This is a genomic window from Clostridium sp. C8, from assembly GCF_001010885.1.
Lineage (GTDB): Bacteria > Bacillota > Clostridia > Clostridiales > Clostridiaceae > Clostridium > Clostridium sartagoforme.
Genome location: NZ_LBMX01000012.1, coordinates 1 through 57,671, shown reverse-complemented (window position 1 = coordinate 57,671; position 57,671 = coordinate 1). Strand labels below are relative to the sequence as shown.

Genomic DNA, 57,671 nt, shown 5'->3' with positions numbered 1-57,671 from the left:
ATTTTCCCTTTCATATTTAAGCTTGATAACATATGCTCAACGAAGGCTAAATCTCCATAGGATTTTGGTGGGATTCCATAATTAAATCTATGGAAAGCATCACTCTCTGCTTCTTCAACTCCCCAGTTTTTCAATGAAAATGGTGGATTAGCAAGTACCTTATCAAAAACCTTTAAAGCTCCACCTTCTGTATGCTTAGGATCTCTTATAGTATCACCCTTTTGTATATCTGCTCCTTTAGCTCCATGGAATAACATATTCATTTTACATATTGCCCATGTAGAAAGGTTTATTTCTTGACCAAAAAGACTTAAGTTCTTTGGATTTCCACCATGTTTTTTAACATATTCTATACTTTGAATTAGCATACCACCTGAACCGCAAGTAGGATCATAAATTCTATCTCCTTCTTCTGGTTTTAATATATTTACTAATACTTTAACTACTTCTGTTGGTGTATAGAATTCTCCACCTTTTTTACCGCCTTGGTCTGCAAATTGTTTAATTAGATATTGATAAGCATCTCCAAGCATATCGTCTGATTCTAAGTTTGAATTTGCTAAATTTATTGTGCTAAAAAGTATTAAAAGTTGAGATAATTTCTTATCTGGTACCTTTTCCTTATCATTATAATTAGTTGTACTTAATACTCCAATAAGCTCTGAATTTTTAGGTTCATCTTCAATAGCTTTAAAAGCCTTATCTAATTCTGGTCCTATGTTTAATGTTAAATCCTTAAGCTTTGACCATCTTGCTTGTTCTGGAACAAAGAAGCTTTCATAAATAGATGAATCTTCTAAAAGTTCTTGTATTTCCTCTTTATCTAAACCATCTTCTGTGAACTCTTTCTTTCTAGCTTCTTTTTCTTCATCAAATTCATCATTTATTCTTTTTAAAAATAACATTCCAAATATGTAATCTTTGTATTCTGCACCTGTTAATTCCCCTCTTAAAATATCTGCACATTGCCAAAGTTTTGATTCTAATTCTTGTAATGTAAGTTTAGCCATAGTCATATCTCCATTCCTATTCTTTCTTAATATCACTTTATCTTAGATGTACTTGTGGACTATATAAATATATTTTATCATAAGTCCTATATCCTATGTTAATTAGATAATCATATAAAGATTTTAAATTAAATTAAGGTTGTAACTTAAACTTACACTTAAATTACAACCTTAATATTTTTTAAAATCTATCGTTCGCAACCGTTCGCTACCGTTCACGAACCGTTCTCAATCGTTCTTTAATAGTAATTTTTAAACTTCACTAGCTAATATATAACTAATTTTTGAACCTGATCCAACTTTCTTTATTAATCCTAATTTTATCAATTTATTGAATATTGATACACTTTTTGTTTTTCCAAAACCAAATGTTTCAATACATAACTTAGTAGTTATAAATATATTTTTATTTATAAAATCTAAAACTATCTTTTCATCTAATGACAATTCTACGTCATTTTCCTCACAACACTCATTATTCTCAATAAATTCATACTTAAATACATCACTTAAATAGTATTTTGTACCTCTTCCTATACCATCAGTCTCTAAGTATTCTTTATCAACTAAAGATGTTAGTATTTTACTACTATTTCTAGAATGAGTATCAAGTAATTGTTGAAGTCTATTATTAGTTACATATCCTTCTTGATGTGCTGCTACTAATGCCACTACTTTTTCTCTACTTAACTCATTGTATTTATTCTTCAATGCTGATTTAATCAAAGTTATACTTTCTTCTGGTAACATAGACACTGTTCTTAATGTTAATTCTATTCTATCTGGATTATATAATTCTTCTAAGTCTGGTGCTAGCCATTCTTGTTCTTTCCATGCTAATTGAATATTTTCAAGACCTGATCCTGCTCTTTCTCCAACACCTAAAAGATTAAACATTTTAAATATATTTTCATTCCTTGGATCACTAACTCCACCTTTTAATGCTTCTTCTCTAGTAATTCTTAAACTTCCAGGATTACTAACTTTAAAGAAAGTTTTTCCTTTCTCTATAACAATACCTCTCGGAAGTCTATAATCTGCATGTATCAAAGCATTTGCAACAGCCTCTCTCACAGCCTCATGTACTCTTGTGTCCTCGTGTCTTATCCCATTAATAATTTTAAAGGGTATATTCAAATTATCTGTTATTTTATTTACTATCTTAAAGTAAAAATCAAATATATTCCCACTCCATGTTCCTTCTGATGATATAAGTCTATAGTCCCATCTCACTTCTTCTGATATTTTTTCTCTATAATCTAAAAAGTATTTAGGAAATTCATCTGTTATGGTTCTTTCTTCTCCAAACATTAAAAGCCCTGCTGCAGTTATTCCCTCTTTACCACTTTTTCTATCCTTATCATAAGCTCCTAACTTATATAAAAAGGCTTTATCATCAAGTGCTATCCATGGATGATTTGGTTTTACTGCTCTTAATCTATTTCTAAAACTATCAATAGTATCTTTATTTAAATCCTCCATAGAGAATCCATCTAAAATAATACTATCTTGTGATTCATCTAACTGATCAGCTATCATTCTCTTTATCTCTTCTATAGAACATTTATAATCTCCTGAATGATTTCTCCTATAAGTTCCTGCATGCTTACTTTCATTAAAAGGATTTTCACCTATATAAACTGGTCTTTCTCTTCTTTCTGCTTTTGGAACATTAATTAATATTATTTTCTTATTATGGACTTCTTTTATAGTAATTAGTGAATTATTTAATATGTTAGAGCTTACTTTTTTAGGATTATTTAAATTATCCCATAAATCTTTAAGTATATTATCAGGATTTTCTATTCCTGTAACACTAAATACACCCTTCTTTTCTTTTATTCCTAATAAAATAGTTCCTCCATTTGTATTGGAAAATGCAGAATAAGTTTCCCACAAATCCTTTGGTAACCCTCCGGATGCTTCTTTACATTCTATTTCTTCATTCTCAACTATTGAATATATATCTATCTCCAATATAATTCACCTCTTTCCTAAAACTCTTTTATTCTTATACTATTGATTATAGACTAGTTTTTATTAATTTAAAATTTATTTAATAATATTTAACAGGTTTATTTGACATGCAAAAAAAGAGTTATTGCTAGCTTATTCTTTCGCTACTAATGCAATAACTCTTTTTTGTAATTTAAAATTTAAAATTAAGAAATAAATTCAGCTAAGCTAAATTTAAATATTATATCAAAATTCCTATGGAATTTTTTCCTTAACTCTTTCACTCTTTCATTTTTCACTCTAAATGTAGTCTTCATATTCAGGTTTATTAGTCAAATCATTTAACAAGTGCTTTATTTCTTGGTCCTTATTCTTGTCCATTATCAATATAACATCACCTGCATCTACTATAACTAAGTCCTTTATTCCAAGACCTATTATTAAATTTTTATCTCCAAATATTGCACAATTTTCACTATCTTGAAGATATACATTATTACTTATTTTATTATTTTTCTCTTCTTCTAAATATCTGCTCAGGGCTGAAAAACTGCCTATATCATCCCATATAAAATCACTTTTTATTACAAAAGCTTTTCTTGTTTTTTGCATAATCCCAAAGTCTATTGATATTCCATCTATTAATGAATATTGCTCATTAATAACTTCTTCCTCGTCTTCTTCCCCAATATGCTTGTATATTTCCATTAGTGATTTATATAATTGTGGTAAATATTTTTCTATTTCTCTTAATATTACATCTGCTCTAAATACAAACATTCCTGAATTCCATAAATAAGTTCCTTTTAATAAAAAGTCTTTTGCAACTTCAATATTTGGCTTTTCAGTAAATCTAGCAACTTTATAAGTCGGTATTTCAGATGACTGAATCCTTTGCCCCATTTCAATATATCCATATCCAGTCTCAGCTCTTGTTGGAGTTATCCCTAGCGTAACTATACCTCTTCTTTTATTTGCTATATCTACAGCCTGTGCTAATGTTTCTATATAAACCTTCTCATACTCTATATGGTGATCAGAAGGTAACACAACCAGAATGGCATCTCCATCTTTTTTTAAAAGTTTAACGGCAGATAAACCTATACAAGTTGCAGTTTCTTTGTTTTGTGGTTCTGTAAAAATATTATTTGGATTTATATTGTGTAATTCACCTTTTATTTTGTCCTCATAATCTTTGTTAGTAACCACATAAATATTATCCTTCTTAATTAAAGGAGAAACTCTATCTACTGTATTTTGTAGAAAACTTTTGTTATTTATAACTTTTAAAAATTGTTTAGGCTTACTTGATCTCGATAAAGGATAAAGTCTTGTACCTTTTCCCCCTGCTAATATTAGCCCGTATATCAATAACTTCAACTCCATGTAAATACTATATTATATCTTATGCCAGTTATTTTTTTTTGTGAAATTTTTAAAATTAACAACAATTTTTTTATTTATATTGACATTTTTAAATAAAAATTTTATAATGACTTTATAATATAATATTTCCATTAAGAGGGAGTAGTAAAAAATATAACATCAACATTCGCGGCCTTTTGGTCTGGTGTTATATACCATCTTGGTTACGAGACTTTTAATACAATTTTTAACACAGTGAAAATTGTATTAAGAGTCTCTTTTTGTTTGTAGGCTCATATATTTCTAGGTTAATTTTTAAAATTAAAACACAAAATACTACTATTAAATAGTTTGGAGGAGTTATTATGGAAAGATTTTTTTCAAAATCATATGAAGATGTATTAAAGCAATTTAATGTCTCTAAAAGTGGTTTAAGTGAAAATCAAGTAAAAGAAAATTTGGACAAATACGGTTATAATCAATTAACTGAAAAGAAAAAACAAACTGTTATGCAAGTCTTTCTAAGTCAATTTAAGGATTTACTTGTAATAATACTAATTATTGCAGCTATAATTTCTATGGCAACTGGAAATGTTGAAAGTACGTTAGTTATTTTTGCTGTTATTATTCTTAACGCAATTTTAGGCACTGTTCAACATTTTAAAGCAGAACAATCATTAGATAGTTTAAAAGCATTATCTGCTCCATCTGCTAAAGTTTATAGAAATGGAAAGAAGATTGAAATTCAATCTAAAGAAATTGTACCTGGAGATATATTAATTTTAGAAGCTGGTGATATGGTTGCCGCTGATGGTAGAATAGTTGAAAACTTCTCCCTTCAAGTAAATGAAAGTTCATTAACTGGTGAATCTGAAAGTGTTAATAAATTTATTGATGAAATTAAAGAAGAAGAAATCGCCTTAGGTGATCAAAAAAATATGGTTTTCTCAGGTTCTTTAGTTACTTATGGTAGAGCCTTAGTTGTTATTACTGGCACAGGAATGAATACTGAAATAGGTAAAATTGCCCATTTAATGGAAGAAACTCAAGAAAAGCAAACACCACTACAAGTTAGTTTAGATGATTTCAGTAAAAAATTAGCTATAGGAATTTTAGTTGTTTGTGCTATTGTATTTGCATTAAGTTTATATAGGGGAGTATCTATTTTAGATTCACTTATGTTTGCTGTTGCTTTAGCTGTTGCTGCTATTCCTGAAGCATTAAGCTCAATAGTTACAATTGTACTAGCCTTAGGAACTCAAAAGATGGCTAAAGAAAATGCTATTGTAAAAAAACTTAGAGCTGTTGAAGGCTTAGGTTCAGTATCAGTTATTTGTTCTGATAAAACTGGTACATTAACCCAAAATAAAATGACTGTAAAAAAAGTTTATTTTGATAATAAATTAATTGATGGTGAAGAAGTAGACTTAAATGATGAGTTAGGAAATTATTTAATTAGTAGTTCAATTTTATGTAATGATTCTACATCTAAAAACGGAGTTGAAATAGGTGATCCAACAGAAGTTGCTTTAGTTAATTTAGGACATAAATTATCTTTAGATGAACTGAATTTAAGAAAATCATATGGTAGATTAGGTGAATTACCATTTGATTCTGATAGAAAACTTATGAGTACTCTTCATAAGTTTGATAATAAAAACTTAATGTTCACTAAAGGTGCTTTTGATGTATTACTAGATAGAATTGTAAAAATCAAAACTTCTACTGGTGTACGAGAAATAACATATGAAGATAAACAAAATATAATAAATGCAAATAAACAATTATCACAAAGTGGATTAAGAGTTTTAGCTTTTGCTTATAAAGAATTTGCAAATCCTGAATTCTTATCATTAGAAGATGAAAATAATTATACCTTTATAGGTCTTATTTCAATGATAGATCCTCCTAGAGAAGAATCTGCTGAAGCTGTTAAAGACTGTATAACAGCTGGGATAAAGCCAGTTATGATTACAGGTGATCACAAAATAACTGCATCTGCCATTGCAAAGCAAATAGGTATTCTAAGAGATGGAGATAGAGCTATTGAAGGAATAGAACTAGATAAAATGTCAGATGATGAATTAAAGAGTAACATAGAAAATATCGCCGTTTATGCTAGAGTTTCTCCTGAACATAAGATAAGAATAGTTAGAGCATGGCAAGAAAAAGATGAAATAGTTGCTATGACTGGTGATGGAGTTAATGATGCTCCTGCACTTAAACAAGCTGATATAGGAATTGCAATGGGTATTACAGGAACAGAAGTCTCAAAAGATGCTGCTTCAGTAATATTAACAGATGATAATTTTGCTACAATAGTTAAGTCTGTAGCTAACGGTAGAAATATCTATAAGAATATAAAGAACTCTATTAAATTCTTATTATCAGGTAACACTTCCGGTATATTATCAGTATTATATACTTCATTAATGGCTTTACCAATGCCATTCCATGCAGTACATTTACTATTTATAAACTTATTAACTGATAGTTTACCTGCAATTGCAATAGGTATGGAAAAGTCTAAGAAAGATTTATTAAAGGATAAACCTAGATCAAGAAATTCATCTATATTATCAAAAGACTTTATATCTGAAATTGCTATTGAAGGTTTAATAATTGCTGTATTTACTTTATTCGCATTTTATATGGGTCTAAAAACTAATGAGGCTATAGCATCTACAATGGCTTTCTCAACACTTTGTTTAGCTAGATTATTCCATGGATTCAATTGTAGAGGTGATAAATCAATATTCTCAATAGGCTTATTTTCAAATAGATTTAGTTGGATGGCATTTGGTGTAGGTGTACTATTATTAAACTTAGTATTATTTGTACCATTTCTTCAAAAATTATTTGAAGTATCCAATTTAACTGGTTCACAAATTGGTTATATATATTTATTTGCTTTTATACCAACACTAATTATTCAAATAGCTAAAGTAATATTAGATGTTATAAAAAGTAGAAAAGATAATAATATTAATTCTTCACATGAAAAAGAAGAAGTTGAAAAAGTTGCTTAATTAAATTTAAATTCTATAAAAAACAGTTTGTACTTGGTACAAGCTGTTTTTTTATCCAATTTTCTCTTTAAATTCTTGCATATCATAAGGTATTTCAAATTCTGGCATTCCTGCTACATAAGGAGCTATCTCATAATAAGGAAAATATATTATTATCTTATTATTTTTAATATAAAAACTTTGATTATCTTTAATTCCATTAAATCCTTCTTTTCCAGTAAAATAATAATCAGGATGTTTGTTTATCTCTTTTTGTATTAATTCATTTATATTTTTTTTATAATCATATCCAACTTTAAATAAGTCTTTCAATTCAATTTTCTTTCCTGATTTAATATCTATGTTATAAGATTTTCTAGTTGTAATTCCATGTGCCCCACCACTAAATTGATAGTAATCTATATAAAAACTTAATATAGCTTCATTATTAGTTAATGTATATTTTGCATTCAATTCATATGGAATTGTTGGAGTTAAATCCTCACTAGTTTCTTTAACTTCGTTTATCCAGCTATCAGTCCAATCACTTATTTCATTGTTGATAACTTTTTCGTCATTTTCATTGATTAATCCTACTATTTGAGGAATATCGACATCAATATTTACAAATTTTAAATTTTTCTTTATTATTTTATCCACAAGTTTCGGATTTTCGACAGCATCTCTGTTTAAATTTATTAACAGTGCCTGTGGACAAATGTGGACAATTTCTAATACTACTAGAACAGTTATTAATATTTTATAAACCTTATTCATATGTATATCTCCTATTTCTATAAATATATATAATTTTCAGTTTTTTTCAAATTATTTTTATATTATATTATCTACAATACTGTTAATAATTATTAACAATACTTTCAACATAATTTACACAAGTTATCCACATGGACATGTGGATTATGTGTGTAACATACGAATTTTTATTATAATTTACTATTTTTTGTTCATAAAAAAGTTGACAAGTCCTTTTACAAAGCCACTTTGCTCCCTGTGGATAACTTTTTTGATTTTTTATCATATTTTAATAGGGAGATACTAATTGCTTGCTTCACCTACTGGTTCTAAGCATAGCAACTAATATCTCCCTACTTATCAAATTCTTTTGTTTTTCCTGATGTACTTATTAAATTATTTAGTCCCTTAAGCTCATCTGAAGTTAAGTTTCTCCACTCTCCAATTTTTAATGTTTCTAAATTTATGTTCATTATTCTTATTCTATTTAGTTTAACTACATTATATCCTAAAGCTTCACACATTCTCCTTATTTGCCTATTCATTCCCTGCGTTAATATTATTCTAAATGTGTTCTTATTTTCTTTTATAACAATACATTTTTTAGTTACTGTCCCTAATATTCTAACTCCACTTGACATAGATTTTATAAAATTATCATCAATTGGTTTATTTACAGTAACTATATATTCCTTTTCATGATTATTTCCAGCTCTTAATATCTTATTAACTATATCTCCATCATTTGTCAAAAGTATTAGTCCCTGTGAATCTTTATCTAATCTTCCAATTGGGAAAATTCTTTTTTTATGATTTATAAAATCTACTATATTTCCTTTTACCTTTTTTTCAGTAGTACATGTAATACCTACCGGTTTATTTAAAGCAATATATACTAATTCATCTACTTTCTTTATAGGTTTTCCATCTACCTTTACATCTGCCGTTTCTTTAACTTTGGTTCCCATAACTGCATTTATACCATCTACAGTTACTCTCCCAGCTTCTATTAGTTTATCAGCTTCTCTTCTTGAACAAAATCCTGTTTCGCTTATAAACTTATTTAGTCTTATTTCAGCTCCTCTATCACTGTGTATTATTACATATTTATCTTCATTATTCTTTTGCTTCATTATTCTCACCTTTATAAATTTTAAGGGCTTACCTTATGTTCATCCCCTGAATTATTTAACCTAACTTGAATTTCTTTCTCTTTAATAAAACTTTCTGTATCTTTTAAAGCATCATAGCTTAATGGTGTTCCTGTTACAGTAACTATTACTCCTGATTCTGGAATCATTTCATTATTAATAGCATAATTTAATATATTCTTTACTGAATCATCTATATTGGCATTATTAACATTTAGTTCAAGTAACATATTATTTCCTTTTTCAGTTTTACTGTAAGCATCTACTATTCTATCAAATCTATTTACCTCTAATGTGATTTCTGATGTAGTTTCTATAACTATAGTTTTATCAATTGATTTATATTTAAACGCACCTATAATAATTACTAATACAAATAAACTAAGTAGTATTGAAAGCTGTAATTTGTACTTTTTTATAGTAACAGCTTCTACACTAACAAAATCCTCTCCTATATTATTATCTTTTCCAGCTTTAACTTTTATAAACTCACCTTTAGATGTTAATATTATAGCACTTCTAAAGTTCTTACTAATTATAATTCCTCTATGTTCAGTTTCTTTCATAATTTGAGATATTTCATCTACACCAAGGATATTAATAGCCTCTACTATTTGTATATATTCCTGGATATATTTATAGTTAGGATTAGACAATATAACAACATAAGTTATAATATATTCTTTCCAAGTTTGAAGAAATTCCTTTTCTATTGGTGTTCTTTTAAGAATTCTATTAATTGGGAACTTTCTAGTTGTATTTAGATATTCAAATAATTCTACATCTTCTATTATAAAATAAGCTATATTCAAAATTTTATTTCTTATAGTGTACGATACCTTTTCATGTATTAAATCTTTTATAAGTATCTTATAATTTAAAAGATCCTCACTTAATTTTTCTATTTCTTCTGCTCTTTTCTCTATTACTTCTTCTAAAGCTACACTTGATGGAGATTTAGTCGAAAATTTATATTTATCACTTTGAAAATCGCTCATTATTATCCTCCGTTTTATAAATCCTTAGTTTCTATAAGATTACCTTTTACTATAACCCTTTCTTTTGCTCCAACAGTACAGGTTACTAATGTAATAGTAGCTTCACTGGTATTATCAAGCACTTCCACATTGCTTGGATCAACTATGAAGTTATCCGTAATTTCATATATATATTCTTTCTTATTAGCTTTAACTAGTATTTTGTCTCCCTTTTCTACCTTATATAAGTTTACAAAGGCTTCTGAATAATCAGATACTCTATGGCCTGCAACTGCAAAATTGCCTTTTTCACCCGGTCCTGCCGAATCTGCAAAATGACCCAAATAATATTGTAGAATATCATCAGTTATACCTTCTACTAGTCCTTGAGATAGATTTATACTAGGAATTTCAATTAAAGCAATTGGTTTGTATCCATTAATAGATTTTTCTTCTGTACCATCTTCCTTGCTCTTTGGTTCTTCATTTATGACTTCTTCTAAAATATTTTGAAGTTCTTTTTGCCTTTTAGATGTTTCAATTTTTTTGTAAGCAATTGATGCAATTAATGCTAGTCCAACTATAATTAAAACAACGCCTATAAGCCTTCTGATTTTTTCTCCCATATTTCTCATCTCCCAATAAACATTTATAATAATTCATCATATATTATAACATAAAGACTATACTTTTAATATAATTGTGTCTCTTATATCCATTAATATTTTAGGAGTAACTTATGAATAGGAAAATAATTTATGTCGATTTTGTTTTTAAGCGTCGAAAACTTTCTTCTAGAACTATCCATTTTATTTATAAACTCAAAGTTAAATTAAAGCATTTGTTTAATAAAATATTTAAAAATAGAAAGAGAAAAATTAATTCTAATATTTATCCTTTTAAAAAAGTACTATAGATATAATAAAAAATTTATATAATATTTAAAAATAGTTATAAAAAAATATATATCATCTCATATATTTATATTATTAATTAAACCATATCTATTTTTAATATTTATGGTAAAATAACTCTATAATTATTTTAGAGGTGATAAAGTGAGGATAGGATTAGGATACGATGTACATCGTTTAGTTGAAGGAAGGGATTTAATAATAGGTGGTGTTAATATTCCTTATGAAAAGGGGTTACTAGGTCATTCAGATGCTGATGTTCTACTTCATGCAATTATGGACTCATTACTTGGTGCCTCAGCTCTTGGTGATATTGGAAAACATTTTCCCGATACAGATCCAAGGTTTAAAGGAATATCAAGTATAAAGCTATTAGAAGAGGTAGGGAAACTACTTTCTGTTAATGGATATTCTATTAACAATATAGACGCAACTATTATTGCTCAAAAACCTAAAATGGCTCCTTTCATTCAACAAATGAGAGAAAACATAGCAAATGCACTAAATATTAATTTAAACCAAATAAATGTCAAGGCAACTACTGAAGAAGGCCTTGGATTTACTGGAAATGGTGAAGGAATTTCTTCTCAAAGCATATGTTTGTTACAATTGACAATTAACGATTAACAATTTACAGTTTAGGAAATAACTCAAACAATTGAGTTATGGGAGTGAAAAGTGAAAGAGTGAAGATTGCATTTAAAATAAAATCTTCACTCTTTCACTAAAAGAAAAGTATGGCTTTTTTATTTAGCCATACTTTTCTTTTTCTGGTTTATATTTTAATTTTACAATAGCCTTATTTATTTCTCCAATGTATGTATATAGATATTATAGCACATATCCCCATAAGATAAGGATAAAATAAAAATTTCATTATTGCAAATGGTGATAAAGCGGCAAGTCCTGCTGCTGAAATTAATTGTGCACCATATGGTATCACTCCTTGAAACACGCATGCAAACATATCCATTATGCCTGCAACTCTTTTGGGTTCTAAATCAAATTCATTTGAAATATCTTTCGCTATAGGTCCTACAGTCACAATTGCAACAGTATTATTAGCTGTACAAATATCAACTAAACTAACTAATGTTGCAATACCGTATTCGGCTCCCCTCTTAGTTTTGAAGTTTTTTAATCCTTTATTAATAATAAAATCTATTCCACCATTAAAATTAATAAGTTCTATTGTTCCTGCTATAAGAATTGAAATTATTATTAGTTCACTCATACCTAATATTCCTGAGGATATAGAGTTAAATAATCCTATAAGATTAAAACTTCCAAGAATAAATCCTATTATTCCTGAGGATAAAATACCAAGTAATAATACTATAATTACATTTACTCCAATTAATGATGTTACTATTACAATTATATATGGTAAAATTTTAAACAAATTAAATTCTAAGGCTTCTAAATTTACAACTGTTGCACTCTTAGTTAGCAACATAAGTATTATTGCAGTTATGATTGCAGCTGGAAGTACTATAATAAAGTTCATTTTAAATTTATCTTTCATCTCACAACCTTGTGTTCTAGTAGCAGCTATAGTTGTATCTGATATTATAGAAAGGTTATCTCCGAACATCGCTCCACTAACCACCGCTCCTGTAGCTAAAGCTGTTGCTATTCCAGTTTTATCTGCTATTCCAACAGCTATTGGTACTAGCGCAACAATAGTTCCCATTGATGTTCCTATAGATAATGATATGAAACATCCTATAATAAATATTCCTGGAATTAAAAGACTACTTGGCAGTAAAGAAAGTCCTAAATTAACAGTAGAATCTACTGCTCCCATATCCTTTGCTACTTTTGCAAAAGCTCCTGCTAATATAAATATAATTACCATAAGTAAAATATTGGTATTTCCTGCACCTCTACAAAATATATCTACTTTCTCATCAAACTTTACTTTTTTATTCATAATTAATGCTGTTAAAGCTGCTGCTAGGAAAGGGATTAGTATAGATACAGCATAAAAATCTTTTGCAATTATTGATGTTCCTAAATAAACTAATAGAAATACTCCCAATGGAAGTAAAGCCAGCCCATTACCTTTGTTATTCAAAATTCTTTTCTCTCCTTTTTGATATTAAATAATTTGTATGCATTTTTAGTTTAAATTAAAAAAAGCTTCTGCAAGAATACAGAAGCTTTGATTACACATATAAAAAGTCATAATTCGCCTCTTATCTATCAGGATATCCTGCAGGATTTAGCACCTTAAGAATTAATTAAAATCCTTGGTTGCTGGGCTTCAAAGGGCCAGTCCCTCCACCACTCTTGATAAGACTTTTAAATTTTGCATTATTATAGTATCAGCTTAAATTTATATTGTCAACAGTTATATTTTCCCTCACAATATATTACGATTATATATTTCTACAAACAATTAAAGTTATACGCAAAATATAATTGATTTAAACATAAAAAAGAGATTACATAGTAATCTCTTTGGTGCGTTATCAGGGGATCGAACCCGGGACACCCTGATTAAGAGTCAGGTGCTCTACCAACTGAGCTAATAACGCATATGGAGCGGGTGATGAGAATCGAACTCACGTAACTTGCTTGGAAGGCAAGGGCTCTACCATTGAGCTACACCCGCATATATTATTGACAATAATAATTATATAATTTCTAAATAATACTGTCAATAATAAATTTTAGTCTTAAATTATTTCTGTAAGTGATTTTAATAGAATATCTTTAAACTTTTCTCCATCACTTTTACTTTTGTCAGCTTTTTCACATATGTTTTTCCATTCAGAAATACTTATACCTGTTCGCTCCTTAAACTCACTATCATTTGTTGTCATATAACTTGAGTTTACAACAAATTCCCCTAAGTCTTTTGGAGTATTAAATATCTTTAAGTATAAAAACTCCTTATTGTCTCCATACCAAGTTCTATTAAAATCTCTTGCAAATCTTTGAAGAGCTCTAATTAATTTATCCTTGGATAAAACCCAACATTCCTTTATCATTTTCACATGTCTTCGCATATTATCTGCTTCTTCTCTTGATATTTTTTTATTTTTTTCTCCATCTGAGATTATTCTGTCCACTGGGATATTCGGAACATTAATTACCATTCTCTCTTTTCCATATATCCATTTATAAAATGCCTCTTGCAAAAATGAGTATTGGATATATCCTAATAGCATCTTTTCATTAGGAAAATATGCCCATATATTACTAAGTCCATTATTCTTACAAAAAACTAATGTATGGATATATATACTCTTTTCATTAGGTAATTTATCCATAAACATATGACCTCTTATAGTTTTATTTTCGTTAATTAATTCTTCCCAGTAATCAAATGAATCATAATTATGTCTCACTGTATCACCTTTCTTTCACCTACATAGTATAATATATTATACATATATAATATACTATACGTACATTATATAGTATGTTATACCATCTTTTCAAGTACTTTTAAAGAATATAACAAAGTAAATTAAAACACTTTCTAAATTTAATTTTCTGACAATATAGATATACATATTTGAAATAAAAATAAATTTATTTTATAATATTATTAAAGATAGAAAAAGGAGGCATGACTTTGCACCACTGTGAAATTTGTGGATCAACAGCGGATATTCATCATATAGTTCATAAACATGAAGGTGGTTACGATATTAAACTCAACTATAAATATCTCTGTAACTACCACCATAGAGGGAAAAATGGACCTCATAACTGTATAGAAACTGATTTGAAATATAAACTAGAAATGCAAGATAAACTTTTTAATCTCTTGCCAAAAGACTACTATACAGCTAAAGAACTTTATACTATTTTAGGAATGTCTAACTCTTCTTTAAAAAGATTAATAAAAAAGCTTAAGTTATTTAAAGAAGGATATTCTAAAAAAGAAGTAATAAAAAACCTCATGGGTGGTAAACTCTACTCCTATGCTATGCTTAAAGAGTTAGAATTAGAACGTCTTTTCAATAGTATTAATATTAGCTAAATTTTAACTTTATATTCAGATAGTAATTATTTCAATTTAATTAATATAAAAAGCTTAAGGAATAAATTTATAAGAAGTTATTCAAAGGGTAATCTTTTTATAAATTTCTAAAGAATAAAAAAATAGACTTTAATATTAAAATTAAAGTCTATTTTTGGAGCGGAAGACGGGATTCGAACCCGCAACTTTCACCTTGGCAAGGTGACACTCTACCGTTGAGTCACTTCCGCATATACAATTATTTTAAGATTTAATATGGTGCAGATGAAGGGAGTCGAACCCCCACGCCAATGGCGCTAGATCCTAAGTCTAGTGCGTCTGCCAATTCCGCCACATCTGCATACCTTATATTAACATTATATAGAAAAAATATTTTTAAATCAATAATAAAATATTTTATATTATTATTTTTTACTGTATTCTTTTTATTGACATTAACATATTATATAATTATAATTAATATTAAATATTTTAACACGTTGAAGAGAAGAGTAAACTAATTTTCATTTTCAGAGAGGGATATATTTGGTGAAATTATCTTATTTGAATCTAGTTGAAAACCGCCTCTGAGTGACTTTAATAAAGTCCGTTTATATCACGTTACGATATCTTAAGTGGCCTAACTTTAGGCAAATTAGGGTGGAACCGCGGGAAATTAAGAATTTAATGCTCTCGTCCCTTCTATTATTTTGAAGGGATGAGGGCTTTTTTATTTATAAAAATATTATTTTAAGGCTAATGAACCATAAATCGCAATTGCGATATTTTATTTATTTAACATGGAAGGAGAAAATAAAATGATTAAAATTACTTTAAAAGATGGATCAATAAAAGAAGTTGAAGCTGGTATTTCTGTTTTAGACATAGCTAAATCAATTAGCGAAGGTTTAGCTAGAAATGCTTGCTGTGGAATAGTTAATGGAAAGGTGGTTGACTTACGTCATACAGTAAATGAGGATAGTGAACTTGCTATTTGTACATTTGACTCACAAGAAGGGAAAGATGCATTAAGACATAGTGTATCTCATGTTTTAGCATACGCTGTTAAAAGATTATATCCAAATACAAAGTTAGCTATAGGACCGGCAATAAATGATGGCTTCTACTATGACTTTGATGTAGAAAAGTCATTTAGTGCTGATGATTTAATAAAGATAGAAGATGAAATGAGAAAAATAATAAAAGAAAATCCTTCAATTGAAAGATTTGAACTACCAAGATCTGAAGCTTTAAAACTTATGGAAGAAGCTAATGAATCCTATAAAGTTGAGCTAATAAATGATTTAGATGAAAATGAAGTTATATCTTTCTATAAAATGGGTGACTTTATTGATTTATGTGCTGGACCACACCTAATATCTTTAAAACCTGTTAAAGCAGTTAAACTTCTTAGAAGCGCTGGTGCTTACTGGAAGGGTAATGAAAAGAATAAAATGCTTTCAAGAATATATGGAACTGCATTCCTAAAAAAATCTGATTTAGATGCTCACTTAGAAGCCTTAGAAGAAGCTAAAAGAAGAGATCATAATAAGTTAGGAAGAGAATTAGGTATATTTACTACTGATGAAAATGTCGGTCAAGGATTACCTTTATTAATGCCAAAGGGAGCTAAAATAATACAACTTCTTCAAAGATGGGTTGAAGATGAAGAAGAAAAAAGAGGTTATGTATTAACTAAAACTCCTTTAATGGCTAAAAGTGATTTATATAAAGTTTCTGGTCACTGGGATCACTATAAAGATGGAATGTTTGTGTTAGGAGATGAAGAAAAGGATACTGAAGTTATGGCACTAAGACCTATGACTTGTCCTTTCCAATATTCAATATATAATGCAACTCAACACAGTTATAGAGACTTACCAGTAAGATTTGCTGAAACTTCAACTCTATTTAGAAATGAATCTTCTGGTGAAATGCATGGACTTATAAGAGTAAGACAATTTACCCTTGCTGATGGGCACATTGTATGTACACCTGAACAACTTGAAGAAGAATTTAAAGGCTGTGTTGATTTAATAAATCATATTATGACTACTCTTGGAATAGATAAAGATATATCTTATAGATTCTCAAAATGGGATCCTAATAATACTGAAAAATATATAAATGATCCTGAAGCTTGGAATAACACTCAAAATATAATGAGAGATATACTAAATCATCTTGGTATTGATTATGTTGAAGCTGATGATGAAGCTGCATTCTACGGACCAAAGCTTGATATACAATTTAAGAATGTTCATGGTAAAGAAGATACAATAATAACAGTTCAAATTGATTTTGCTCTTGCTAGTAGATTTGGAATGACTTATATAGACAAAAATGGTGATAAAAAATATCCTTATATAGTTCATAGATCTTCAATTGGATGTTACGAAAGAACTTTAGCTATGCTTATAGAAAAATATGCTGGAGCATTACCAACTTGGTTATGTCCAACTCAAGCTATAGTACTTCCTATATCAGATAAATATAATGATTATGCTGAATCAATAGTTAAAGATTTCAAAAACGCAGGCATAAGAATAAATGGGGATTATAGAGCTGAAAAAATTGGTTATAAGATTAGAGAAGCTAGACTTGAAAGAATACCTTATATATTAGTTGTTGGTGAAAAAGAAGCTGCGAATAATGAGGCTTCAGTAAGAAGTAGAAAAAATGGAGAAGAAGGTGCTCTTCAAGTTTCCGAATTAAAAAATAGATTAATATTAGAAATAGCTAATAAAGAAAAGTAATAAAAAAGAAGGTATTTGATTAATTTCAAATGCCTTCTTTTTTCATTACTTCTATTAAATTATAACTCTCAGAAACTATCATCATCTTGCAAAACTATTCTTTGGCTATTTATCTAAAGTTCTTATTACTCTACAAGGGTTACCCGCAGCTAATACATTACCTGGAATGCTCTTAGTTACAACACTTCCTGACCCAATAACCGAGTTTTTTCCTATTCTTACCCCTGGATTAATAGTAGTCCCACCACCTATCCAAACCCCATCACATATCTCTACCGGATCTGCATACTCTAAATCTTTCATTCTCTCTTCAACTGAAAGTGCATGATTAGCTGTAAATATGTTTACATTAGGCCCAATCATAACATTTTTTCCTATAGTAACTTTTCCACAATCTAATATTGTGCAATTATAATTTGCAAAGGATTTTTCGCCCCAATGTATATTATATCCATAAGCACATCTAAATGGTTGTTCTATATAGAACTCTTCAGGCGTATGTCCAAATAATCCCCTAAGCAAATTCATTCTTTTTTCTATTTCTTTTGGGTGTAATGAATTATATTCAAACATAACTTCATTTGCATGCTGTCTATCATTAAACAACTCATCCCCTAAAGACACATACCAATCACCTTTTAACATCTTTTCTTTCTCGGTCATATTAATCTCCTTTTAACATTAAATTATATTTATGAAAAGACTTCTATTTATTTTCTTCAATAAGCTTTTTCATCTTATTTTGAAGTAACCATATTTTCTTTTGCTTTCTATTATAAGAAACCATTTTTTCCTTATTATTAACACTAGATTCTAATTGCTTTGTAGTCTTTTCTTCATATAACTTTAATGCTTCATTAAGAATTTGAAATTCTTCTTTATTAAACATAAAAACACTCCTTATGCTAATGTAAATTAATTTATTTAATTATGATAGTGCTACATCTAAAATCATCATAATTACAAATCCTATAGAAAAAGCTATTGCACTAATATCTGAAAAATTATCTTCTGCAGCTTCTGGTATTAATTCTTCAACTACAACAAAAATCATGGCTCCTGCCGCAAAAGAAAGAAGATATGGCATAATTGGTGAAACAACACTAGAAAATATTATAGTTATTACTGCTGCTATAGGTTCTACTATTCCAGATAAAGCTCCATAAAGAAAAGCTTTATTTTTGCTTAATCCTTCACTTCTAATAGGCATTGATATTATTGCCCCCTCTGGGAAGTTTTGAATTGCTATTCCTATAGAAAGAGCGAGAGCCGATGCAATAGTTATTGCTCCACCTTCATTCATAACTGCTGCAAAAACAATTCCTATAGCCATTCCTTCTGGAATATTATGAATTACTACTGATAATACCAGTTTTGTAGTTTTACTTAATTTATAGTTTTTTGATCCCTCTTCATTCTTACCATCAACATGTATATGTGGAATGATTTTATCTAAAGAATATAAAAACATAATACCGACAAGTATTCCAACAGCAGCTGGAATAAATGATAATTTTCCCATGTCTTTAGAGATATCTATTGAAGGAATAATTAATGACCATACTGATGCTGCTATCATAACTCCTGATGCAAATCCAAGAAGTATTTTATTAACTTTTTTATTCATTTCTTTCTTCATTAAATATACACAAGCAGCACCTAAAGACGTACCTACAAAAGGTATTAAGATTCCGATTAAAATATTCATTGCTACTACTCCTCCTTTACAAATAGAATGTTCTCTATTTTTATAATAATGAATTAAATTTTATTCATCATATATATCGACTTAATTTTTACTTATTAATATGTTACAACTTTTACTCATGTTTATCAAGTATTCATGGATTTCTACCCTATTTATATTCATCAAAGTCTTAAAATATATACTTATTGCTGTAAATAAGCTTATCTGCCTATTTGAATACTCTCAATAATATTAAATTTGAAAAAAAAGCTACTATTCTACATAATGTATATAGAATAGTAGCTTTATAAAATTCTCTATATTGATTCTAATGCTTGTTCAAAGTCTGAGATTATATCTCTTATATCTTCTACTCCAATTGATACTCTCATCAAATCAGGAGTTACTCCACTTGCTATCTGTTCTTTTTCAGATAATTGACTATGAGTAGTTGTTGCTGGATGTAAAAGGCAGCTTCTTACATCACCTAATGTTACTACTAATGCTACTAAATTTAATGATTTTGCAAACCTTTTTGCATCCTCTATACCGCCATTTATTCCAAAAGTTAATAATCCACTTCCTCCACCTTTTAAATATTTTTTTGCTTTATCATATTGAGAGCTCGTTTCAATATATGGATAATTAACCCATCTTATTTTAGGATGTTTTTCTAACCATTTTGCTAAATCTAAAGCATTTTGTGAATGTCTTTCCATTCTTAAATGAAGAGTTTCTAGCCCTAAGTTAGTTAAATAAGCATTAAAGGGACTTTGGCACGCCCCTAAATCTCGTCCTAATGTAACTCTTAATTTTGTTATATATGCTGCATTTCCAAAGCTTTCTACATACCTTAACCCATGATAACTTGCATCTGGTTCTGTGAAATCTTTAAATTTTCCATTTGCCCAGTTAAAATTTCCACCATCAACTACTATTCCACCAATACTTTGAGCATGACCATCTGCATATTTTGTTGTGGAATGCACTACTACATTAGCTCCATGTTCAAATGGATTACATAAGTATGGCGTTCCCACTGTGTTATCTACTATAAATGGAATTTCTAACCTTTTTGAAACATCTGCAAATTTATCAAAATCTAATATATCTAATCCTGGATTTCCTATTGTTTCTCCATATATTACTTTAGTATTATCCTTTGCACATGAAAGTATTTCTTCTTGGCTTGCTTCTGGATCTACAAAAGTAACATCTATTCCCATTTTTTTAAGATTTACTGTAAATAAGTTGACAGTTCCCCCATATAAACTCGCTGATGATATAACATGATCTCCAGCGCTGCATATATTTAATATTGCATATAATAAAGCTGCTTGTCCTGATGAGGTAGCTACTGCCCCAATACCACCTTGCAGTTTAGCAAACTTTTCTTCCAATGCTCCCACTGTTGGATTTGATATTCTGCTATATAGATGTCCTTCAGCCCCCAAATTAAATAACTTTTCTAATTGATCAGGATCATCATATTTATATGTCGCTGTTTGAAATATCGGTAATACCCTTGGCTCTCCAGCCTTTGGTGCATACCCTCCTTGAATGCATATTGTCCCTTTTTTCCATTGATTTGTCATATTAAAAGCCCCCTTTTTAATATAATTGCTTATTGCTTATACTTTTAGATATTATTTTTTAATAAAATAAAAAAAGTTACTTCATAAAAATAAGAAGCAACCTAAAAATACTAAACTATTCATTAACAAATTTAATGAAATACCTTATTTGCCAAGCAGTAGCTTGCAGGATTTAGCACCACACTAATCTATAAATATTTTTATATTTCGTAGGTTGCTAGGTTTCATAGGGCCAGTCCCTCCACCATTCTTAATAAAGTCTTTATCTATTTAATTATAATTTATAATACACTATATTTTTCTAATTTTCAACTATTATTTATAATTTTTTATAATTTTTGTATTAGTTATTATATAATCTACTTTAATATCGTGTTTTTCATTTTCTATTTTATCAATTACTTGAAGATCATAAGCTAAGACAACTTTATTATTTTTATAAGCTATATCCTTTAAATATCTATCGTAATATCCTCCCCCATAGCCTATTCTATTGCAATCTTTATCAAAAACAACTCCTGGTACTACTATTAAATCTATATTTTCTTTTTCAATATATTTAGAATCATCTATTGGCTCTAATATTCCCATTGAATTTTTCCTTAAATCATCAAAGGAGTTTAACTTTATTGCTTTCATTGATTTATTAGTTTTATATATTTTAGGAATAAAAACATCCTTTTTATCTTCTAAAGCTTTTTTTATTATATTTATTGTATTTATTTCATTACTAAAACTAATATAAATAAATATGTTTCTAGCATTCTTATATAACTCCGTATTTTTTAACTTATTAAATATTTCATTATCCATTATTTCTTTTTCATTCCTATTTAGTGAATCTCTTATTGATAATATTTTATTTCTTAAAATCTTTTTCTCTTCTTTTTTCATATTATTCTCCTAAAAATATCTATTGCAACTTATGCCATCTAAATTTTAATTCCTTTTATAATATATGATAATCCTAATCCTAAAAAGGCTACGACTGTTCCTAACATTAAATTATTTGTAAGTAATCCAATTGCTGTTCCAGCGATAAACCCTCCTAATATTATCAATTCATCCTTTTCTTCATTTTCATCTAATTCTTTATTTTCACCAGTTTCTTTATTTTCGTCTTTTTCTTCATATTCATTACTGCTTTTATCTTCTAGATTAATTTCTTTAATAACTGTATCATTAACCATACTATCTCTATCTCTTACTAGCTCATCTAATGTTATTTCAAACAAATCACATAATACTATTAACTTTTCTATTTCAGGATAGGTTTGACCAGACTCCCACTTAGAAACCGCTTGTCTAGATACATCTAATAATTCCGCTAACTTTTCTTGCGATAATCCTTTTCCCTTTCTCAAGGACTGTAACTTTTCTGAAAACTTCATTTTTATCACCTCTATAAAAAAAATACCCTATACAAGTGTATTATACTACCAATTACTATTTGCTTTTTGTCAACCTAAAGTTGCCATTGTAAAATTTTGCGAAGCAAAATTTTTAGTTTGCAGTTCACAAGGCACAGTGCACAGTTGTTTTATTTTTTTAGGTAACAGGGAACAAGTATCAGGTAACAAGTACTAGATGTAAACTATAATTAAAAATTAAGAAACATCTACTTCAAGGTAAGCTTAGGGACAGTAGTTAGTTTTGTGTAGCAAAATAACCTTAATTTTTTCATTCTTTCATTTATAAATTGCTTTGCAATTTATATCATAACCTGTTCCCTGTTACTTTATTCCAAAAACTGTGAACTGTGAACTGTGCGCTGTGAACTGAAAAATGCTTCGCAATTTATATTTATAATGTCTCTCAATATAGATGCTGCTGCATTCATTGTTCCTGATGCACCACCTATTACACTAATATCCCCTAATGTATCGGTACTATAAAATACACCTTTATTTTTATCATCTACACAGTATAAAGGATGACTTTTACATATTACTTCTGGTCTTACATATGCTTTTATTTGACTACCTTCTTTATATACTTTTCCTATTAACTTAATTTTATTACCTCTCTTTTTTTCATTCATTATTAAATTCTTATCTAATAAATCTATTCCCTTTATATCAATATCTTTAATACTTAAATCAGAATTCATAATAGCATTTGCTAATATTAATATTTTTGATGCGGTATCATAACCTTGTACATCTAAATTATAGTTTGCTTCTGCAATTCCAAAGCCTATTGCCTTATTTAAAGCTTCACCATATTCAATTTCATTTTCATACATTTCACTTAAAATATAATTGCTTGTTCCATTTAATATCCCTTCAATTGCTAGTATCTCTGCTCCAGCTAAATCAAAAGTACCAACATTTATGGATGGAAGTGCACCTCCCGTTGTACATCCTATACCAAGGTTAACTTTATTTCTATTCGCCAAATTTTTTAGATTTTTATATTGTAATAGTATTGGTCCTTTATTTCCTGTTACTACATTAATAGAATTTTCTAGTGCTAATTTTATATGAGTTAATCCTGGTTCGCCTGTCTCTATATTAGTGTTTGTTAGTTCTACTAAAGTATCTATATCTTTATTTTTTATAATAGTATTTATATTTATATTTTCATCAAACTTATCTTTATATGTTTTTAAATTAAAATTATTTTTTATAATTTCTTCAATATCTATTCCATTATTATTGTAAATTCCACCATCACTTTTTATTATATATTTTATTTTTATATCTAAATTCATAGATTTTAATGTATCTTTTTTATCTTGTAATAATTTTATTAAAGCTTTAGCTACTCCGCCATAGCCTAATATTCCTATATCCATATTCAGACCTCCCTTTAATATAATTATAACTAAGTTTCTAGTAGTATCAATTTTCTTTTTATTAATCTTGAATAATTATATATTTAATTTTATGGTTAATATAAAAATCCTTAATATAATAAGGCTATCCTTCTAACTAATAAATCACACTTATTTAATGTAATTTAGCTTAGTCAGAAGTATAGCCTTTTTCTATTTTGTAAAAATTCTTAAATTTAAAAATTAAATTCATCCGTAATTTGAAATAATATCTTTATTCCTTAATTACATATCTTAAAGAATAAACCTCACTATTTACATAATCTATACCAAATTCTATAGGTTTAGAATATTGATCATAATTTGTGGTAATTATCTCAATGACAATTGCTTTTCCTGTATCTGAAAAGAATTTAGCTTTTTCTCCTAATAATTCTACTGCTTTTAATTTTTGATAAGAATGATTTATCTTAATATTATATTTTTTTCTCAATACATTATAAACTGATTCATTCTCAAGAACATATTGATCGAGATCAGGAAACCTATCAGATGATATAAATATTTTTTCTATTACTACTGGATTATTATCTGCATACCTTAATCTTTCCAAAACGTAAACTTCACTATTTACAGGTATTTTTAAATTATCTGCAATATAATTATCAGCTTTAACTTTATCAAACATTAAAATTTTTGAGGAAGTTTTAAAACCTAAAGCTTCCATTGTTTCGCTCCATCCCTTAGAAACAGAGTTCATTGTTTTTTCAATATTGAACTTAGCCACAAAAGTTCCTTTACCCCTTATACGAGTTAACATCCCCTTACTAACTAAATCATCAATAGCCCTTCTTACTGTCATACGACTTGTATTAAAAAGAGTACAGAATTCCTCTTCTGTAGGAATAATTTCTCCTTTTTCATACCTTCCATCTTTTATTTCATTCTTTATATAATCAATAATTTCTTTATAAATAGGCTTTCCTGATTCTTTCATTATCTAGTCACCTGCTTTTAAATTAATATAATTCTATATCTTTTGCCTATGTTTTATATTAATATAGCATATTATTAAACATTAGTTCAAATATAATATAATCTATATAATACTTATCTTAAATATTAATAATATCTATTGAATAATTCATTATTATACTCATCTGCTCCATCTAAATTGGAACTTTTAAATACTGGTGGTTCTATTCCTGCCTTTACTAATTTATCAATAACAGCTGCTATTATAGCTTGAGCTATTGCTATACCTGTTGCATCTGAAGTTGCTCCTATAGGTACATCAAATCCTTCTACATAAAATGCAGCGTCACCTTTTTCAGCGCAATTATCTATTACTACATCTGCTATTTGATACATATTTTTTCCTGACTTATGTCTTGATTCAACTTTAGTAGAATGTTTAAGAGATGTTAATGCAATAACACTTGCTCCTATTTCCTTTGAATATAAACACATTTCAACAGGTACATTATTTCTTCCTGAATTAGAAACAACCATTATAGTATCATTTTTATTTACTTTATATAAATCTAGAATGCTTTTTGAATATCCATCTAATCGTTCTAAATATGTGCTTTTATTAGGCATTTCATGTAACATTAATTCTGGAGGTAATATCCCTTGTACATATGCTAATCCTCCAGCACGAATATATAATTCTTCAGCTACCATATGAGAGTGCCCTGAGCCAAATACATAAAATCTTCCACCCTTTTTACAAGATTCTACTATTAAGTCTGCTGCCTTCTCTATATTTTGACTTTGAGTTTGTTGTACTTCTTTTAGTTTTGAAATTACAAAATCTAAATACTTGTTTATTATCATTTATATACCCCCTACATAATTTAGTTAGCGTAAAATTTTTTTACACTATTTTCTTTTTAAAATCTTTATATTTTATTTATTATCAAAATCTTGTTTTAGCTTTTCTAATATAAAAGAAATCATCTTTTCCCCTTGTCCTCTTTTTATAATACTTGAGGAAGCTTCATAGCATTTATTATCAAAAGATTTTTCATCAGCAAAATATAAATAATATCCATTGGTATATCCTAAAATTATATTATTACCAACTTCCTTTATCTTCTTGCCTAAGCTTGAAAAAAGTTCCCCAGGTACTGTTATTAAATTCCAATTATTTATTTTTATTATATTTATTTCTACATTTAGCTTATCCATTTTACCTATATTTTTAGCAAATTTTAAATTTGTGCAAGCCCCTTCATATTGAGATTCTATTACTCTTAAATCATTATAAGAGATTTCTTTTTTCTTAACTTCTTCTAATTTCTTTTCTAACTCATATAATATTTTTTGAGCTTCTTCAACACTATCTAAATCTTTAATTTCTAAATCTAAATTATAATTTTTAACTTGTATATTATTTATAGGCCCTTTATATATAGGATTGCTTAAACTACTTTTAATTGCATCTGATAAATTTTTTCCAAGCCTATCTACTTCATCAAATGATGATTCTTTTCTTGTAAATCTAGTACTTATATCACCAGCACTTCCATTAGTAAAAGTAATCATATCGTATGAATTCCCTAAATGCTTTAATACACCAGAAGGAAGATCCGCTGTAATATATAAATTTTGCTGGTTCATTATTGTTGGATGACATGAAAAATTATACATTAATACTTTTTTACCATTATTAAGTAAAAATTCAATTGTAAATAATTCTGTATCCCAAGGAAATTTAATATTATGCCTTTCACTACATACATTATAAACATTTGAAATTCCTATTTGTATTTCACAATTTTCTCTATTATCTAGTGCTCCCCTTACTCCTTCTATTAATTTATTAATAGAATCTTCAACTAAATTTTTATTGTATTCTCCAAATATTTCTTCTAATCCATTAAGTATTCCATTTATATTATCAGAAACTCCCTTAGGTCCAGAGTGAGTGTGTGTAGCTCCCACAATTAAATTTCCTCTTTTTATTCCTAAGTGTTTAATTTTATCATGTAATTCTTGAATAAAATAATTATCTACACAAAGTGTATCCATTTGTATAAAGCATAATAATTCTTCATTATTGTCAATTATTAATATTCTTGCAAATAAATCATCATGGATACCTTTTGAAGGCCTAAAATTATCATACCCTGAAAGTAACACTCCAATTTCTGGTGTTATATTTACTTGAGAAAACCCGACTTTTGTCCCCATATAAAATCTCCCTTACATTATAATAAACCTTAAATTCTTTATATAATTATTTTACTTATAAATCTTTTTATATAAATTAATAATTTGTATATACTATTTGTATACACAAATTATATTATCCTTTAAAATGTAAGTCAATAAGAAATAAAAAATTTTATACAAAAAAAGACTGCTGATACTTATCAGCAGTCTAGAAGTCATTAGCTAAGCTAATGATTCTTTATTTATAGGGAAATTCAATTTATATTAATCCATATCTAGGATGTTCTTAATTTCATTTTTATATGCATCTGCTTTAGCTCCGAAAATAGCTTGAATTCCATTACCAACTTCAACAACGCCAGCTGCACCTAATGATTTTAATTTGTCTTTATTTACATTTGCTTTATCTTTTACTTCAACTCTTAATCTAGTTATACAAGCATCAACACTAACTATATTTGCTTCTCCACCTAATGCTTCTAAAACTGCTGGAGCCTTTTCAACTATTTCATTGCTTTTACCCTTTGAAGCTTCTTTTATATCAGCTTGAGGAATTCCAGCTTTTTCTTGATAATCTGCTTTAGTATAAAGTTTAGTTTCTTCTTCATTTTCATCTCTACCTGGAGTTTTTAAGTTGAACTTCTTAATGATGAATAAGAATAAGAAGTAATAAACTACTGCATATACTAGACCAACAATTACAGCCATTATCCAGTTAGTTGGTACTCCTGCTCCCGCTGGTAATAAACCAAATAATGTGAAGTCTATTATACCACCTGAGAATGTCATACCTATGAATACATTTAGTATATCCATTAACATGAATGATAAACCTGCTAATAAACAGTGTACTCCGTATAATACTGGAGCAACGAATAAGAATGTAAATTCGATTGGTTCAGTAATACCTGTTAACATTGCTGTTACTGCTGCTGATACTAATAATGATCCAACAACTTTTTTCTTACTTGGAGCTGCTGTTCTATACATTGCTAAAGCAGCTGCTGGAAGACCAAATATCATGAATGGGAATTTACCAGCCATAAATCTTGTTGTACCTGAAACTATCGTTGCCATATCTGCTGATGAAGCTCCAACTAAGCTACCCATACTTGATAATTGAGTAAAGTAAGCTGTGTTAGCTCCTGCAACTGTTTGCCATGTTCCATCTACTAATATCTTTCCTTCAACAAATGATCCAAACCAGAATGGTGTATAGAATACATGGTGTAATCCAAATGGAATTAACGCTCTTTCAATAACTCCATAGAAGAATGTTCCAATTGCTCCTGCATTTCTAACTAATTCAGAAAGTACTCCTATACCATTTTGAACTATTGGCCATAAGAATGCTAAAACTGCTCCAACTAATGCCATTGCTAATGATGTTACTATAGGAACAAATCTTGATCCTGAGAAGAATCCAATAACTTGTGGTAATTGTATTGTATGATATTTATTGTGTAATATTGCTGTAACTATACCTGTTATAATACCACCAAATACTGACATATTTAATGTAAATATACCTAAGTTAGTAGTTACATAAGTACCATATGCACCAACCTCTGTAGGAGTAACAACACCTAATTGAGTTAATCCTAAAGTTAACATTGTAGAAATAACTTGGTTCATAACTATGAAACCAAATACTGAAGCTAATGCAGCTGTTCCTTTATCCTTTTTAGCTAGTCCAACAGCAACACCTACTGCAAATAATAAAGGTAAGTTACCAAATATTATATCTCCAATGTTTTTCATTATTGTTAATATTGCAGTTACAGCTGGAATAGTAACAAAAGATATAAGTGGTTGATAAACTGCTGGTGGATTGTCAAGTCCTGCTATTCCTAGTAAAGCACCACCAACTCCTAATAAAATACCTGCTATTGGTAAAGCTGCTATTGGAAGCATGATAGCTTTACCTATTCTTTGTAAAAATTGTAGCATTTATAATTCCTCCTTAAAAATTTATATTAATAAAAATAGATTACTACAGTAGTTCATGCTACTATGGATTTATTATTTCCATTTAAGATTAAAGTTATGAAGCTTTTTATAAATAATATTAAAAAATAAAAAAAGGACCAAAACCTTATAGATATAGATATATCTATAATATTTTTAGTCCTTGCCTGCATAACCAGTAACACACTACTTATTTATTTATGTACTTATAATATCATATGTTTTTTTAAATGTAAATGTTTTTTTGAGATTTTTTTTATTTTTTTATTCAATTAATAATACAATATAAAATTTATATTTAGAATATACTTTTCAATTACTTTTATAAATTTTGATTATAACTCTATGAACTGGATATAATTTCAATGAGGTGATATTTTGGAAAATAACAACAGTTCACTTAGAATAGATTTATCTATAATTTTATTATTAACATCCTTATTATTCTTTTTAATATATTGCTTAAGCTTATGATAAATAAATCTTTACAGATTAGATAAAGGAGTAATTTAATATTAAATTTACCCCTTCTTTTAATCTACATTTATACTATTCAAAAACTTATTGCAATCTTTTCTGTTATTAAAAATATATACAGATTTTTCTCTTTCCGCTTTCAGAATATTATAAAAATCATCTCTATGATTTTTATTAAAATTCCATATCCATTTCATAAATTCCATATCAAATCTCTCTGGGCATCCCTCTGACATATCCGGTCTAACCTTGCCATAATTTAATAAAGTTCTTTTTATTACACCACATATGCAGGTTATTCTTGAATAGTCTAAATATATTACAGTATCACAGGCTTTAAGTCTTTCTTTTAAAGTTCTATCATAGTTACCGTCTATTATCCATTTATCTTTTTTTAATTCTTCTTTAAGAAAAGCATTAAACTCTTCTCTTGAAATATTTACCCAGCCTTCTTTCCAAAAAATTTTATCAAGATGAATCACTGGTAGACTAGTTTTTTTAGATAAATTTCTAGCTAATGTAGATTTTCCACTTCCACCACATCCAATAATTATAACCCTATTCATATCTTAGCCTCCTTTGTGCATTCATAGTCCTCTTCCTATATAAGCTAATTATTTATCTCATTTACATATTTCTCTAAATCATTTCCCGCGATTTTCTTTAAATCTTCTGTGTTCGAAACATGATTTCCACAGTTATTTCCACAGTATATACCTTTCTTTATTGGTGCAATTAAAAAACCAGCTACAACACCTCCTAAAAAACATGTTATACCTAATAATGCCTTTTCTTTATTTTTCATCTATTTCTCCACCATCCTTTTATATTCTAATACTTTGTTTGCTCTATAATATAGTTATATAATTATACCATATCATTATACATTTTTATCCATATAGAACTTTATTTTATCATTGCTATTAATAAATAATAAATCTATTAATCTACCATTAAATATAAAATAAAATGGAGCTGTCTACACAACAGCTCCACTTTATTTATTTCTTTTCAACTGGTATCCATATCTCACAAAAGCAATCTGTATTATTTTCTTCTTTATATAATTCAAAATCAATATCATCTAACATAACATATTCTGAACCTGGTAGAAATTCATTAAATATTCTATTCCACATTTCACCAATACATTTTTCATCTTCTCCTATGCACTTAAAAACTCCCCATAATGTTGGCTTTACATCCCATACCACAAATCCTTCTGGTATATCACCACCACAATATTCCATAGCGATTCCATAATCAAAATATTTACTTTCTTTAGATATAGGCTTACAAGCTCCATAAATGTCCTGTTTTTTTGTATTACTTTTTAACTGCTTTAGAACTCCACTTTCTGCACATTCATTCCAAAAATTAGGTATATCCCTATTATCTTCTTCTGAAATTGACTCAACTCTAAACTCCTTAACCTTTGTTAGTAACTTAAAACTCTCTTTTTTTACAATCTTATAATCCATAATTGTTCCACCTTCCAATGAAATTTTTATTATAAGGCGATTAAAAGATTTTAATTCCATTCCAGAACGTCTTGCTATACTGGGGGTTACTCCATGGAATCTCATAAATGCTTTCGAAAAACTCTCTGGAGAATCATATCCATACTTTAATGAAATATCTAAAACTTTAGCATCCGACATAGAAATTTCTTGTCCAGCCATAGACAATCGTCTTTTTCTTATATATTCGTTAGCCGTTATACCTGTTATCATGCTAAATAATCTATGAAAATGATAATTTGACATGTAAACATATCTTGCTACATCCTCATAATTAATGTCTTCTAAAATGTTACTTTCCATATAGTCAATTGATTTTTGTATACTTTGGATACAATCCATCTTTATCTCACCTCATGTATTTATTGTAAGGTATTAAAATTTATAAATCCTAGCTAAGTTTGCTCAAATTTGTCCAAATTGTTTATCTAAATTTAAGTTTTACGGAGTAAAACATACTCAATGTCAATTATTCATTTTATAAATTACTTTTTAATCTACTATAATTATATCAGAATACAAATAATGAAATATAGTTATCCTATGATATAATAAATAAAAATAATGTTGGAGATGATTTTATGGAAAATAATATATATAAATTAACTCAAATAATAAATGAGAGTGATAACATAGTCTTCTTTGGAGGAGCAGGCGTAAGTACAGAATCAGGTATTCCAGACTTTAGAAGTTCCAATGGATTATTTAATGAAAAGCTTAATATAACTTTTACTCCTGAACAATTAGTTTCTCATAGCTTTTACATTAGGTACCCTGAGGAATTCTTCAATTTTTACAAAGCTAAACTTATTTATCCTGAAGCTAGGCCTAACAAAGCTCATATAGCATTAGCTAAACTTGAAGAAATGGGAAAATTAAAGGCAGTTATAACTCAAAATATAGATGGACTTCACCAAGAAGCTGGAAGCAAAAATGTTTTTGAATTACATGGATCTGTATTAAGAAATTATTGTATCAGCTGTAATGCCTTTTATGATGAAAAATTTATCCTAGAATCAAAAGGAGTTCCTACTTGTACAAAATGTGGTGGAAGAGTTAAACCTGATGTTGTTCTTTATGAGGAAGGTTTAGATGATGCTACTATTAGAGGTGCTGTTGAAGCTATATCTAAAGCAGATACTTTAATAATTGGCGGTACTTCTCTTGTAGTTTATCCAGCTGCTGGACTTATAAATTACTTTAGAGGTAAAAATCTTATTCTTATAAATAAGAGTACCACTTCTGCTGATAATAAGGCTAATTTAGTTATTCATGATTCTATTGGAAAAGTTTTAGAAGAGGCTGTTGCACAATGTAAAATTAATAATTAAAAATGTAAAATTAAGGAGTTGCTAAAATAAATATATCTTTAGTAATTTGTTTCAAATTACTTTAATAATTCTACATTTTACATTCTAAATTCTTTATTTGAGGCTGCTAAGGCAGTCCCTTTCTTATATCATACTTTATTAATTATTATTCTATTTCTAATAAAAAAATATATTGTTCCGAATTAAACCTATATACCTTATCAATTACTTTCATACCTAATTTACTTAAGAATCTACATGATGCTTTGTTAGCAACTTGTGTTTCTGATACAATCCTTTTAATATTTAACTCTTTAGATACAAAGTTTATAATTTCCTTAGTTACTTCTAAAACATACCCATTCCCCCAATATTCCGGAATAAATTGATATGAAAGTTCCTTATATATCCCATCATGATGTTCATCTATAGATATTAATCCTATAAAATCATTAGTACTCTTTAATCTTATAACCCAATATAAGGAATCATCTGTAGCATTTATCATCTCTATAAAGCTATTGCTATATTTTTCAATAGAAACCACTCCACCAAGAAACTCTCTAACTCTATTATCAAGATATAATTCCTTAACATCATTGTAATCATCTTGTTTTAAAAGTTGTATTATACATCTACTTGTTTCCATTTTATTCGCTCTATTTATCATAAACACAATTTCATTCCCATTACTTTTATTCAATATATTGCCACCATTTTTCTTGGTAATTTAAATATTTATCTAAATATACAGTTTCTCCAATTTTAGGGGTAATTACCTCAGTATCAAGCTTTTCAGAAGCTTTTACAAATCTTTCTACTGAGTCATCCCAACCATGATCTGATAATACAAAGGCTCCCCAATGGATAGGCATAGCCTTTTTTGCTCCTAATATTTTTGCAGTTTCAGCTGCTTCTTCTGGAAACATGTGACTGCTATGCCACTTCATATTATACTGTCCATTTTCCATAATAGCGATATCAAAGTCACCATACCTTTCACGTATTTCCTTAAAATGTCCCCCAAAACCACCATCACCACTTTCATATACTTGGTAGTTCTCATTCTTTAATACCCAAGAAGCATAAAGTGTCCTATTAATATTGAAACCCTTTCTATTAGAAAAATGTCTAGCCGGAGTACAGGCTATTGTTAATCCATCTACTTCAAATTCTTCCCACCATGCCATATCTTGAATCTTACTTTTATCAATCTTCCAACGTTCCAAATGTTTATTTACTCCTAGGGGTACTATATATTTACTTACTTTACTATCAAGTTCTTTAATTGATTTCATATCTAAGTGGTCATAGTGGTCATGAGAAATAATTACTATATCAATTTCAGGTAATTCTTCTATTTTTATTGGTGGTTTGCTAAATCGCTTTGGCCCCATAAAAGAAATAGGTGATGAACGTTCAGAAAACATAGGATCAATAAGAATATTCATTCCATTCATTTGAATTAATAAACTTGAATGTCCAAACCATGTTACTGCAAATTCCTCTTTTGAAGTCTTGCTAATTGACGGATTTGCTGATGGTAATACTCCTTTTGGAACTTTCTCTTTCTTTGATACAGGATCATCAGTAAACTCATTTTTTATTTCATATTCTGATGGATATATAAACCTTCCATTTACATAGTTTTCTGCACGTTTTTCATAATCACTTTTGTCTTCTTTTGATATTCTCCCCCCAAATATAGGGTTAATATTTATAAATACTGTAACTAGTATAATTATTGCTATTATAATTTCTAATATTCTCAATGCTATTTTCACCAACTTCTTTTTTTGCATTATTAATTTACTCCTTAAAGTATTTTAAAGTATCTAATTAATTCTTTCTCTTTTACAATGTTTATATTCTAAAATACACCTGAAAATATTATATAATTCTTTCAGGTGCATTTTTCATTATTATTAAAATTTATATTATAGCTTTTTTTCTATCCTATTTCTTATCTCTTCCATACGCTTGTCTAAGGCAGCACTAACCTCTGAACATTCTACTAATTCTCTCTCTAATAGTTCAATTTCTTCTGAATCAATATTTTTCTTATATTTTAATTTATGTTCTAGGCTTGCCCAGAAATCCATAGCTATTGTTCTAAGTTGAACTTCTACCTTCATATATTTCTTTTCATTTTTCAAGAAAATTGGTACTTCTATTATTAGATGTAAGCTTCTATATCCACTTTTTTTAGGATTTTTTATATAATCCTTTCTTTCTATCAGTCTAATATCATCTTGATTTAACAAGCAATCTGCCAGCATATAAATATCTTCTGGAAAGGAGCAAATTACTCTTACTCCAGCAACATCATTTATATTTTCTTCTATTGATTGCAATGAAAAAGGTAGTTCCTTCCTTTTAAGTTTTTTCAAAATGCTTTCATTAGATTTTAGTCTAGATTTTATAGTTTCTATTGGATTTCTATCATATTGTACTGAAAATTCTTCATTTAATACATTGAACTTTGTTTCAACCTCCATTATTGCACAACGATAGTAAGTCATTAATTCGTTTACTGGTCTTATATTTTCATGCATTGCTGATAAAAAATCATCAGTAATTATTTTTTCCATAATTAACTTTTCTCCAAACTCCCTAAGCATATAATCATCCCTCACATTGTAATATAATATATTCTTATATTAACATTATATAAGAATAAACGCATCTTTCTTAACTATATTTTAATAATTAGATGTACTATATTTGTATAGAAATTAGTTATAAAGTATTTATTTTACAGTATATATTTTGATATGGGGGGATGCCAAATAAAAGATGGAAAACTAAATAAATATACTATTGCATTGACTTGGAATTTAAAATCAAGTAAGCAATAGTATATTTTTTTATTTAAAAGCAAAAAATTTTAATAATACAAAGGTTACTGGAATTCCTATTACTGCAGCTAAACAATAGGCAACTAATTTATGTAATTCTAAAATATTAAAGGTTATTATTACAACAATATTTTGAATTATAAAATTTGGTATATATGAAATTCCAAATTTTAAAAACTTAGTAATGGATAGTTTTTCTTTAAAGGTTATATAACTATTTAGAATGTATGAAACTATTAAACCAGAAATATATCCTAAAACAAATGCTAAGTTTTCATTAAGTAAACTTGAATATATAAAGGAAAACACAATTCCATTAAAGGTATTTATAACACCTATAATTATAAATAATATAAATTCCTTATTTATAAATATATTTTTTACTTTATTTATTATATTCATTTATCTTTTATTCCTTATTCTTTATTAATTTATCTTTAATAATATATCTTGGTCTAGCCTTAGTTTCATTATATATTTTTCCTATATACTCTCCTATAACTCCTAATGAAAGAAGTTGTATTCCTCCTATCATCCAAATGGATATTGTTAAAGATGTCCATCCTGTTGTAGTTCTACCAAAAAATTTTACTGATAAGGAATATACTAATGCTACTAAGCTAAGTATAAATATAGAAAATCCTAAAGTTGAAATTATTCTTATAGGCTTTATGCTAAAGGATGTTATTCCATCCCAAGCAAAGGCTAACATTTTTTTTAAGGGATATTTAGATTCTCCTGCAAATCTTTCATGCCTTTCATATTCAACAATGGAATACTTATATCCAATTAGCGGTACTATTCCTCTTAAAAATAAGTTAACTTCTTTAAATTCACTTAAACCTTCTAAGGCTCTTTTGCTCATAAGTCTATAATCTGCATGATTATAAACAACATCTACACCTAGTTTATTCATAACCTTATAGTAACCAAGTGCTGTTGTTCTTTTAAAGAAGGTATCTGTTTTTCTTGAACTTCTAACTCCATAAACCACATCACTTCCAGTATAATATTCCTTAACAAATTCATCTATTACATCAATATCATCTTGTAAATCTGCATCTAAAGATATAACCATATCTGCATGTTCTTTTGCTGTCATAAGTCCTGCCAATAATGCATTTTGATGTCCCTTGTTCCTGGAAAGATTAACGCCACTAAATATTTTATTTTCTTCATATAAATTCTCAATTATGTCCCATGTCTTATCTTTTGAGCCATCATTCACAAATAATATCTTGCTCTTTTCTGATATATATTTATTTTCTATCATTGAATTCATTTTTTCTAGAAGCCTGCTACTTGTTTCTGTTAAAACTTCTTCTTCATTATAACAAGGAATAACCAAGTATAATGTCTCATTCATAATACCCCTCCTAATTATCCTAACATTAATCTACCTTATTTGTATTCACATAATAGTTGTTTTTTATTATCTTATCTGCAATGTCATAAGCTTCCTTCAGCATTATTTCTTCTTCTTTAGATGGATTTCCTATTATTATTCCATCTTTTATGACCGTAGCATCTCTTTTGGTTGTAAGTAAATTTCTTCCCATACAATAATCTTTTGTATCTATTCCTAATAAATAAGATACTGTTGGAACTATATCTATTTGCCCCCCATTAACATCTATAGTCTTTTCTTTTATATCCTTGCCATATACTATAAGAGGAACTTTACTGTCTTTTTCTTTCCACCATTCTCCTGGAATATTTGAAGCTTCTACATCTTCCATATAATATTTATGCACTCCTCCATGATCCCCGTATATTACAACTATTGTATTATCTAATAAATTATATTTTTCCAATAAACTAAAAAATAATCCAATTTGTTTATCTGCATATTTGACACTTTGAAAATAGCCACCTAATTTATTTTCATCTAACTCTTTAGGTAAATCTAATTCCCTATACTTTTTAGCTATGTCAAAAGGTCCATGACTTGTTAAAGTAGGAATAACTGCAAAAAATGGTGATTCTAATTTTGAAAGTTTTTCACTAAATTGAGTATATAAACTTCTATCTGATAGACCAAATCCAGCATATTCATCTATTGTATATTGTCTTATGTCCCAAATTTCATTATACCCTGCCGCCGACTTACCAGCTTCTGCCCAATTCCAATCTCCAGCTCTTTCTGCATGACTTAAAATTGTATTATACCCTTGCTCTTCTAAAAGCCTTGGTAATGATTTATACTTCACTTCTGGATATTCTAAATATGTTATAACATCTCCTAAGGGTAATACTCCTGAAGCTGCCATCATATCCATATCAATACTATTTCCTGCATTATTTTGCTCGTGGATATTACTGAAATATAAACTTTCCTTTATCAAATTATTCAAATTTGGTGTTATCTCTTGATCATAAATTTTATTATTTATAACAAAATTTTCTAATGATTCAATTTGAAGAAATACAACATTTTTCCCTCTTGCTATTGATTTATATTCATTATCTTCAGTTACTTCCTTATTCCATAATAACCATTTGTTAATTTCTTTTATTTCATTTTCATTGGCAGTACTATTTACTTTCCTTAAAGTCTTATAAGCTTCGTATAAATGATCTCCTATAGGTGATCTATTAGAAAATCTTTGAGCTGGACTCCATGAAGCCTGCCAATCATTCTGAATAAACTTTATTCGTCCATCTAAGACTCCCTTTATATCGAATAAATAATGATATGAAGCCACTATTGTTATTGAGGCTATAATTCCTATTAAAGCAACTTTAATATTTCTTTTAAACTTTGATATATATTGATATTTTTTATATTTATATATTAATACTGGAATATCTATTATATAAAATATATCTATTAATGATGGATTTATTAGATTTCCATTTAGAGGATTGAAGTTATCCTTGAAAAATAAATACTTAAGTTCTAATACATAGCCTGTCCCTCTATATGCCCATATATCAGAAATAATTAAAATTGAATATATTATATCTATAATAATCAAATATCTTACTTGCGATTTGCCTTTAAACATTAAACTTGGAAATATAATTATTCCTAATATAGCTAAGTGTGGTAACATTAATCTTATATCCACAGATACTCCATATAAACCAAATCCACTATTTGAAGAGCTCATAAAAGTTAAAATTAAGCTTTTTATATATAAGATAATAACCATTATAATTGCCCAAAATATTCTTTTGTCTATTTTCTTCATTTAAACCACATTCTCCAATTTATCATTTTCATTAAACTTTTTTGTATTTTTTTTATTTAATAAAAAGTTTATTCCTTCTATTGCCAAAATTACAAATACCCATGAAACAATATAAGAATATCTTCCTTGCTCTTCAGTTATTAAATACATAAGACCATATCCATATAATATTATATAAAATAAATTCATCTCTTGGGTTTCTTTATTATTTTTTCTATTTAAGATTCCTAAAAATATAAGTATCATTATAAATGTATAGATAATTTGTGGAATTTCTTGTGAAACGTCTACTATTATATCATCATCTGGAACATCTGACTTTGTCCAAAGAGTCCCTTCAAAATCTCCTACACTCCACTGTAATGCAAACTTTTTAATATAAAATCCTATAAGCTTTAGAGGTGGCGTTGTAGTTAATCTTTCTTTTATAATTTCTTCACTTGCTTCTGTTATTTCTTCATAATCATAATTATACTTTTCTACAATAGATGCATCTTCTTTATTCCATCTTCCGTGATTTTCTATGTTAGTTCCCTTTAATATATTAGTTATTTTAGGCTCACTGCCTTTCCATAATGGAAACTCTGTTATTTTTAAATTTTGAAGTGTAAAACTTACTAAAAATAAAAGTATAAAATATGGAATAGTATATAACGCTATATTTCTTATTTTATTAACTATTTTATCTTTAGAATAAATTATTATATACATTGCATATGCAATTACCATTATTACAGCTACCATTCTAAATAAATTTCCTAAAGACAAGCTTAATCCTGATAAAATAAGATAGTATTTATTTTTTTTCCCTCTAAGAACAAGTATAAATATATATACACTAAACAAATATAATGGTATTGCTATATTTTCCGTACAAAAAACTCCTGTATATGTTACAAGAGGTGGGAATACTGTAGCTAATGCAACTGCATAAATTCCTTTTTTATTTGAATTGAATATTTCTTTTACTATTAAATATATAATATAAATTGTTAAAATGCTTAAACCTAAATTAATAAATTTCATCATTAAAAGATTATTAGTTGGGAATACTTTAATCATTAAAGCCATATAAAATACCATTATTGTTAAGTGTGGAAACCTAGCTATATACGAAGTTCCCCAAAACATACTTGTACTACCATTTAAAACTTCTTGTGCACTCTCGTAAATAACACTAAAATCTGATGTTGGAACACTATCTACGTTCAGCAACCATAAAACCCTCAAAGCAAGTCCACAACATAATATTAAAAATAATTTCTTTTTATATTGTAAGTCCTTCTTTAAAATATAAAATTCTACTGCCATTACACATGCTACAATTAAAAATACTATTATGAAGTTTTTAATAAAGTTTTCATTATCAACAAAAATATGAGAAAGAAAAGTAGCTCCTATACTACAAGCTATAATTATTATAACTAATACTTTTAATACTGCTAAAAAAGTTGTAGTAAACCTTTCCTTAAAGCTTTCCAAATCATGCACCTCCAAGAAGTTATTTTAATATTCTATTATATATTTATAAACATTTTATTTGCTAAATAGCACCAAACAAATTATATCATACATATTTTACATAAGGATTATAAATATGTATTTAAATGTAAATATTCTAATTTTATACCTATACTTCCTTTTAAATATTACTTAATAAACTTAATAAAATTCTTAATAATATGTTAATATTATCTTAATATATATTTCTTAAGCATATCTTATATAATTCTTAACTATACTTATATAAATCAAAATTCTTTTTATATTTATTATGATACTCTATATTAGATATTTTAAATTTATTTAAAATAAAGTTTATTCCTTCTATCGCCAAGATTATAAATATCCATGAAATAATATAAGCATATCTTCCTTGTGACTCAGTTACTAAATACATCACACCATATCCACACAATATTATGTAAAGTAAATTTATTTCTTGGCTATCTTTATTATTCTTTCTATTAAAAAGCCCTATAAATATAAGTATCATAACACTTAAATAAACAATTTGTAAAACTTCTAATGAGATATCTACCTTTATATCCTCCTCTGGAACCCCTAGTTTTGTCCAATAAACGCCTCCAAAGTCTCCTTCATTCCATTGCAGGGCAATCTTTCTAATATAAAACTTCACTAATTCTAATGGTGGAGTTTTAGTTAATCTCTCCTTTATAATTTCTAAACTAGCATCTTGAATTTTTTGATAATCATAATTATATTTTTCAACAATAGCTGCATCTTTTTCATTCCATCTACCATTACTTTCTAAGTTGCTTCCTTTTAATATACTTGTTATCTTAGGTTCGCTACCTTTCCATAATGGAAACTCTGTTATTTTTAAGCTTTGTAATGTGTAGCTAACTACAACTAAAAATACAACATATGGAACTATATAAATTGCTATATTTCTTAACTTATGAATTATTTTATCTTTTAAATAAATTAATATATATATTGAATAAGCTATTACAACTATTGCAGCTACCATTCTAAATAAGTTACCAATAGATAATAAAATTCCAGATAAAATAAGATAATATTTGCTCTTTTTATTTTTAATTACAAGTATAAAAAAATATATACTAAGTAAATATAATGGTATTGCTACATTTTCTGTGCAAAATACTCCTGCATATGTTATAAACGGTGGGAATATTGATGCTAAACTTGCTGCATAAATCCCCCTTTTCTTTGAATTAAATAATTCTTTAACTAAAAGATATATAATGTAAATTGTTAAAACACCTAAAGCTAAATTAACTAATTTCATCATTACTATATTATTTGTTGGAAATATCTTTATCATAAGAGCCATATAAAGTACCATAATTGTTAAATGAGGAAACCTTGCTATATATGAATGTCCCCAAAACATACCTGTATTACCATTTAAGAATTCTTGTCCACATTCGTAAATAACGCTAAAATCAGATATTGGAATGCTCTTTACATTTAATAACCATAAACCTCTTAATATAAATCCACAAATCAATATTAATGCTATTTGTTTTTTATAACATATATTTCTTTTTATAATATAAACCTCTATTACTATAATACTTAATAAAATAGCTCCTACTATTATGGAGTTTTTATTAAAATTTTTAATATATCCACTACTGGCGACCATAACTACTATCATTAGTACTTTCAATGTTGTTAAGAAAAATGTCGTGAATTTTTCCTTGAATTTCTCCAAATCTTACCCCCTTCTAGTCTATAAGATACCGATAAACATTTTACTTTTCTAATAGCATAAGTACAAATTATAATTTTACTTACAAGAGTTATTATCTCCCCCAATGAATAACCCTTTAATTTTATGTTAGTTCATATTTATTAAGGATTTATTAAGAAATATAGAATATATAATTAATAGTTCATTAACATTTATTACAATGATTGGTTATCTTTCATAAAATATGTATTCATAATAATCCTTATATAACTAAAAAGAGATATTTGTTTAAGTTATCTTTAAACAAATATCTCTTTAAATACCTTATTTAATTTATTCTAGATTTTATAGTTTTCTTATAATTTATTTATATTTTGATTTTACAATACTGAATTTTCAGATAAACTCTTATATCTTTGATATCTTTCTTTAGCATCCTCCTCTGTTTTAGCAAATAACTCTTCTGCTATTTCAGGGAAAGCTTTTGCTAATGAAGAATATCTTACCTCTCCCATTAAAAACTCTTTAAGATTACTATTTGGCTCTTTTGAATCTAATGTGAATTTATTCTTTTCTGCAATTTTTAAGTCTGGATTATATCTATATAAATGCCAATATCCAGATTCTACTGCTCTCTTTTCTTCATATGGTGTATTAGACATACCCATCTTTATTCCATGGCTTATACAAGTTGAATAAGCTATTATTAACGAAGGGCCATTATAAGCTTCTGCTTCTGATATTGCCTTAAGAGTTTGATTTAAATTAGCACCCATACAAACTTGAGCTACATATACATAACCATAAGTCATTGCCATTAATCCTAAGTCTTTTTTCTTTGTTCGCTTTCCTGTTGCAGCAAATTTTGCTACTGCTGCTTCTGGAGTTGCTTTGGATGATTGACCACCTGTGTTAGAATATATTTCTGTATCAAATACTAAAACATTAACATTTTCACCTGATGCTAAAATATGATCTAATCCACCATATCCAATATCGTAAGCCCAACCATCTCCTCCAAATATCCATTGAGATCTATGTACAAAGAATTCTTTATCCTTTAAAATCTCTTTTGCAATTTCAGAATTCTCTTCTTCTAAAACTCTTGTTAGGTTTTCTGCTCTTTGTCTTGTTCCTTCTCCACTATCTTTATGATCTAACCAATCTTTCAATACAGCCTTTGAATCTTCAGACATATTGCCTTCTAAAGCTATCTTAATATTATCTGCAACTCTTTCTCTAATTGTCTTAACACCCAAGTACATACCTAAACCGTATTCCGCATTATCCTCAAATAATGAGTTCGCCCAGGCTGGACCATGACCATCATAGTTTGGTCTATAAGCTGTTGCTGCTCCTGATGCTGCCCAGATTGATGAACAACCTGTAGCATTTGCAATCATCATTCTATCTCCAAACAATTGAGTAACAAGTTTAGCATAAGCTGTTTCTCCACAACCAGCACATGCTCCTGAGAATTCAAGTAATGGTTGCTCAAACTGACTTCCCTTAACGGTAGTTTTATTCATTGGGTTTTTCTTATGGGTAACTTTTTCTACAGCATAATTCCAAGCTTCTATTTGCTCACTTTGCGTATCCATAGGTTTCATAACTAATGCTTTTCCTGGTGCAGGACAAATTTGTGCACAATTTCCACATCCAGTACAATCTAAAGGAGTAATTCCTATTGTATAGAAGTATTCCTTATCTCCTTTTATTCCATTAGCTTTTAAGCTCTTATAGCTACTTGGTGCATTTTTTATTTCTTGAGATGTTGCTAAAAATGGTCTTATTACGGCATGTGGACATACAAATGAACATTGGTTACATTGAATACAATTTTCTGGAATCCATTCTGGAACATTAACAGCAATTCCTCTCTTCTCAAAAGCAGTAGTACCAGCCATAAATGTACCATCTGCTGCTCCATACTCTATAAATTTAGATACAGGTAAATGATTTCCTTCTAATTTATTTATTGGAATGCATATTTCTTCAACAAACTTAGGAACATTCATTTTTTCTTCTAACTTATCATCTTCAGCATTTTTCCACTCTTCTGGTGGGTTTATCTTAACTAAAGATTCAATTCCCTTATCTATGGCTTCGTAGTTCATGTTTACTACTTTTTCTCCCTTTTTACCATAAGATGTAACAACTGCTTCCTTTAAATATTTAACAGCATCTTCAAGCGGAATTATATTTGCTAACTTAAAGAAAGCTGATTGCATTATCATATTTATTCTTCCACCAAGTCCTATTTGTTGTGCTATTTTTATTGCATTAATAATATAAAATTCTATATTATTTTCTACTATATATCTCTTAATACTTGCAGGAAGCCTATCATTTAGTTCTTCCTCAGTCCAAATAGTGTTTAAAACAAAAGTACCATTTTTTCTAAGTCCTTTTAATAAATTATAATTATATACATAAGATTGATTATGACATGCCACAAAATCTGCTTGATCTATCTCATAATGTGATTTTATTGGAGTTTTACCAAACCTTAAATGAGATACAGTTATTCCTCCTGATTTTTTAGAATCATAAGCAAAATATCCTTGTGCATACATATTTGTATGATCACCAATTATCTTAATTGCACTCTTATTTGCACTTACTGTTCCATCCGAACCTAATCCCCAGAATTTACATGCAGTCGTTCCTTCCTCTGCAACATCAATTTCTTCTTTTGGTGAAATTGATAAATTAGTAACATCATCTTCTATGCCAATAGTAAATCTATTTTTCGGCTTATCTTGACTCAAGTTTTCGAAAATTGCTACTATATGTGATGGATATGGGTCCTTTGAACCAAGTCCAAATCTTCCTCCATATACTTTAGGTGGGTTCTCCATTTCATTAACTGCTCTAACAATATCTAAATATAAAGGCTCTCCAATAGAACCAGGTTCTTTAGTTCTATCTAATACAGCAATTTTTTTAACTGTACTTGGAATAACCTTTAGTAACTTTTCTATTGAAAAAGGTCTGTAAAGTCTTACTTTTACAAGTCCAACCTTTTCTCCCTTTTTTCTTAAATAATCTATAGTTTCTTCTGCGACCTCCATCACAGATCCCATAGCTATAAGTATTCTATCTGCTTCTGGATCTCCATAATAATCAAAGCAGTGGTATTCTCTTCCTGTAAGTTCTGTAATTTTTGACATATACTCTTCAACGATTTCTGGAATATCATCATAATATTTGTTTAAAGATTCACTTAATTGAAAATATGTATCTGGATTTTGTGATGTTCCTCTTACAACTGGATGATCAGGATTTAATGAATTTTTTCTAAAATCATTAATTGCTTCATAGTCAATTAATTTAGCCAATTCATCATATTCTAAAACTTCTATTTTTTGAATTTCATGAGATATTCTAAAGCCATCAAAAAAATTAAGAAATGGCATTCTAGCCTTAATTGCAGTTAAGTGTGCAACTGGTGCTAAATCCATAACTTCTTGTACTGATCCCTCTGACAATATCGCAAAACCTGTTTGTCTTGCCGCCATAACATCTTGGTGATCTCCAAATATACTTAATGAAGATGTTGCTATTGCTCTAGCTGCAACATGTATAACTGCCGGAAGTCTTTCACCAACCATCTTATACATATTTGGAATCATTAATAGTAAACCTTGAGATGCAGTGAAGGTAGTAGTTAATGCTCCAGCTTGAAGTGACCCATGAACTGCTCCAGCTGCTCCAGCCTCTGATTGCATTTCTACGATGTTAACTGGTTTCCCAAAAATATTTTTTCTTCCTTGTGCTACCCATTCATCCATATGCTCAGCCATAGGTGAAGATGGAGTAATTGGAAAGATTGCACTTACTTCTGTAAAAGCATACGAAATATGTGCTGCAGCAGTATTTCCATCCATTGTCTTTGTTTTTCTCATATATTTACTAATCCTCCTTATAATTATTATATTAACTATTTTATATAAAAATTTTTTAATCTTTATAATAACTTAAGTATTTGCATCGCCATGTTCTATTATGCGTTATTATTTTTATTACGTATGTAATATATCGTAAATTTTATACACTAAAATTTTCTTGCAAATACAAAATTATAGTTATTTTTTTATAATCATTGATTAGTATTATTAGCTTACTAAAAATATATTATAATTTTAAAAATCCTTTTTATTGTGATTGTAAAAACAAAAAGTAGGAGAAGTTCTCCTACTTTAAAATTTACCACTTTAATTGCTTTTTCATTTCAATTACAAGTATATGTGATTTTTTATTTGATTTAATCTTTATATTTTCTTCTATTATTTCTAGTGCATCTCTTTCATCTAATTCTACATCATTAATAATTGAATTTCCTTCTATTTGAACTAGATAAGCCTGTCTATTAGAAGCAACTTGAAAATCTATCTCTTTTCCTTCATCTAACTCAACTACATAGAAGTTAGCATCTTGATTAATTTTAATAGGAGCATAGCCTTCTTTACTTGAAACTATATTAAGCCACTTATTTTTTCTATCTTCCCACTGAAATCTATAATCACCATATGCTGGTTTATAATCCTTTCTATCTGGAACTACCCATATCTGAAGTAATCTTGCAGTTTCATCACCAAGGTTATGTTCACTATGATATACTCCTGTTCCAGCACTCATATATTGAACTTCACCTCTATATATAGTGTTTTTATGCCCCATTGTATCTGCATGAGTTAATGCACCATTAATAACATAAGATACAATTTCCATATCCTTATGGGGATGAAAATCAAAGCCTGTTCCTGCTGATATTAAATCATCATTTATAACTCTTAATACCCCGAAATTCATATTATCTATATTAAAATATTCTGCAAATGAAAAATGGAATATACTATTAAGCCAGCCTAAATTACTTTTTCCCATATTTCTATGGTCCAATTTTCTTAACATAATTAAAACCTCCCTTATATCAGTTTAGAGTTCACATAACACAGTTCACAGTTGTTTTGATTTTATAGGTAACAGGGAACAGGTATCAGGGAACAAGTACTAAGTGTAAACTATAATTAAAAATTAAGAAACATCTACTTCAGACAAGCTTCAGTAGATAGGCTTTCATACTAAGTTCAATTGTAAATGCGTTCAACTTCACTAAGTATTCGTCAAATGAACATCTACTTCAGACAAACTTCAGTAGATGGGCTTTCATACTAAGTTCAGTTATCGCTACACTCAACTTCACTAAGTATTCAATGCCGCGTACATTATATGGTTTAGGTTTTGCGGAGCAATTTATATAATAACCTGTTCCCTGACACCTGTTACTTTCTCCAAGAAACTGTGAATTGTGAACTATGAACTATAAAAGTGCTTTGCACTTTTATAAATTATTTTATAACTTTCACTCTTTCTTCTATTGATGTAAATTCCTTTTCCCCTGCTGGAGCAGTTCCTTTACCAAATGGCATTTGAGCAACCATTTTCCAGCTACTTGGAAGGTTAAATTCTCTCTTTACTTCTACTTCTATTAATTCAGTATAATGTTGCAGGGTTGCTCCAAGTCCTTCCATTGATAAAGCAGTCCAAATTGCAAATTGTAACATACCTGAAGTTTGCTCTGCCCAAACTGGGAAGTTATCTTTATAAAGTGCAAATTGATTTTGTAATGCTTCTATAACATTAAAATCTTCAAAGTACAATACTGTTCCATATCCAGCTTTAAATGAGTTTACTTTTTGTTCTGTTGAAGCAAAATTTTCCTCTGGAACTATTTTTCTTAATGCTTCCATTGTGATATCCCATAGCTTATCATGACTTTCTCCTAATAATACAACTGCTCTTGAGCTTTGTGAATTAAAGGATGATGGTACATGTTTTACTGAATACTCTACTATTTCCTTAATCTTTTCATCTGATATTGGTGACTCCTTACTTATTGAATATATACTTCTTCTTTCCTTTATTGCATCATAAAAATTTTTATTCATTTATATCATTCTCCTATCTTATTTTCATTTTTTAATTAATATTCATTTAGTATTAATTATATAAGTATTAATTTGATGAAATTTATCAAGCAAAATAAATTCTATTACTTTAATGCCTTTCTTAAATGTATTAAGTTATCTACTAATTCTCTTTTTGTATCTTCATCTAACTGAATAAATAAATTATCTAAGAAATCTTTGTGTTTTGGAAATATATCTGAAATAAATATCCTACCTTTCTCTGTTAATGAAACGTAAAATACTCTTTTGTCCTTTTCGCATTTTCTTCTAATAACTAATTCCTTCTTTTCTAATTTATTTATTACATATGTTATTGTCCCACTAGTAACTAGAATTTTCTCAGCTACCTTTTGAACAGATTGGTCACCTTTATGATATAACATCTCTAAGACACCAAACTCACTAATATTTAATCCAAATCCCTCTACATTTTTTTCTATTTCAGAAAACATGTCATTATAAGTTCTAGCCATAGCAATAACTAGTTTTAAATTTATATCACTCATATATTCACCTACATTATCTTGATTTCAAGATAATTATATCTTTAAAATATCTTGAAGTCAAGATATTTTAAAAAATTAATTATCTTCCCTCTTCCCCCTGTGCATTTCTATAGCTTTTCAATATAATTCTTTATTATCTATTTATATTTATAAAATTATTCTTAATTATTATTTGAAATATTTTAATAGTATAAAATAAAGTATTTTACACAAAATAGACTCGGAGGTGTGATAATATGGATATAACATTAACACAAAAGGAAAGATTATTACTTGAAGATCAAAAAAGTCATGAGCAAATTTGCATAGAAAAATATACAAACTATGCTAATCAAGCTCAAGATCCTCAATTAAAACAAATATTTAATTTACAAGCTCAAGATGAAAGAACCCATCTTGATAGCATTAATCAGTTATTAAGCGGCACAATCCCTCAAATGGGTCAGCAGCAAAATCAAAATTCAAGTCAAAATATGGCTAATCAAAATTCGGCTCCTACTATGAATACTACACAGGTAAATACAGCAAATGTATCTGATGCTGATATGTGTAAAGACCTACTAATGACAGAAAAATATGTATCAGGAACTTATGATACTACAATTTTTGAATTTAGAGATACTAGGGTTCGTGATGTATTAAACCATATACAAAAAGAAGAACAAAAACATGGGGAAACCATATTTCAGTATATGGAAAGTAAAGGACTGTATAATCCTCAATAATTATATATTTTAAAAAGATATAAAAAGCAAGTAATTTTAATTATCTTATATTAAAATTACTTGCTTTTTTTATTTTATTAATATTTATCTTTCAATTCAGCCAATTGAAAGATTCTATTATATATAGACATGAAAATGGCTGCTGGTACAAAAGTAAATCTATTCAAATATTCTAAATTTATATAAGATATAATCCCTGCTATAAGACCTGATAAAATTATAGATATTATAACACTAATAATTCTTCTCTTAGATGTTTCTGCAACCCACTCTAATGATTTTAATTTTAATTTAGGCAATAAAAAATAAAATATTAAAGATGTTATACAAAAATATATCATCTGTATTATTACATTACTAATATTCATTATATAATCACTCCTTATTTAATATATATGTAATTATTCATAAATCTTGTTATGCTTACCCTTTATATAAAATTATTATAATTACTAATAAAGTTATTTATCTTAATCTTTTGAATTTATACTTATTAATCTAATAAAAGATATAGTATAAATAGAAATTATAAAATCTAATTTACATTCTCTTATTCACATGATATTAATTTATATAAATTAATACTTTTCTCCTGTAATAATTTTACTATATTGTTTATTTAATTACAAATTATGTATAAACGTTAAGATAAAGATTTATACATCTATTTATCAACCTTTATATTTCTGCTACTTCTAAGAATTATTTACAGATTTAACTTAATTCCAGTCTTCTATAGAATAAAAAAATAAAAGTACATAAATCTCCAAACTATTCAAATTAGAGATTTATGTACTTTAATATTGATTTATGTACTATCTAATATTCTACCCCTGTGATCCAATTAATTTCCAATTATTTTTGTATTTAATATTATACATTTTTTAATGCTTCATTAATATTATCTACATATTGAACCGATTCAGTCCAGCCAGGTATTTCTTTGCCTAATCTCTTAAATTGAGATATAGTAACAACATTTCCTTTTGTAATAAAAAGTCTCTTTTTAAAAGGTACATCCATATATCTTTTTAGTAATACACCTAATGCTTGTGCTACTTCTGGACTTGATGGCTTTAATTCTGCTGCATCAATAATTAATGCATATTCTTTTGCAGGAAATGTTTTAGTTAACTCATCATAATCCTTTAAAAAAGCTGCTCCGTCCTCTGCACTAAAGAATCCAGATGCTTGCGCATGAAAAATCTTTTTTAGCTTGTCTGCATTTAATTGATAATTTGAATTTTTTCCTTGGTATTTTACCATAATAACTCCTCCTAATATTTTATTATATATTTCAAATAATATTAACTATCTATGTTGTTAATACTATATTAAAACCTAAATAACAAAACGGTGACTACAGATCCAGAACCCATGGATGATAAAGTAACATAATCGTTTTTCTTAATTTTACCTGACTTTAATGCTCTATCAAGTGCTATTATCGGACTTGTTGTTCCTGTATATCCAAATTCATTTCCAATATAAGTTGTCCTATTTTTATCTATATTTAACTTTTCTAAAGTAAGTCTAGCATCTGGAATAGTAAATTGTGAAAAAATTAGATGATTTATATCTTTTGCTTTTATTTCGTTGTCTTCAGCTATCTGTTTAATTAAATCTACCCATACATCCGAAATGAAATTCCCATCAAAAGGTTCCCAAGACCATTTTTTATCATCTTCATTTTTTATTTGCCCTTTTATAACCTTGGAATATCCTGCCCTAGGCATAAGTATATTATTACATTCTGCCGTTTGTGCTAAATGTATAGAATCAATAAATCCCCTCTTTTCATCCTCTTCTATCTTCTCTAAAACTACAGCCGCTGCTGCATCTCCAAAATTAGCATATGAAACTGAGTCATTTGGACTTCCTACTGAACTAAATAAAATTCCTCCAACAACTAATGCTCGTTTAAATCTCTTATTAGTCATTAATATTCTGCTTGCCTGATCTAATGCAGTTATCATACCTAAGCAATTAGAATTTGTATCATATGCCATTTTTATTCTTATATCTGATCCACCAAGCATCTCCAATACCTTAATTGCATTGGAAGGTGATGTGTACTCTGGAGTATCTGTCGCAAAAATAAGTAAATCTATATCTTTAATATTTAAGTTTGCTTCTTCTAATGCGCTTATACTTGCCTTGTAACCCATAGTTATTACAGTTTCATTAGGATCATTAGAAATATATCTATACTCTCTTTCTAAATGATTTAGTAACCCTTCTACTTCAATTCCCATCTCATTAAAATGATTAATAAAGTAATCGTTATGAACCCTATTTGAAGGATGATATATTCCTGTACTGATAATATTAATATTTTGTTCTCTCATAGATACCTCCCCTTATGTTGCTTTAAAATTACTTCAAAGTAATTTTCTATATTTTTCATGTATTACTTTAAATTCCATATAAATAAATATTATAACATAATGTGTAAAATTTCAACTTTTTTAGATTTATTTTTAATTGTAATTATATTTTATATTATAATCATCTGTTACTTAATATATATCTAATAAGTCTTGCATTTTCAAAAGACTTTTACAACTTCCAAGTTATAAAAAAACTATTACAATGAGTAAAACTCGATGTAATAGTTTTTTATTTATTTATTATTTAGGGTATTACTAAATGGCTTATTTTTTCTTTGCTTTTCAATTTCCAATTAATGATCTTACCTCGTTGTAGTAGTATTCGATTTTGCTTAGTATTTCACTATCTTCCGGTAGTTTTGCAACTTCTGATAAAGATCCCTTTACACCTTTGCTCTTTATTAAACTTTGTAATTTCACACTCTGCTCATCCTCATCATTTTTATAATTCATTGCCGCGCCTACACCTAGAAGCAAATTTTCAGTGTTTATATTATATGATCTTGCTGTAATTAGAGGCTTTATAAGTCTATCATTTTCATTAAGTTTTCTTAATGGTTCTCTTCCAACCCTAGCAACATCATCCTTCAAATAAGGATTTCTAAATCTTGTAATTATCTTATCTATATATTTCATATGCTTTTCTTCATCAAAATTATATTTAGCAATTAAAGCTTTTCCACTTTCTATCATTGCATTTCTTACAAAGTTATATATCTTTTCATCATTTATACTTTCATCTATAGTTCTATATCCTTTAAGATATCCAAAATATGCAGTTATAGCATGTCCAGTATTTAGTGTAAATAATTTTCTCTCTATATATGCTGTTAAATTACCTACTAAATTCATTCCTTCTATTTTAGGAATTTCACCTTTAAATGCATCTTCTTCTACATTCCATTCATGGAAGCTTTCAACCACTACATCTAGGATATTTTCACTTTTTACTGGTGGAACTATTCTATCTACAGAACAATTTGGGAAACCTATATATTTTTCTAAATATTCTACTTCTTCTTCATTTAAATACTTAACAACTTCATTTTTAAGTTGTGTGCTAGCATTAACTGCATTTTCACACGCTATTATATTTAAGTTTTTTTCCACTCCTGATTCTTTTCTTCTTTTAATACCTTTTGCTATTGTTCCTGCTATCTTAGGTAATACTAATGGTCCTACAGCTGTTGTAATTATTTCAGCATTATTTATCTTATCTAGAATTAAATCATCTGTAGAAAAAACTCCACTTATATTTGTTACTTTTTCTTTAGTACATTCAACATCCATAACATTAATAACATATTCTTTATCTTCATTAATTTTATTAATTATGTCTTTATTTACATCTGCAAAAATAACATGATATCCAGATTTAGATAGTAATCCTCCTATGAAACCTCTCCCTATATTACCTGCTCCGAATTGTATTGCTTCCTTCATTGTTTTTCCCCCTTATTTTTGAAATACGTCTAGTATATCCTTTTTATTCTCAGTTTTGCTTAATCTATCAACAAGTTCTAGGTCTTCTAATGATATTGCTATATTTGATAATATCTCTAAGTGCTCATCTCCAACCCCTGCTATTCCAATAACTAAGTATGCTAATTCCTCACCAAAATTAACTCCTTCTGGATATTGAAGAACTACTATTCCTGATGCCTCTATTTGTCTTTTTGCTTCTCCTATTCCATGAGGTATTGCTACTCCCATTCCTATATACGTTGAAACAACTCTCTCTCTTTCTTGCATAGCATCAATATATTCTTCTTTTACATATCCTCTGCTAACTAGAAGTTTTCCAGCTCTTTCAATAGCTTCTTCTTTAGTTTCACTTTTTAAACCTAAAAGTATATTTTTCTCTGATAATACTGATAATTTTTCTTCAATCATAATATCCTCCGATTTCACTTCACATGCTAAATTATTTTTTGACTTTTCTTCTAATCTTTTAAATAACTCCTCTATTTTGTCATCTTTTAAGAAACTTTCTATAAAAATATGCTCCGCATTTGGAGAATTTCTTTTTGCTCTTTCTACTAAATTCACATGACTTACTACTATATCTGCATCTTTTGGTATTGTATCTACTGATGAATTAGCTACCTCTATATCTAAATCTAAAGACTTGATCCTATTTCTTAATTTAGTTGCACCCATTGCACTTGAACCCATTCCGGCATCGCAAGCAAATACTATTTTCTTTATTGTCTCTTTTTTCACTTCTTTTTCTTTAGTTGTTTCCATAGTTAGTATTCCTTCTTTTTCTTCCATTTGTTTATCATTTTTCTCTTCATTTTTAGCTGCTCTCTTTACTAATGGAACTGCTATTATAAATGAAACAATTATTGCTACTATTACTCCTGATAACACTTGAATTATTCCTCCTTTTGGTGACATTGCAACCAATGCAAATATACTTCCTGGTGATGGTGTTGCAACAAGCCCTGCCCCTAAAACAGAGAATGTAAAGGCTCCTGCTGCTCCACCTGCAATTACTGATATAATTAATGCTGGGTTCATTAGTATATATGGAAAATATATTTCATGGATTCCTCCAAGAAAATGTATTATGGCTGCTCCTGATGCTGACTGCTTTGCTACGCCTTTACCATATAGTAAATATGCTAAAATCACTCCTAGTCCTGGGCCTGGATTAGATTCTAGTAAGAACATTATAGATTTTCCAGTTTCCTGAACTTGCTCTATTCCTATTGGTCCTAAAACTCCATGATTTATAGCGTTATTTAAAAATAGTACTTTTGCTGGCTCTATAAATATTGAAACAAGCGATATTAAACCATTTTGTATTATTACTTCTGCTCCATTTTTTAAGAAGGTAGTTATAACTAATATTATTGGACCAATTGTTTTGAATCCTATTATTACAAAAAATACTCCTAGAATTCCAATTGAAAAGTTATTTACTAGCATTTCAAAACCTGCTGGGACTTTATCTTTAATAAGTTCATCAAATTTTTTTATTGTAAATCCTGCTATAGGCCCAATTACCATAGCTCCAATAAACATTGGAATTTCTACACCAACTATAACTCCCATTGTAGCTATAGCTGCCATAACTCCTCCTCGTTTACCTGCGACTACATATCCACCAGTCATACCAACCATAAGTGGTAATAAATATTTTAAAATCGGATCTACTAATTCTCCTAAAGATTCATTTGGCATCCACCCTGTTGGTATAAAAAATGCAGTTACTAGTCCCCAAGAAATGAATGCTCCTATATTTGGCATCACCATGGCACTTAAAAACTTACCAAACTTTTGTATATTGTCTTTAATCATTTTTAATTGCCTCCAAGCTTTTTTGTACCTTTTTTAAATAGAAATCTTTCAATATTCTTTCTACTTCTTCTACTACCTTTTCTTCTTTTTCTTGTCTTAATATTTCTATAAATTTATCTTCTTCTATTAATGCACTATTTAACTTACTCATTAACTCTGGCGTAATTTCTTTACTTTCTTCAGGTATTATAGAGACTACTGCTCCCTTTATAATCTTTTCTTTATCTATAAATTCATCTTTAATTCTTATATATCCAAATCTGCTATTACTAAAACAATTACATTTGCAGTGTAAAAGAATTATTTCTAATTCATGTAAATAAGTACTGCTGATATCTTCCCTTTGTAAAAGTTTATTCTTAACTTCCTTTATATCATCTTCATTATCTGTAAATAGCTCACTTCCTACATCAATAATATCTTCTAAAGATTTGACATTATCTATTACCTTTATCTTCACATTATCTATGATAGATATAATCTCACTTCCTAAGTCTGTAATTTCTCTAATTCCAATTTTACCTTTATTTACTTTTGCTTTTTTTATTATACTTTTATACTTTTTTTGCTTAGATATCCTTCTAAAGTTATCTTGTAGTATAGCTTTATCTTGTAATGATAAAATTGGATTAACACAAACATTTTTAAAATCTATATTTAGAGGTATCGTAGAAACTATGATGTCTATTCCATCTTCCTTTAGCTTTTCTTCATTTATATTTAATGCTGAAATAGTTCCCATAAGCTCTATATTATTAAATTCTTTTTCTAAGATAGCTTCTAGTAGACTTGATGTTCCAATCCCCGTTGGACAAGATATAACAACTTTAACCTTATCCTCAAAACCTTTTTTATATAAAGCTGCTGCTATATGCATTGTTATATATGCAATTTCTGATTCTGGGATTTCATCTACTTTAGTTTGAATTTTTAATATTTCACATGCTTTCTTAGTAATCTCATATTCTACAGAATATTTATCTTTAATATTATTTAATAGTGGATTTCTTATATTTAGTTTCATCTTTAATCTACTTATAGCAGGTACTAAATGATTCGTAAGATCCTTTATAAGCTTTTCATCATTTTTAAGATAAACATTTAGTTCATTTTCTACTACTGTTATTATGTGGTTTGCTATTTGTTTAACATCTAGATTGTTTAAATCTTTTTCTAAATCTGATACAGAGTTTAATCTAAGTTTCGCTCCTTTAAGGTGCATTGTTATATAACCTATCTCATCTTTTGGAATGCTGACTTCAAATCTTTTTTCTATATCTCTAACTATTTTTTCTCCAATTCTAAATTCTGGCGATTTTGATAATTCATCTAAAACAGCCTTATCCATTTTTATATTTTCATTGTTTTTTATTCTTTGAATAGCTAATGATAAATGAACTACAAGTCCTATATAAGCGCTATCTACAAGATGTATATCTATATCCTTCTCTAATCCTTGAACAATTTCTTCAATTGACTTTATTATTGACTTATCAATAAAGCTTAAAAGTCTATTTTCTATAGAAAATTCTATAACGTTTTCATTTCTACTAGTTTTTAAGGAGCCCTTTAAAAGATTAATTAATTCTTTTTCTTCTAAGGTATCATATAAAATATTTATAAGAGCTTTTCTATAGTCATTTTCTCTTCCTTCAACATAAATTCCTAAGCCAGGCTTTCTGATTAGTTTTATATTAAAGTCTTGAAGCCATTTTTCTATACTATCTAAATCATTACTTAAAGTTCCTTCCGAAACCTTCAGATGAGATGTGAAATAGAATAACTTAATAGGTTCTTTAGCTATAAGCAATTCATTTGCTATTATTTTCTTTCTTTCTTCCCTAGAGTATTCCTTATGAATTTTTTCTATTTCTAGTAATTCTAATATTAACTTTTGATTTTCTAAATCTTCATCAATAACCAATCCAACACCTGGCTTTTTTATAAACTTAAACTCATTTTCTTCTAGCCAAGCTTCAATTTTAGGCATTTCTCTTAATACTGTTCTAGAACTTAATGAAAGTTTTTCCGCTATAGCTGCTATTGTTATAGGGCTTGTAACTGTAGACTTAGTTAGAATTTGTATTATTTCCTTTTGTCTAGAGTTCAACTTTTTACTTTTCATATTAAACCTCTCCATTAATGACATTTTTATATGCTAAGCTCCTTCTATCTTTATTTTAATCCCATGAATCCATTTACTCAATTCAATCATCCATTACAAATGTCTTAAACCATTAGTGACATATTTAAAGATGTCACTATCTCTTAATACTTATTAATAGACCATAAATCTTTACTTATTCCATAGATTTACATATTAATTATATCAGAATAATAGGTTTTCTTATTGTATATATTTTCTACTTAATAGTTGATATAATTAATAGTGACAGCATATACACATCTACTATCTTATTTAAATAAAATAACAAATTTGAAAATTATATATTTTTAATTTACCCAAATAATAAAAATAAAATATCCCAGTAAGTAGTTTAACACTTTTTACTGGGATACTTCATAATTTAAATTTCTTAATATATTTCTTAATATAACTAACTAAATTTACTTATACTCGTTACTTTTTATTCTTCCATCTTCTATAGTAATTATTCTATCACATTGAGATGCAATATTTGAATCATGAGTTACAATTATAATTGTCTTGCTATCATTATTAATTTCTTTAAATATATCTATTACTTGCTGCCCCATTTCTCTGTCTAAAGCTCCTGTTGGCTCATCTGCTAAAATTATATCAGGATTATTTACTAATGCCCTTGCTATAGCAACTCTCTGACACTGCCCTCCTGATAACTCAGTAGGGTATTTATTAATTTTCTCCTCAATATTTAACTTTTTCAATACATTGATAATTTTTTCTTTTTTATCCTTTATCTTTATATTACTATAATCTAAAGGTATTTTTATATTTTCATATACTGTATAATCATCTAACAATGCAAAATTCTGTACAACAAATCCAAATCTTGAATTTCTTATATTTGCAAGTTCTTTTTGATTTAAATTACTTACATCTATATTATTTATGAAATATTCTCCTTTATTAGGAGAATCCAAACATCCTAAAATGTTTAACAGAGTTGTTTTACCTGACCCCGAAGGCCAATGTCATCAAGCTATAATT

47 protein-coding genes, 4 tRNA genes, 1 pseudogene, 2 riboswitches and 1 other annotated feature (1 of these 55 running past the window's edge) are annotated in these 57,671 nt (G+C 28.0%); of the genes and pseudogenes, 6 read left to right on the top strand and 46 right to left on the bottom strand.

The window, feature by feature from the left end; all coding sequences use genetic code 11:
• From AAT22_RS02060 to AAT22_RS02050, 3 genes are all read right to left on the bottom strand, one after another.
• Nucleotides 1–1,010, bottom strand: partial view of a type I restriction-modification system subunit M gene (locus tag AAT22_RS02060; protein ID WP_047000065.1) — the 5' portion only. Its footprint begins 508 nt before the window's first position; only the first 1,010 of its 1,518 coding nucleotides appear in the window; the start codon lies at nt 1,008–1,010; the stop codon falls past the left edge of the window.
• 252 nt (nt 1,011–1,262) lie between these two features.
• The gene (locus tag AAT22_RS02055) at nt 1,263–2,987 is read right to left on the bottom strand and encodes an RNA-binding domain-containing protein (RefSeq protein WP_156174269.1); all 1,725 of its coding nucleotides are present in this window, start codon (nt 2,985–2,987) and stop codon (nt 1,263–1,265) included.
• A gap of 279 nt (nt 2,988–3,266) precedes the next feature.
• Nucleotides 3,267–4,337 carry a mannose-1-phosphate guanylyltransferase gene (locus AAT22_RS02050; RefSeq protein ID WP_047000063.1) on the bottom strand — a complete coding sequence of 357 codons (1,071 nt, stop codon included), beginning with the start codon at nt 4,335–4,337 and terminating at the stop codon, nt 3,267–3,269.
• Nucleotides 4,338–4,696: 359 nt separating this feature from the next.
• On the opposite strand from AAT22_RS02050, the gene AAT22_RS02045 reads away from it, so the two are divergent.
• On the top strand, nt 4,697–7,360 hold the full coding sequence (locus AAT22_RS02045; protein ID WP_047000062.1) for a cation-translocating P-type ATPase: 2,664 nt from the start codon (nt 4,697–4,699) through the stop codon (nt 7,358–7,360).
• A gap of 51 nt (nt 7,361–7,411) precedes the next feature.
• Here AAT22_RS02045 and AAT22_RS02040 read toward each other — a convergent pair whose 3' ends face one another.
• From AAT22_RS02040 to AAT22_RS02025, 4 genes are all read right to left on the bottom strand, one after another.
• Entirely contained in the window at nt 7,412–8,116 is a 705-nt protein-coding gene (locus tag AAT22_RS02040; protein ID WP_052953884.1) for a DUF3298 and DUF4163 domain-containing protein, read from the bottom strand.
• 332 nt (nt 8,117–8,448) lie between these two features.
• A complete protein-coding gene (gene rluF, locus AAT22_RS02035; protein ID WP_016205778.1) occupies nt 8,449–9,228 on the bottom strand; it encodes a 23S rRNA pseudouridine(2604) synthase RluF in 780 nt (259 codons plus the stop codon).
• Nucleotides 9,229–9,248: 20 nt separating this feature from the next.
• Nucleotides 9,249–10,244 (bottom strand): anti-sigma factor domain-containing protein, encoded by a 996-nt coding sequence (locus AAT22_RS02030; protein WP_016205779.1) that lies wholly within the window; start codon nt 10,242–10,244, stop codon nt 9,249–9,251.
• Nucleotides 10,245–10,258: 14 nt separating this feature from the next.
• On the bottom strand, nt 10,259–10,849 hold the full coding sequence (locus tag AAT22_RS02025; protein WP_047000061.1) for a class D sortase: 591 nt from the start codon (nt 10,847–10,849) through the stop codon (nt 10,259–10,261).
• A 432-nt stretch (nt 10,850–11,281) separates the two neighbouring features.
• On the opposite strand from AAT22_RS02025, the gene ispF reads away from it, so the two are divergent.
• Nucleotides 11,282–11,764, top strand: a complete 483-nt coding sequence (ispF, locus tag AAT22_RS02020) for a 2-C-methyl-D-erythritol 2,4-cyclodiphosphate synthase (RefSeq protein ID WP_047000060.1) — start codon at nt 11,282–11,284, stop codon at nt 11,762–11,764.
• A gap of 172 nt (nt 11,765–11,936) precedes the next feature.
• Here ispF and AAT22_RS02015 read toward each other — a convergent pair whose 3' ends face one another.
• From AAT22_RS02015 to AAT22_RS02000, 4 genes are all read right to left on the bottom strand, one after another.
• Nucleotides 11,937–13,214, bottom strand: coding sequence for a Na+/H+ antiporter NhaC family protein (locus AAT22_RS02015; RefSeq protein WP_047000059.1), 1,278 nt, complete (start codon nt 13,212–13,214; stop codon nt 11,937–11,939).
• A gap of 118 nt (nt 13,215–13,332) precedes the next feature.
• Nucleotides 13,333–13,439, bottom strand: a riboswitch (SAM riboswitch).
• Nucleotides 13,440–13,601: 162 nt separating this feature from the next.
• Nucleotides 13,602–13,677, bottom strand: a tRNA-Lys gene (locus tag AAT22_RS02010).
• 3 nt (nt 13,678–13,680) lie between these two features.
• Nucleotides 13,681–13,754: transfer RNA gene (locus tag AAT22_RS02005), tRNA-Gly, on the bottom strand.
• Between the two features lie 64 nt (nt 13,755–13,818).
• Nucleotides 13,819–14,493 carry a hypothetical protein gene (locus AAT22_RS02000; protein WP_016205783.1) on the bottom strand — a complete coding sequence of 225 codons (675 nt, stop codon included), beginning with the start codon at nt 14,491–14,493 and terminating at the stop codon, nt 13,819–13,821.
• A 230-nt stretch (nt 14,494–14,723) separates the two neighbouring features.
• Between AAT22_RS02000 and AAT22_RS01995 the strand changes: the two genes are divergently transcribed.
• Nucleotides 14,724–15,134 carry an HNH endonuclease signature motif containing protein gene (locus AAT22_RS01995; protein ID WP_016205784.1) on the top strand — a complete coding sequence of 137 codons (411 nt, stop codon included), beginning with the start codon at nt 14,724–14,726 and terminating at the stop codon, nt 15,132–15,134.
• A gap of 155 nt (nt 15,135–15,289) precedes the next feature.
• Here the strand turns inward: AAT22_RS01995 and AAT22_RS01990 are convergent.
• Both AAT22_RS01990 and AAT22_RS01985 read right to left on the bottom strand, forming a co-directional pair.
• A tRNA-Gly gene (locus tag AAT22_RS01990) sits at nt 15,290–15,364 on the bottom strand.
• A gap of 26 nt (nt 15,365–15,390) precedes the next feature.
• Nucleotides 15,391–15,474, bottom strand: a tRNA-Leu gene (locus tag AAT22_RS01985).
• A gap of 130 nt (nt 15,475–15,604) precedes the next feature.
• Nucleotides 15,605–15,817 (top strand) — a binding site (T-box leader).
• A 114-nt stretch (nt 15,818–15,931) separates the two neighbouring features.
• Here AAT22_RS01985 and thrS point away from each other — a divergent pair.
• Nucleotides 15,932–17,869 carry a threonine--tRNA ligase gene (gene thrS / locus AAT22_RS01980; protein ID WP_047000058.1) on the top strand — a complete coding sequence of 646 codons (1,938 nt, stop codon included), beginning with the start codon at nt 15,932–15,934 and terminating at the stop codon, nt 17,867–17,869.
• Nucleotides 17,870–17,974: 105 nt separating this feature from the next.
• Here thrS and AAT22_RS01975 read toward each other — a convergent pair whose 3' ends face one another.
• The 14 genes from AAT22_RS01975 to AAT22_RS01910 form a co-directional block, all read right to left on the bottom strand.
• Nucleotides 17,975–18,532 (bottom strand): sugar O-acetyltransferase, encoded by a 558-nt coding sequence (locus tag AAT22_RS01975; RefSeq protein ID WP_047000057.1) that lies wholly within the window; start codon nt 18,530–18,532, stop codon nt 17,975–17,977.
• A gap of 43 nt (nt 18,533–18,575) precedes the next feature.
• Nucleotides 18,576–18,758: a hypothetical protein gene (locus tag AAT22_RS01970; RefSeq protein WP_016205787.1), complete on the bottom strand. Its 183-nt coding sequence runs from the start codon at nt 18,756–18,758 to the stop codon at nt 18,576–18,578.
• 39 nt (nt 18,759–18,797) lie between these two features.
• Nucleotides 18,798–19,577 carry a ZIP family metal transporter gene (locus AAT22_RS01965; protein ID WP_016205788.1) on the bottom strand — a complete coding sequence of 260 codons (780 nt, stop codon included), beginning with the start codon at nt 19,575–19,577 and terminating at the stop codon, nt 18,798–18,800.
• Nucleotides 19,578–19,873: 296 nt separating this feature from the next.
• The gene (locus AAT22_RS01960) at nt 19,874–21,151 is read right to left on the bottom strand and encodes an O-acetylhomoserine aminocarboxypropyltransferase/cysteine synthase family protein (RefSeq protein WP_047000056.1); all 1,278 of its coding nucleotides are present in this window, start codon (nt 21,149–21,151) and stop codon (nt 19,874–19,876) included.
• Nucleotides 21,152–21,292: 141 nt separating this feature from the next.
• Nucleotides 21,293–21,411, bottom strand: a riboswitch (SAM riboswitch).
• Between the two features lie 55 nt (nt 21,412–21,466).
• On the bottom strand, nt 21,467–22,045 hold the full coding sequence (locus AAT22_RS01955) for a 5-formyltetrahydrofolate cyclo-ligase (protein ID WP_047000055.1): 579 nt from the start codon (nt 22,043–22,045) through the stop codon (nt 21,467–21,469).
• A 38-nt stretch (nt 22,046–22,083) separates the two neighbouring features.
• Entirely contained in the window at nt 22,084–22,542 is a 459-nt protein-coding gene (locus AAT22_RS01950) for a helix-turn-helix transcriptional regulator (RefSeq protein WP_016205791.1), read from the bottom strand.
• Between the two features lie 347 nt (nt 22,543–22,889).
• Nucleotides 22,890–23,948, bottom strand: a complete 1,059-nt coding sequence (locus AAT22_RS01945) for a homoserine dehydrogenase (protein ID WP_016205792.1) — start codon at nt 23,946–23,948, stop codon at nt 22,890–22,892.
• Between the two features lie 253 nt (nt 23,949–24,201).
• Nucleotides 24,202–24,924, bottom strand: coding sequence for a GntR family transcriptional regulator (locus tag AAT22_RS01940; protein ID WP_047000054.1), 723 nt, complete (start codon nt 24,922–24,924; stop codon nt 24,202–24,204).
• 125 nt (nt 24,925–25,049) lie between these two features.
• A complete protein-coding gene (locus tag AAT22_RS01935; RefSeq protein ID WP_016205794.1) occupies nt 25,050–25,766 on the bottom strand; it encodes an SIS domain-containing protein in 717 nt (238 codons plus the stop codon).
• Between the two features lie 72 nt (nt 25,767–25,838).
• On the bottom strand, nt 25,839–27,125 hold the full coding sequence (locus AAT22_RS01930; protein ID WP_047000053.1) for a neutral/alkaline non-lysosomal ceramidase N-terminal domain-containing protein: 1,287 nt from the start codon (nt 27,123–27,125) through the stop codon (nt 25,839–25,841).
• Between the two features lie 246 nt (nt 27,126–27,371).
• Complete coding sequence (locus AAT22_RS01925) at nt 27,372–29,057, bottom strand: PTS transporter subunit EIIC (protein ID WP_047000052.1); 1,686 nt, start codon at nt 29,055–29,057, stop codon at nt 27,372–27,374.
• Between the two features lie 551 nt (nt 29,058–29,608).
• On the bottom strand, nt 29,609–30,118 hold the full coding sequence (locus AAT22_RS01920) for a DNA topology modulation protein (protein ID WP_016205797.1): 510 nt from the start codon (nt 30,116–30,118) through the stop codon (nt 29,609–29,611).
• A gap of 44 nt (nt 30,119–30,162) precedes the next feature.
• On the bottom strand, nt 30,163–30,357 hold the full coding sequence (locus AAT22_RS01915; RefSeq protein WP_016205798.1) for a hypothetical protein: 195 nt from the start codon (nt 30,355–30,357) through the stop codon (nt 30,163–30,165).
• A gap of 196 nt (nt 30,358–30,553) precedes the next feature.
• Nucleotides 30,554–31,414, bottom strand: a complete 861-nt coding sequence (locus tag AAT22_RS01910) for an AraC family transcriptional regulator (RefSeq protein WP_047000051.1) — start codon at nt 31,412–31,414, stop codon at nt 30,554–30,556.
• A 239-nt stretch (nt 31,415–31,653) separates the two neighbouring features.
• Here AAT22_RS01910 and AAT22_RS01905 point away from each other — a divergent pair, with 239 nt between their 5' ends.
• Nucleotides 31,654–32,403: an NAD-dependent protein deacylase gene (locus AAT22_RS01905; RefSeq protein ID WP_047000050.1), complete on the top strand. Its 750-nt coding sequence runs from the start codon at nt 31,654–31,656 to the stop codon at nt 32,401–32,403.
• Nucleotides 32,404–32,548: 145 nt separating this feature from the next.
• Here the strand turns inward: AAT22_RS01905 and AAT22_RS01900 are convergent, their stop codons facing one another.
• From AAT22_RS01900 to AAT22_RS01845, 12 genes are all read right to left on the bottom strand, one after another.
• Entirely contained in the window at nt 32,549–33,085 is a 537-nt protein-coding gene (locus AAT22_RS01900; protein ID WP_242849774.1) for a GNAT family N-acetyltransferase, read from the bottom strand.
• A complete protein-coding gene (locus AAT22_RS01895; protein ID WP_047000049.1) occupies nt 33,078–34,184 on the bottom strand; it encodes an MBL fold metallo-hydrolase in 1,107 nt (368 codons plus the stop codon). Before AAT22_RS01895 ends, AAT22_RS01900 begins: the two co-directional genes overlap by 8 nt.
• Before the next feature lie 135 nt (nt 34,185–34,319).
• Nucleotides 34,320–34,973: a GTP pyrophosphokinase family protein gene (locus AAT22_RS01890; RefSeq protein ID WP_242849773.1), complete on the bottom strand. Its 654-nt coding sequence runs from the start codon at nt 34,971–34,973 to the stop codon at nt 34,320–34,322.
• Nucleotides 34,974–35,249: 276 nt separating this feature from the next.
• A complete protein-coding gene (locus AAT22_RS01885) occupies nt 35,250–35,642 on the bottom strand; it encodes a GtrA family protein (protein WP_047000047.1) in 393 nt (130 codons plus the stop codon).
• A gap of 7 nt (nt 35,643–35,649) precedes the next feature.
• A complete protein-coding gene (locus AAT22_RS01880) occupies nt 35,650–36,606 on the bottom strand; it encodes a glycosyltransferase family 2 protein (protein WP_016205804.1) in 957 nt (318 codons plus the stop codon).
• Between the two features lie 25 nt (nt 36,607–36,631).
• Nucleotides 36,632–38,434, bottom strand: coding sequence for an LTA synthase family protein (locus AAT22_RS01875; RefSeq protein WP_047000046.1), 1,803 nt, complete (start codon nt 38,432–38,434; stop codon nt 36,632–36,634).
• Nucleotides 38,435–39,916 carry a glycosyltransferase family 39 protein gene (locus AAT22_RS01870; RefSeq protein WP_047000045.1) on the bottom strand — a complete coding sequence of 494 codons (1,482 nt, stop codon included), beginning with the start codon at nt 39,914–39,916 and terminating at the stop codon, nt 38,435–38,437.
• 250 nt (nt 39,917–40,166) lie between these two features.
• The gene (locus tag AAT22_RS01865) at nt 40,167–41,639 is read right to left on the bottom strand and encodes a glycosyltransferase family 39 protein (RefSeq protein WP_052953883.1); all 1,473 of its coding nucleotides are present in this window, start codon (nt 41,637–41,639) and stop codon (nt 40,167–40,169) included.
• A gap of 359 nt (nt 41,640–41,998) precedes the next feature.
• Nucleotides 41,999–45,526 (bottom strand): pyruvate:ferredoxin (flavodoxin) oxidoreductase, encoded by a 3,528-nt coding sequence (nifJ, locus tag AAT22_RS01860; protein WP_047000044.1) that lies wholly within the window; start codon nt 45,524–45,526, stop codon nt 41,999–42,001.
• 301 nt (nt 45,527–45,827) lie between these two features.
• Nucleotides 45,828–46,535, bottom strand: a complete 708-nt coding sequence (locus AAT22_RS01855; protein ID WP_016205807.1) for a pirin family protein — start codon at nt 46,533–46,535, stop codon at nt 45,828–45,830.
• Between the two features lie 437 nt (nt 46,536–46,972).
• On the bottom strand, nt 46,973–47,572 hold the full coding sequence (locus AAT22_RS01850) for a nitroreductase family protein (RefSeq protein ID WP_016205808.1): 600 nt from the start codon (nt 47,570–47,572) through the stop codon (nt 46,973–46,975).
• 104 nt (nt 47,573–47,676) lie between these two features.
• Nucleotides 47,677–48,099: a MarR family transcriptional regulator gene (locus AAT22_RS01845; RefSeq protein WP_016205809.1), complete on the bottom strand. Its 423-nt coding sequence runs from the start codon at nt 48,097–48,099 to the stop codon at nt 47,677–47,679.
• A gap of 236 nt (nt 48,100–48,335) precedes the next feature.
• On the opposite strand from AAT22_RS01845, the gene AAT22_RS01840 reads away from it, so the two are divergent.
• A complete protein-coding gene (locus tag AAT22_RS01840; protein ID WP_016205810.1) occupies nt 48,336–48,824 on the top strand; it encodes a spore coat protein in 489 nt (162 codons plus the stop codon).
• A gap of 77 nt (nt 48,825–48,901) precedes the next feature.
• On the opposite strand, the gene AAT22_RS01835 is transcribed toward AAT22_RS01840, so the two are convergent.
• From AAT22_RS01835 to AAT22_RS01805, 7 genes and pseudogenes are all read right to left on the bottom strand, one after another.
• Nucleotides 48,902–49,192 (bottom strand): hypothetical protein, encoded by a 291-nt coding sequence (locus tag AAT22_RS01835; RefSeq protein ID WP_047000043.1) that lies wholly within the window; start codon nt 49,190–49,192, stop codon nt 48,902–48,904.
• Nucleotides 49,193–49,697: 505 nt separating this feature from the next.
• Nucleotides 49,698–50,090: a hypothetical protein gene (locus AAT22_RS01830; protein WP_016205811.1), complete on the bottom strand. Its 393-nt coding sequence runs from the start codon at nt 50,088–50,090 to the stop codon at nt 49,698–49,700.
• A 68-nt stretch (nt 50,091–50,158) separates the two neighbouring features.
• Nucleotides 50,159–51,172, bottom strand: a complete 1,014-nt coding sequence (locus AAT22_RS01825; protein WP_047000042.1) for a ketoacyl-ACP synthase III — start codon at nt 51,170–51,172, stop codon at nt 50,159–50,161.
• A 324-nt stretch (nt 51,173–51,496) separates the two neighbouring features.
• A complete protein-coding gene (locus AAT22_RS01820; RefSeq protein WP_047000041.1) occupies nt 51,497–52,657 on the bottom strand; it encodes a mannitol-1-phosphate 5-dehydrogenase in 1,161 nt (386 codons plus the stop codon).
• A gap of 12 nt (nt 52,658–52,669) precedes the next feature.
• Entirely contained in the window at nt 52,670–54,520 is a 1,851-nt protein-coding gene (locus AAT22_RS01815; protein ID WP_047000040.1) for a PTS mannitol transporter subunit IICBA, read from the bottom strand.
• Entirely contained in the window at nt 54,513–56,645 is a 2,133-nt protein-coding gene (locus tag AAT22_RS01810; protein ID WP_047000039.1) for a BglG family transcription antiterminator, read from the bottom strand. The genes AAT22_RS01815 and AAT22_RS01810 overlap by 8 nt, the downstream gene beginning before the upstream one ends.
• Nucleotides 56,646–57,088: 443 nt before the next feature.
• Nucleotides 57,089–57,637: pseudogene (locus AAT22_RS01805) on the bottom strand (ABC transporter ATP-binding protein); the annotation flags it as partial.
• Nucleotides 57,638–57,671 lie beyond the last annotated feature (34 nt).

Bases quoted from the DNA above. Each gene is read 5' to 3' on its own strand.
- AAT22_RS02045 (WP_047000062.1), top strand. From the start codon at position 4,697: ATGGAAAGATTTTTTTCAAAATCATATGAAGATGTATTAAAGCAATTT.
- AAT22_RS02040 (WP_052953884.1), bottom strand. From the start codon at position 8,116: ATGAATAAGGTTTATAAAATATTAATAACTGTTCTAGTAGTATTAGAA.
- rluF (WP_016205778.1), bottom strand. From the start codon at position 9,228: ATGAAGCAAAAGAATAATGAAGATAAATATGTAATAATACACAGTGAT.
- AAT22_RS02030 (WP_016205779.1), bottom strand. From the start codon at position 10,244: ATGAGCGATTTTCAAAGTGATAAATATAAATTTTCGACTAAATCTCCA.
- AAT22_RS02025 (WP_047000061.1), bottom strand. From the start codon at position 10,849: ATGGGAGAAAAAATCAGAAGGCTTATAGGCGTTGTTTTAATTATAGTT.
- thrS (WP_047000058.1), top strand. From the start codon at position 15,932: ATGATTAAAATTACTTTAAAAGATGGATCAATAAAAGAAGTTGAAGCT.
- AAT22_RS01975 (WP_047000057.1), bottom strand. From the start codon at position 18,532: ATGACCGAGAAAGAAAAGATGTTAAAAGGTGATTGGTATGTGTCTTTA.
- AAT22_RS01970 (WP_016205787.1), bottom strand. From the start codon at position 18,758: ATGTTTAATAAAGAAGAATTTCAAATTCTTAATGAAGCATTAAAGTTA.
- AAT22_RS01965 (WP_016205788.1), bottom strand. From the start codon at position 19,577: ATGAATATTTTAATCGGAATCTTAATACCTTTTGTAGGTACGTCTTTA.
- AAT22_RS01960 (WP_047000056.1), bottom strand. From the start codon at position 21,151: ATGACAAATCAATGGAAAAAAGGGACAATATGCATTCAAGGAGGGTAT.
- AAT22_RS01955 (WP_047000055.1), bottom strand. From the start codon at position 22,045: ATGAAAAAAGAAGAGAAAAAGATTTTAAGAAATAAAATATTATCAATA.
- AAT22_RS01950 (WP_016205791.1), bottom strand. From the start codon at position 22,542: ATGAAGTTTTCAGAAAAGTTACAGTCCTTGAGAAAGGGAAAAGGATTA.
- AAT22_RS01945 (WP_016205792.1), bottom strand. From the start codon at position 23,948: ATGGATATAGGAATATTAGGCTATGGCGGAGTAGCTAAAGCTTTAATA.
- AAT22_RS01940 (WP_047000054.1), bottom strand. From the start codon at position 24,924: ATGAAAGAATCAGGAAAGCCTATTTATAAAGAAATTATTGATTATATA.
- AAT22_RS01935 (WP_016205794.1), bottom strand. From the start codon at position 25,766: ATGATAATAAACAAGTATTTAGATTTTGTAATTTCAAAACTAAAAGAA.
- AAT22_RS01930 (WP_047000053.1), bottom strand. From the start codon at position 27,125: ATGGGGACAAAAGTCGGGTTTTCTCAAGTAAATATAACACCAGAAATT.
- AAT22_RS01925 (WP_047000052.1), bottom strand. From the start codon at position 29,057: ATGCTACAATTTTTACAAAGAATAGGTAAAGCTATCATGCTTCCAATA.
- AAT22_RS01920 (WP_016205797.1), bottom strand. From the start codon at position 30,118: ATGAATAGGGTTATAATTATTGGATGTGGTGGAAGTGGAAAATCTACA.
- AAT22_RS01915 (WP_016205798.1), bottom strand. From the start codon at position 30,357: ATGAAAAATAAAGAAAAGGCATTATTAGGTATAACATGTTTTTTAGGA.
- AAT22_RS01910 (WP_047000051.1), bottom strand. From the start codon at position 31,414: ATGGATTGTATCCAAAGTATACAAAAATCAATTGACTATATGGAAAGT.
- AAT22_RS01905 (WP_047000050.1), top strand. From the start codon at position 31,654: ATGGAAAATAATATATATAAATTAACTCAAATAATAAATGAGAGTGAT.
- AAT22_RS01895 (WP_047000049.1), bottom strand. From the start codon at position 34,184: ATGCAAAAAAAGAAGTTGGTGAAAATAGCATTGAGAATATTAGAAATT.
- AAT22_RS01890 (WP_242849773.1), bottom strand. From the start codon at position 34,973: ATGGAAAAAATAATTACTGATGATTTTTTATCAGCAATGCATGAAAAT.
- AAT22_RS01885 (WP_047000047.1), bottom strand. From the start codon at position 35,642: ATGAATATAATAAATAAAGTAAAAAATATATTTATAAATAAGGAATTT.
- AAT22_RS01880 (WP_016205804.1), bottom strand. From the start codon at position 36,606: ATGAATGAGACATTATACTTGGTTATTCCTTGTTATAATGAAGAAGAA.
- AAT22_RS01875 (WP_047000046.1), bottom strand. From the start codon at position 38,434: ATGAAGAAAATAGACAAAAGAATATTTTGGGCAATTATAATGGTTATT.
- nifJ (WP_047000044.1), bottom strand. From the start codon at position 45,526: ATGAGAAAAACAAAGACAATGGATGGAAATACTGCTGCAGCACATATT.
- AAT22_RS01855 (WP_016205807.1), bottom strand. From the start codon at position 46,535: ATGTTAAGAAAATTGGACCATAGAAATATGGGAAAAAGTAATTTAGGC.
- AAT22_RS01850 (WP_016205808.1), bottom strand. From the start codon at position 47,572: ATGAATAAAAATTTTTATGATGCAATAAAGGAAAGAAGAAGTATATAT.
- AAT22_RS01845 (WP_016205809.1), bottom strand. From the start codon at position 48,099: ATGAGTGATATAAATTTAAAACTAGTTATTGCTATGGCTAGAACTTAT.
- AAT22_RS01840 (WP_016205810.1), top strand. From the start codon at position 48,336: ATGGATATAACATTAACACAAAAGGAAAGATTATTACTTGAAGATCAA.
- AAT22_RS01835 (WP_047000043.1), bottom strand. From the start codon at position 49,192: ATGAATATTAGTAATGTAATAATACAGATGATATATTTTTGTATAACA.
- AAT22_RS01830 (WP_016205811.1), bottom strand. From the start codon at position 50,090: ATGGTAAAATACCAAGGAAAAAATTCAAATTATCAATTAAATGCAGAC.
- AAT22_RS01825 (WP_047000042.1), bottom strand. From the start codon at position 51,172: ATGAGAGAACAAAATATTAATATTATCAGTACAGGAATATATCATCCT.
- AAT22_RS01820 (WP_047000041.1), bottom strand. From the start codon at position 52,657: ATGAAGGAAGCAATACAATTCGGAGCAGGTAATATAGGGAGAGGTTTC.
- AAT22_RS01815 (WP_047000040.1), bottom strand. From the start codon at position 54,520: ATGATTAAAGACAATATACAAAAGTTTGGTAAGTTTTTAAGTGCCATG.
- AAT22_RS01810 (WP_047000039.1), bottom strand. From the start codon at position 56,645: ATGAAAAGTAAAAAGTTGAACTCTAGACAAAAGGAAATAATACAAATT.